The organism is Luteibacter sp. P1_D3 (assembly GCF_056406135.1).
The window spans coordinates 1-52382 of the sequence record NZ_JBFUAT010000031.1 but is presented as its reverse complement, the minus strand read 5'-3'; the positions used below and the strand labels follow the sequence as shown (position 1 = coordinate 52382).

General features: G+C 63.3%; 43 protein-coding genes. 24 read left to right on the top strand and 19 right to left on the bottom strand.

The features are described 5' to 3' along the window. From AC1DYM_RS17945 to AC1DYM_RS17875, 15 genes are all read left to right on the top strand, one after another. Window positions 1-5898, top strand: a 5898-nt coding sequence (locus tag AC1DYM_RS17945; RefSeq protein ID WP_477340636.1) for a hemagglutinin repeat-containing protein, incomplete at its 5' end; no start/stop codon positions are given. Between the two features lie 3 nt (window positions 5899-5901). Next, window positions 5902-6153: a DUF7660 family protein gene (locus AC1DYM_RS17940; RefSeq protein ID WP_477340634.1), complete on the top strand. Its 252-nt coding sequence runs from the start codon at window positions 5902-5904 to the stop codon at window positions 6151-6153. Window positions 6154-6300: 147 nt separating this feature from the next. After that, window positions 6301-6618, top strand: coding sequence for an STAS domain-containing protein (locus AC1DYM_RS17935; protein ID WP_046968491.1), 318 nt, complete (start codon window positions 6301-6303; stop codon window positions 6616-6618). A gap of 10 nt (window positions 6619-6628) precedes the next feature. After that, window positions 6629-6991 (top strand): response regulator, encoded by a 363-nt coding sequence (locus tag AC1DYM_RS17930; RefSeq protein ID WP_046968490.1) that lies wholly within the window; start codon window positions 6629-6631, stop codon window positions 6989-6991. Between the two features lie 53 nt (window positions 6992-7044). After that, on the top strand, window positions 7045-9024 hold the full coding sequence (locus tag AC1DYM_RS17925) for a chemotaxis protein CheA (protein ID WP_477340631.1): 1980 nt from the start codon (window positions 7045-7047) through the stop codon (window positions 9022-9024). Window positions 9025-9303: 279 nt separating this feature from the next. Continuing rightward, window positions 9304-9819 carry a chemotaxis protein CheW gene (locus AC1DYM_RS17920; protein ID WP_477340629.1) on the top strand — a complete coding sequence of 172 codons (516 nt, stop codon included), beginning with the start codon at window positions 9304-9306 and terminating at the stop codon, window positions 9817-9819. Between the two features lie 42 nt (window positions 9820-9861). Further along, window positions 9862-11577 (top strand): methyl-accepting chemotaxis protein, encoded by a 1716-nt coding sequence (locus AC1DYM_RS17915; RefSeq protein ID WP_477340627.1) that lies wholly within the window; start codon window positions 9862-9864, stop codon window positions 11575-11577. A 3-nt stretch (window positions 11578-11580) separates the two neighbouring features. Next, window positions 11581-12456 (top strand): CheR family methyltransferase, encoded by an 876-nt coding sequence (locus AC1DYM_RS17910; RefSeq protein ID WP_477340625.1) that lies wholly within the window; start codon window positions 11581-11583, stop codon window positions 12454-12456. Beyond that, window positions 12453-13112, top strand: a complete 660-nt coding sequence (gene cheD, locus AC1DYM_RS17905; RefSeq protein WP_477340623.1) for a chemoreceptor glutamine deamidase CheD — start codon at window positions 12453-12455, stop codon at window positions 13110-13112. Before AC1DYM_RS17910 ends, cheD begins: the two co-directional genes overlap by 4 nt. Before the next feature lie 57 nt (window positions 13113-13169). Continuing rightward, a complete protein-coding gene (locus AC1DYM_RS17900; RefSeq protein ID WP_046968484.1) occupies window positions 13170-14270 on the top strand; it encodes a protein-glutamate methylesterase/protein-glutamine glutaminase in 1101 nt (366 codons plus the stop codon). 15 nt (window positions 14271-14285) lie between these two features. Next, window positions 14286-15464, top strand: a complete 1179-nt coding sequence (locus AC1DYM_RS17895) for a methyl-accepting chemotaxis protein (protein ID WP_046968483.1) — start codon at window positions 14286-14288, stop codon at window positions 15462-15464. A gap of 11 nt (window positions 15465-15475) precedes the next feature. Continuing rightward, window positions 15476-15781 carry an STAS domain-containing protein gene (locus AC1DYM_RS17890; protein ID WP_181016718.1) on the top strand — a complete coding sequence of 102 codons (306 nt, stop codon included), beginning with the start codon at window positions 15476-15478 and terminating at the stop codon, window positions 15779-15781. Between the two features lie 451 nt (window positions 15782-16232). Further along, window positions 16233-17741 carry a collagen-like triple helix repeat-containing protein gene (locus tag AC1DYM_RS17885; protein WP_477340620.1) on the top strand — a complete coding sequence of 503 codons (1509 nt, stop codon included), beginning with the start codon at window positions 16233-16235 and terminating at the stop codon, window positions 17739-17741. A 79-nt stretch (window positions 17742-17820) separates the two neighbouring features. Beyond that, on the top strand, window positions 17821-19488 hold the full coding sequence (locus tag AC1DYM_RS17880; protein ID WP_477340618.1) for a ShlB/FhaC/HecB family hemolysin secretion/activation protein: 1668 nt from the start codon (window positions 17821-17823) through the stop codon (window positions 19486-19488). A gap of 81 nt (window positions 19489-19569) precedes the next feature. After that, the gene (locus AC1DYM_RS17875; RefSeq protein ID WP_477340616.1) at window positions 19570-20676 is read left to right on the top strand and encodes a catalase family protein; all 1107 of its coding nucleotides are present in this window, start codon (window positions 19570-19572) and stop codon (window positions 20674-20676) included. A gap of 20 nt (window positions 20677-20696) precedes the next feature. Here the strand turns inward: AC1DYM_RS17875 and phbB are convergent, their stop codons facing one another. Both phbB and gluQRS read right to left on the bottom strand, forming a co-directional pair. Beyond that, a complete protein-coding gene (phbB, locus tag AC1DYM_RS17870; protein WP_477340640.1) occupies window positions 20697-21437 on the bottom strand; it encodes an acetoacetyl-CoA reductase in 741 nt (246 codons plus the stop codon). Between the two features lie 57 nt (window positions 21438-21494). Beyond that, window positions 21495-22367 carry a tRNA glutamyl-Q(34) synthetase GluQRS gene (gene gluQRS, locus AC1DYM_RS17865; protein ID WP_477340638.1) on the bottom strand — a complete coding sequence of 291 codons (873 nt, stop codon included), beginning with the start codon at window positions 22365-22367 and terminating at the stop codon, window positions 21495-21497. Window positions 22368-22575: 208 nt separating this feature from the next. On the opposite strand from gluQRS, the gene htpX reads away from it, so the two are divergent. From htpX to AC1DYM_RS17835, 6 genes are all read left to right on the top strand, one after another. After that, window positions 22576-23466 (top strand): protease HtpX, encoded by an 891-nt coding sequence (htpX, locus tag AC1DYM_RS17860; RefSeq protein WP_477340614.1) that lies wholly within the window; start codon window positions 22576-22578, stop codon window positions 23464-23466. A gap of 209 nt (window positions 23467-23675) precedes the next feature. Then, the gene (gene htpG / locus AC1DYM_RS17855) at window positions 23676-25541 is read left to right on the top strand and encodes a molecular chaperone HtpG (protein WP_477340612.1); all 1866 of its coding nucleotides are present in this window, start codon (window positions 23676-23678) and stop codon (window positions 25539-25541) included. Between the two features lie 342 nt (window positions 25542-25883). Beyond that, a complete protein-coding gene (locus AC1DYM_RS17850) occupies window positions 25884-27767 on the top strand; it encodes a hypothetical protein (protein ID WP_477340610.1) in 1884 nt (627 codons plus the stop codon). Between the two features lie 55 nt (window positions 27768-27822). Continuing rightward, window positions 27823-28722: an AEC family transporter gene (locus AC1DYM_RS17845; protein WP_477340608.1), complete on the top strand. Its 900-nt coding sequence runs from the start codon at window positions 27823-27825 to the stop codon at window positions 28720-28722. Next, window positions 28719-29117 (top strand): RNA-binding S4 domain-containing protein, encoded by a 399-nt coding sequence (locus AC1DYM_RS17840; RefSeq protein ID WP_477340606.1) that lies wholly within the window; start codon window positions 28719-28721, stop codon window positions 29115-29117. Before AC1DYM_RS17845 ends, AC1DYM_RS17840 begins: the two co-directional genes overlap by 4 nt. A gap of 2 nt (window positions 29118-29119) precedes the next feature. Beyond that, complete coding sequence (locus AC1DYM_RS17835; RefSeq protein ID WP_477340604.1) at window positions 29120-29863, top strand: hypothetical protein; 744 nt, start codon at window positions 29120-29122, stop codon at window positions 29861-29863. A gap of 158 nt (window positions 29864-30021) precedes the next feature. Here the strand turns inward: AC1DYM_RS17835 and mutS are convergent, their stop codons facing one another. Beyond that, window positions 30022-32607, bottom strand: a complete 2586-nt coding sequence (mutS, locus tag AC1DYM_RS17830; protein ID WP_477340602.1) for a DNA mismatch repair protein MutS — start codon at window positions 32605-32607, stop codon at window positions 30022-30024. 167 nt (window positions 32608-32774) lie between these two features. Here mutS and AC1DYM_RS17825 point away from each other — a divergent pair, with 167 nt between their 5' ends. The 3 genes from AC1DYM_RS17825 to AC1DYM_RS17815 all read left to right on the top strand — a co-directional run bounded on the left by AC1DYM_RS17825 (window position 32775) and on the right by AC1DYM_RS17815 (window position 36775). Next, complete coding sequence (locus tag AC1DYM_RS17825) at window positions 32775-34757, top strand: reprolysin-like metallopeptidase (protein ID WP_477340600.1); 1983 nt, start codon at window positions 32775-32777, stop codon at window positions 34755-34757. 193 nt (window positions 34758-34950) lie between these two features. Continuing rightward, window positions 34951-35115: a hypothetical protein gene (locus tag AC1DYM_RS17820; RefSeq protein WP_477340598.1), complete on the top strand. Its 165-nt coding sequence runs from the start codon at window positions 34951-34953 to the stop codon at window positions 35113-35115. An 82-nt stretch (window positions 35116-35197) separates the two neighbouring features. Continuing rightward, a complete protein-coding gene (locus tag AC1DYM_RS17815) occupies window positions 35198-36775 on the top strand; it encodes an asparagine synthase-related protein (RefSeq protein WP_477340596.1) in 1578 nt (525 codons plus the stop codon). A gap of 807 nt (window positions 36776-37582) precedes the next feature. Here the strand turns inward: AC1DYM_RS17815 and AC1DYM_RS17810 are convergent. From AC1DYM_RS17810 to AC1DYM_RS17735, 16 genes are all read right to left on the bottom strand, one after another. Further along, window positions 37583-37801, bottom strand: a complete 219-nt coding sequence (locus AC1DYM_RS17810) for a hypothetical protein (protein ID WP_477340594.1) — start codon at window positions 37799-37801, stop codon at window positions 37583-37585. A gap of 258 nt (window positions 37802-38059) precedes the next feature. Then, window positions 38060-39529 carry an XVIPCD domain-containing protein gene (locus AC1DYM_RS17805; protein ID WP_477340592.1) on the bottom strand — a complete coding sequence of 490 codons (1470 nt, stop codon included), beginning with the start codon at window positions 39527-39529 and terminating at the stop codon, window positions 38060-38062. After that, window positions 39526-40044 (bottom strand): hypothetical protein, encoded by a 519-nt coding sequence (locus tag AC1DYM_RS17800; protein WP_477340590.1) that lies wholly within the window; start codon window positions 40042-40044, stop codon window positions 39526-39528. Before AC1DYM_RS17800 ends, AC1DYM_RS17805 begins: the two co-directional genes overlap by 4 nt. A gap of 101 nt (window positions 40045-40145) precedes the next feature. Beyond that, complete coding sequence (locus AC1DYM_RS17795) at window positions 40146-41828, bottom strand: type IV secretory system conjugative DNA transfer family protein (RefSeq protein WP_477340588.1); 1683 nt, start codon at window positions 41826-41828, stop codon at window positions 40146-40148. A gap of 30 nt (window positions 41829-41858) precedes the next feature. Continuing rightward, a complete protein-coding gene (locus tag AC1DYM_RS17790) occupies window positions 41859-43328 on the bottom strand; it encodes an XVIPCD domain-containing protein (protein WP_477340587.1) in 1470 nt (489 codons plus the stop codon). Next, window positions 43325-43915, bottom strand: a complete 591-nt coding sequence (locus AC1DYM_RS17785; RefSeq protein ID WP_477340585.1) for a hypothetical protein — start codon at window positions 43913-43915, stop codon at window positions 43325-43327. The genes AC1DYM_RS17790 and AC1DYM_RS17785 overlap by 4 nt, the downstream gene beginning before the upstream one ends. After that, window positions 43912-44586 (bottom strand): hypothetical protein, encoded by a 675-nt coding sequence (locus tag AC1DYM_RS17780; RefSeq protein WP_477340583.1) that lies wholly within the window; start codon window positions 44584-44586, stop codon window positions 43912-43914. The genes AC1DYM_RS17785 and AC1DYM_RS17780 overlap by 4 nt, the downstream gene beginning before the upstream one ends. Next, the gene (locus AC1DYM_RS17775; protein WP_477340581.1) at window positions 44583-45101 is read right to left on the bottom strand and encodes a hypothetical protein; all 519 of its coding nucleotides are present in this window, start codon (window positions 45099-45101) and stop codon (window positions 44583-44585) included. Before AC1DYM_RS17775 ends, AC1DYM_RS17780 begins: the two co-directional genes overlap by 4 nt. An 84-nt stretch (window positions 45102-45185) precedes the next feature. Next, on the bottom strand, window positions 45186-45788 hold the full coding sequence (locus tag AC1DYM_RS17770) for a hypothetical protein (protein ID WP_477340580.1): 603 nt from the start codon (window positions 45786-45788) through the stop codon (window positions 45186-45188). Window positions 45789-45832: 44 nt separating this feature from the next. Further along, complete coding sequence (locus AC1DYM_RS17765) at window positions 45833-47164, bottom strand: XVIPCD domain-containing protein (RefSeq protein ID WP_477340578.1); 1332 nt, start codon at window positions 47162-47164, stop codon at window positions 45833-45835. 66 nt (window positions 47165-47230) lie between these two features. Next, window positions 47231-48697, bottom strand: a complete 1467-nt coding sequence (locus AC1DYM_RS17760) for an XVIPCD domain-containing protein (RefSeq protein WP_477340576.1) — start codon at window positions 48695-48697, stop codon at window positions 47231-47233. Then, entirely contained in the window at window positions 48694-49305 is a 612-nt protein-coding gene (locus AC1DYM_RS17755; RefSeq protein ID WP_477340574.1) for a hypothetical protein, read from the bottom strand. Before AC1DYM_RS17755 ends, AC1DYM_RS17760 begins: the two co-directional genes overlap by 4 nt. Further along, window positions 49302-49820 (bottom strand): hypothetical protein, encoded by a 519-nt coding sequence (locus AC1DYM_RS17750; protein ID WP_477340572.1) that lies wholly within the window; start codon window positions 49818-49820, stop codon window positions 49302-49304. The genes AC1DYM_RS17755 and AC1DYM_RS17750 overlap by 4 nt, the downstream gene beginning before the upstream one ends. A gap of 145 nt (window positions 49821-49965) precedes the next feature. Next, window positions 49966-51273, bottom strand: a complete 1308-nt coding sequence (locus tag AC1DYM_RS17745) for an XVIPCD domain-containing protein (RefSeq protein ID WP_477340570.1) — start codon at window positions 51271-51273, stop codon at window positions 49966-49968. A 77-nt stretch (window positions 51274-51350) separates the two neighbouring features. Beyond that, the gene (locus AC1DYM_RS17740; protein WP_477340568.1) at window positions 51351-51995 is read right to left on the bottom strand and encodes a hypothetical protein; all 645 of its coding nucleotides are present in this window, start codon (window positions 51993-51995) and stop codon (window positions 51351-51353) included. Window positions 51996-52010: 15 nt separating this feature from the next. Continuing rightward, window positions 52011-52316, bottom strand: a complete 306-nt coding sequence (locus AC1DYM_RS17735) for a hypothetical protein (RefSeq protein WP_477340567.1) — start codon at window positions 52314-52316, stop codon at window positions 52011-52013. Window positions 52317-52382: the final 66 nt, after the last annotated feature.

The following is a 52382-nucleotide window of genomic DNA, read 5'->3' as shown; positions in this document are numbered from 1 at the left end:
ACCCAGGCGGGCGGCGCCCTGACCATCGACGCTGCCGGCGACGTCCAGAACGCAGGCTCGCTGCTGGCTTCATCGGCCCTGTCGATCACGGCCAATCGCATCGGCAACACCGGCACGATCGCCACCGATGGCGCGTTCGATCTGCATGCACGCACGGCGCTGGACAATCAGGGCAGCCTCTACACGGGCCAGGCATTCAACATCGCCGCCGACACGTTCACGCTCGGCGCGGCGGCGTCGCTCTCCAGCGCGCAAGACATCACCATCGATGTGACCGGTGCGCTGAACAACGCTGGCAAGATCGTCGCCAGAAGCGTCGATCTCCGCGGTGCCAGCGTCAGCTCGACCGGTACGCTCGGCACGCAACAGGGTGACCTGCATCTCGAAGCACGCCAGGGTGATCTCACGCTCGGCGGTGTCGTGTCGTCCGCAGCGGGCGTCGATGCAACGGCTTCAGGTGCGATTCGGCAGAGTGGGCAGCTGGCGGCAACGGGTCTCGCTTTAAGTGCGACGGGTGACGTCATCACGCAGGGCGACATCACGGCCCACGCGGCCACGCTCACCAGCGGAGCCACCCTCAATCAGGCGGGCACCTTGTCCGCCGACACGGTAGTGCTCAATGGCGCTGCGGTGAAGAACGATGGCCGCACGCTGTCGTCAGGTGACGTGACCGTTCATGGCGGCAGCGTCGATGTGGCCGGCGTCCTGGCGGCAGGTGTCAAGGCGGACGGAACGCTCGACACGGCCGGCGACCTGCACCTGCTGGCCGACAACACGCTCACGGCGCATGGCAGCCTGCTCGCCGGTCGGACGCTCGACGCGCAGGCGAATGCGCTCGACCTCTCCTCTGGCACACAAAGAGCCGGTGGCGACGCCACGCTGATCGCGCGTGCGGGAAACATCGATCACACCGCAGCGGATCTAGCCGCTGGTGGTGCCTTAACGGCGCAGGCCAGTGGCGCACTGATCAATCGCGGCACGGATGGCCATGATGCGCGTCTGCAAGCCGACGCGCTTCTGCTTCAGGCCGGCTCGATCGACAACGGTCGCGGCAAGTTGCTGCAGACGGGTAACACCGCACTGACGATCAGCACCTCGGGCACGTTCGACAACAGCGCTGGCGCCATCGCCACGAACGGCAACGACCTCACATTGCACGGTGGTCGTATCGTCAACACCGGCGGCACGGTACAGCTGGCCGGGACGGGTCAGCTCGACGTCTCCGCGGATCAGGACATCGACAACCGCCAGGGCACGCTCGCTGGTAACGGCGCGACGCGTGTCACGGCGAGCACGGCGCTGGTCAACGATGGTGGCCTGATCAATGCCCACGGCGCCACGATCGTTTCGGCCGCATCGTTGAGCAACCTCAGCAATGGCGCGATCTCGGGCAACACGCTCGGCGTCACGGCGACGGGTAGCGTCAACAATGCTGGCGGCCTCATGCAGGCTACCGGCGGCAACCTGTCGCTGACCGTTGGCAGCCTCGCCAATAGCGGCGGCACGATTCAGTCGGCACCGGGCACCGTAAGCCTCGGCGTCGGTAGCACGCTGGACAACGGCACCGGCACCATCGCTGCCGGCGGCCTTGCCACAATCACGACCGCACGACTGGTCAACGCCGGCACCATCGCCGCTGCGCAGTTGAATGTGCAGGCGACCGACACGCTGACCAATACGGGCGGCCTCCTGCAAAGCCGCGGCGCGATCGATCTGCGTGCGGCCAACGGCCTCAACAACAACGCAGGCCGGATCGAAGCCAACGGCGCGACGACGCTGAACTCTGCCTCGATCTCGAACGTGGGTGGCCGCATCGCCAATGCGAGCAGCGCGCTGACCCAGGTCACGTCTACCGGCGGTATCGACAACCGTGGCGGCACGTTGGGCGGGCAGGGTGATGTCAATCTCTCCGCTGCTTCAGTATCCAATGCTCAGGGCGGCACCCTCGTCGCGGCCAGCAACCTGACCCTCGGCACGGGCCAGCTCGACAACACCAGCGGCAACGTCTACGCCGGAAACACTTTCAGCTTCGTCAATGCGGGTGCGTCGGCATACAACGCCAACGGCAAGATCACCGCGGGCCGCCAGCTCAACCTCACGCTGTCCAGTCTCGACAACAGCGGCGGCACCGTGCAGGCCGGTATCGACGGCGTCGGTGGGGTCGGTAATGTCGTCCTCGATGCCCGCAACCTCGTAGGGCAGGGCAGCATCGTTGCCAACAACACGTTGGGCATGCACCTGGCGGGCGATTACATCCAGGCCGCCGGCTCCAGCATCAAGGCAAACGGCGGTTTCAACCTCGCGGTGGATGGCCAGTTCGTCAACAACGGCAGCATCCAGGCGGTGAGCGGGCTGAGCGTCAGCGCCGCCAACATCACCAACAACGCGGGCGCCTTGCTCGACTCAGCCAATACCCAGCTCAACACCGGCGGCACGATCACCAACGCCGGCAGCATCCAGGGCAATACGGTGGGGTTGCACGCCGGCACGGTGAACAACACCGGCAGCATCATGGGTGGCGATGTGACCATCCAGGCCGGCACCGTGATCAACGGCGCCGACCTCGGTCGTGCGACGGATAATGCCGCGTACCAGAGCGGCACGATCGCCGCGACCAACAGCGTCGATATCTACACCAGCTACCTGCTCAACCGCGACGCGCAGATCTTCAGCCTCGGCAATATCAACGTGGCCGGTGCCGCTCGTAACGGCCAGGGTCTGTTCGACACGCGTGCGAGCCAGATCGACAATCTCTCCGGTTCGATCCAGGCGCWGGGCAGCATCCTTCTGGCGGCGAACCAAATCAATAACGTGCGGCGCGTGCTGGACTCCAGCAGCCACACGTTGACGCAGGCGGAGTCCGATGCCTCGCGGCCCTTGCCGCGGTCGGACTATAAGTACGCGATCAACAAGGTGCAGGAGTACGAGACCTACACCGAGTACCACACGATCGACGAGACCGTGGTGTCCGCGGCGAGTGCGCAGTCACAGATCGTCGCCGGCGGCAACATCTCGCTCTACGGTTCGGTGAACAACACGACCTCGACCATCGCCGCCGGCGGCTTCCTCGCCGTGAACCAGGCGGGTGCGGGTGGCGGTACAGGCATGGTCTTCGGCAACGAGACCGTGGCGAACAACTCGCTGGCGGCGGGGCGGACCATCCAGTCCGTCGCGGTAACGCATCACATCGGGTGCGGTACGGACCAGAGCCTGTGCAACAACAATCCGGAAAACGCCAAGGAGTCTTACTCGTACCGTCCGGACACGAACCCCGCCAACTACATCCACGATAACTACACGGCGCTCGGCGCCGTGATGTCCGGCGCGCAGGGCGTGTCGATCGGCGGCGTGAACGTCTCCAATGGCGGCGTGACGCCGGACGGTCGCCAGGTGGGCAATACGCGCCTGGACCCGAACGCGCAGGCGATCGGCCTGTCGTCGTTGAACAAGGGCAATGCGCAGGGCGCGACCGGGTTGCCGGTCGGCGCGCAGGTCGATCCGGCTACCGGGCATGCGCCGCAGGTGCTGGGCGGTGCGGGCGAACCGCTTGCCGGTGTGACGCTGCCGACAGGTGGCATCTATAGCATTCGCGGTGAAGCGGCCAGCGTCGACGCAAGCGCGTTGGCGACGGTGGCCTCCGCACGTTCGGTCGGCCTTCGTGGCAACGCGTATCTGGCGGCCTTGCTCGGCCACGCACCCAGCGGCAACTACCTGATCGAGACCAATGCCCGGTTCCTCGACTACAGCCAGTTCATCAGCAGCGAGTACCTCCTCGACAAGCTCGGCCTGGATCCGGCACGCACCATGATGCGGCTGGGTGACGGGTTCTACGAACAGCAGCTGGTGGTCAACCAGGTGACCCAGCTCACCGGTCGCGCCTATCTGTCCGACTACAGCAGCGGCCTGCAGGAATACCAGTCGCTGATGGACAACGCCACGCACGTGGCCCAGGCAATGAACCTGAGCGTCGGCGTGGCCCTCACGGCAGCCCAGGTGAGTGCGCTCACCCAGGACGTGGTCTGGATGGTCCAGCAAAACGTGGATGGCCACGAAGTACTGGTGCCGGTGGTGTACCTCGCCAATGGCAACGTCGGCCTGACGGCACAGGGCTCGGTCATCGCGGGTAAGGACGTGAGCATCGATGCGTCGGGCTCGCTGTCCAACGGTGGGCTTATTCAGGGTCAGAACAGCACGTTGCTGACGGCGCAGGATCTGCTGAACACGGGGCGGATTTCCAGCGACGGTCTTACGGCGATCGCCGCGACGGGCAACATCACCAACTTCAATGGTCGTATCGACGGCGCGGGCGTCAGTCTGATCGCTGGCGGCGATATTCGTTCGGAGAACGTGGGTGGGCTCGCTGGTCGCGGGATGGATGCATCGAGCATCACCGCGACGCAGGGGATGCAGATCAGCGCGGGGAACAACCTGTCGCTCGATCACACCACGGTCAGCGCGGGCGGAGATGCGCTGCTTTCGGCCGGGCACGATCTGACCCTTGCGGGGCAGGGTGTATCGGCGGGTGGCAGCCTGGCACTGGCGGCGGGGAACAACCTGTCGCTGGAGTCCAGCCTCACGACGACACATCCGTACCAGTGGAGTAACTCGATCACGGGGACGCAGGCTGAAGGCCTCACCCTCAGTGCGGGGAAGGACCTGTCACTGGTAGCCGGCAACAACCTCAACCTCTCGGCAACGACGGTTAAGGCTGGCGGCAATGCAGCGCTCCAGGCAGGCAATGACCTGACCCTGGGCGCCGTACAGAGCGGCACCCGTTGGAGCACGCAGACAAAGGGCAGCAGCGTCGAGGCGGGCGGCTCGCTCATGGTCCAGGCGGGTCACGATCTCAGCGCGCAGGCCAGCTCGCTGAATGCGGGCAGCGACATGGCCCTGCTGGCCGGTCACGACCTGTCGCTCACGACGACGACGAACGGAACATCGACCAAGACCACGCACGACGTCACGAGCCTCGATGCCGGTGGCAACCTGGCCATAGCGGCAGGCCACGATGCCACGCTTGAAGGTACCCAGATCAAGGTAGGTGGCGCCGCGGCATTGCAGGCCGGCAACGACCTGAATATGACGGCGGTTACGGATAGCCAGACGAGCACGTCGAGCTGGAAGGAAGGCAAGAAGCACATCACCCAGACGACTACCGACGAGACGGTGCGTGGGGTGACCGTGGATGCCGGGACGGGCGTGCAGGTTGCGGCCGGTCATGACGCCACGCTGGATGCGGCGACGATTGGGACGAAAACGGGTGATCTTACCTTGGCGGCTGGGCATGACTTGACGCTCAATGCCGAGGGCGAGTCGCACGAGGTCGTCACCGATACGAAGAAAAAGAAGAGCGGCCTGCTCAGCAGCAAGACCACCGTCATGGGCGACGGTAATGCATTACAAGGAGCGGTGGGTGCGGGTGTCAGCGAAGCTGCGAGTGGCGCGATGGAGACGTACCTTGAACAGCACAATATTTCTCCGCGCAGCCCTGAAGGTCAGGCAATGCTGCAATTGGCTGGGGCGGCAATCGGTGGCGTTGCGGGCGGTGGTGCGGGGGCGAGCACCGCACTTGCGGGCCAGGTCTACAACGAGAAGCTGCACCCGGATCTGCTGAAGGGTGTTCTGGCTAACGTTGCGGAGTTCGCGAAGGAGAACGGGTTGAGCACTGAGGAAGCCCAGAACAGACTTGTTCTCGAGGCGATTCGACTGCAGGATTCTGCGACAGACCTCGGTCTTGGAACGGATCAAATCGGAGGAAGCAAGGGGCTCGCCGATGACTCCTTGGCACGCGGCTTTTTGCAGAAGAATAATCTCTACCAGGTAGGTGGAGAGACGGTCGATATCTTCAAGCCGGTTGTGTGCGTGAAAATAGATGTTGCGCCTTCCCAAATAGGCTAACGCATGCGCTTTGATCAATTCATGGATATAGAAACCAAAGACCATTTCGCGGACTTCGTTGACGCGTTGATCGAAGATCTCGCACTCAACTCGGACGAGTGGGAAAACCCGGATCTGGCAAGCTTTCTGTCCGCCATGGCTGCCTGGACCAGATCCTCAGATCAGTACGCCAAGGCCAGCGGTGACGGGAAGGTTACTAGTCCGAGTTGGAGCACGTTTGCAAAAGTCCTAAGTGCATCAAGGGTCTACGAGTAGCGACTCGACACCCGTATGTATAGGGAACGTCTTGCTCGGACCATCATCGAATTGGCACCACCCCCTAAAGCTTTCCCCCCCAAGGCCGATAAGACCATCGAACGAACCCCCGGGCGACACGCGCCCAGGGCCGAACCGGTACGGACGATGGCGAAGAAATCCTCCAAAGACGCAACGTTGGCGCCCCTGGCGCTCGACGCGGACCTGCGTATTGCCGCGGCCCCGGCCTTGCGCGATACCCTGCTCAAGGCGCTTGCCGCCGGCGACGCCGTCGAACTTGACGGTACGGCGGTGGCCCAGGTGGATACGGCGGCCCTGCAGCTGCTCGCGGCGTTTTCCCGCGATGCGCGTGCGGCCGGGCTTTCCGTGACCTGGACCGGTGCCAGCGACAGCCTGCAGCGCGGCGTGGCCGTGCTCGGCCTCAACTCATTGATTGAACTGCCGGCTCGCGCCGGCGTGAACTGAAGGTGCTCCGATGGCTAAGATTCTTGCGGTAGACGACTCGGCTTCCATGCGCAGCATGGTGGCTTTCACCCTTCGCGGTGCCGGTCACGATGTCGAGGAGGCCGATAACGGCCAGGCGGCACTCGATTCGGCAGCTGTCCACAAGTTCGACCTGATCCTGGCTGACGTGAACATGCCGGTGATGGACGGCATCACGATGGTTCGCGAGATCCGCACCCGTGCGGACTACCGCGGTATCCCCATTCTGATGCTCACCACCGAATCGAACCCGGAAAAGAAGATGGAAGGCAAGGCGGCCGGCGCGACCGGCTGGCTGGTCAAGCCGTTCGATCCGGACCAGCTCCTGGCGACGGTCAACCGCGTCCTCGGCTGATCCCAGCCGCGTCTGTTTCCACTTTAGTGTTCCGGTAATTCCAGGGTCTCCCCATGTCCAAAGTCGATCTGGCGCAATTCCACAAGGCGTTTTACGAGGAGAGCCTCGATGGTCTCGACGCCATGGAGCAGGCCCTGCTCGCCCTGGACGAGGGCGCCGAGGATCCGGAACTGATCAACGTGGTGTTCCGCGCCGCCCATTCGATCAAGGGCGGCGCGGCCACCTTCGGTTTCACCGATGTCGCTGCCTTCACCCACGTCGCCGAAAACCTGATGGACGAGGTCCGCAGCGGCCGCCGTCCGATGGAAAAGGCCGTAGTAGAACTGCTGCTGCGTTCGGGTGACACCGTGCGCGACATGCTTTCCCTGTCGATGACCGGCCAGCCGGCCGCCACGGCGGAAAGCCAGGCCCTCCTGGCCGAGCTGTCGGCGATGGTCTCGGGCAACGCGGTCGCTCCGGTAGCTGTCGCGAAGGCTGCCGCTCCGGTCGAAGCGATCGAAGGCTGGGACATCGCCTTCCGTCCCTTCGACTACCTGCTGAAGTCCGGTAACGATCCGGCCCGCATGTTCCGCGAACTCGAGGCCCTCGGTCCGCTCGCGGTCACCTGCGATGCCAGCAAACTTCCCGCGCTGGCCGATATGGACGCCGAGTCGTCCTACCTCGGTTGGACGCTCCGCCTCGATGCCGGCGCCAAGCGCGCCGCCGTCGAAGGCGTGTTCGACTGGGTCGATGGCGACTGCGACCTGACCGTGACGCCGCGCATCGCCGCGCCCGCCCCGGTGGCCGAGGTTGTGGCCGCTGCACCGGCGGCTGCTGCCGCGTCGCGCGCCGTGCGCGATCCCGCTGCCAATAGCGAGTCGAGCTCGGTCCGCGTCGGCATCGAAAAGATCGACACTCTGATCAACCTCGTCGGCGAGCTGGTCATCACCCAGTCGATGCTCAGCCAGTTCAACGACGGCGTGGACGCGTCGCAGCTGGAAATGCTGCGCCACGGCCTGGCCCAGCTCGGACGCCACACGCGCGAGCTGCAGGAAAGCGTCATGAGCATCCGCATGCTGCCGATCAGCACGGTGTTCAATCGCTTCCCACGCCTGGTCCGCGACCTGGCACAGAAGCTCGACAAGAAGGTCGTGCTCGACATGCGCGGCGAGACCACCGAGCTGGACAAGACCGTGCTCGAGAAGATCGGCGATCCGCTGGTCCATCTGGTCCGCAACGCCATCGATCATGGTCTGGAAATGCCGGACAAGCGCCTCGCCGCAGGCAAGGGCGACACCGGCACGCTTCGCCTGGAAGCCTTCCATCGTGGTGGCAGCATCGTCGTCGAAGTCGCCGACAATGGCGCGGGCCTCAATCGCGACGCGATCGTGGCCAAGGCCATCCAGCGCGGCATCATCGCCACGGGCGAGGGTATGTCCGACGAGGCCGTGGCCGATCTCATCTTCGAAGCGGGCTTCTCCACCGCCGCCGCGACCACCGACCTTTCCGGCCGTGGCGTGGGCATGGACGTGGTCCGTCGCAACGTCATGGACCTGGGCGGCACGGTCGCCATCCGAAGCGTGCAGGGCAATGGCACCACCTTCACCATCACCTTGCCGCTGACGCTGGCGATCATCGACGGCCTTACCGCCGCGGTGGGTGAGGAAATCTACATCGTGCCGCTCGTGTCCATCATCGAGTCGGTGCAGGTCAAGCCGGACACCGTCCGCAGCGTGGCCGGCGGTGGCGAGCTGTTCCGCTTCCGCGACAACTGGCTGCCGATCGTGCGCCTGTTCGACGTGTTCGGCTGTGCCGGGCAGCGCCGCGCGGTGGACGAGGGCATCGTCATCGTGGTGGAAGGCGAGGGCACCCGCATCGGCCTGTTCGTCGACGAACTGATCGGCCAGCAGCAGGCGGTCGTGAAGTCGCTCGAAGCCAACTACCGCCGCGTCACGGGCATTTCCGGCGCGACCATCCTGGCCGACGGCTCGGTGGCGCTGATCGCCGACGTGACCGGCCTGGTCCGCATGCAGGCGCGCCGCAAAGCCGCCTGATAGCCGCCCCGGCTCGGGTAGGAGCCGATTCATCGGCGATCCCGCGCCAGCGGGCCAGCCTGCCGCGTCCGCTCAGGCTAGGTAGGAGCCGATTTCATCGGCGACCCCGCGCCAGCGGGCCAGCCCGCCGCAGCACCCATCAGGCTGCAGCGAGCACCCTTCGCCGATGAATCGGCTCCTACCTTAAAAGCGTATTTCGCCCTCAAGAACCCACCGCGACGGCCGATACCCCAAGGGAAGGGGTCCCGAACCGCCGAACCGATCCGCCGTGGGAACGACATGAACCAGCAAGCCAGCTCTGCCTCCGCCGTGCCTGAAGAGGCCGCGCAGTACCTCACCGTGAACCTCGGTAACGAGGAATACGGCGTCGACATCCTCGCCGTCCGCGAGATTCGCGGCTGGACGCCGGTGACCCGCATTCCCCAGGCACCCGGCTACGTCCTCGGCGTGCTCAACCTGCGCGGCGCCATCGTCCCCGTGCTCGATCTACGCCTGCGCTTCGGTCTGGCGCGCGAGGAATACACGGCCACCACCGTCACGGTCATCGTGATGGTCAACGGCCGCCAGTTCGGCGTCGTGGTCGATGCCGTCTCCGACGTGGTCGAGGTCGCCCCGGGCGACGTTCGTCCGGTGCCCGACATGGGCACCACCGTCGATACCGAATATTTGAAGGGACTCACGTCCGTCGCCGAGCGCATGGTTCTGCTGCTCGACGTGGATCGCCTGTTACAGCCGCAGGATGCGCAGATGCTGGAGGCCGCGTTGGCTTCCACGGATGTCAAAGCCGTCGCCTGATACCCGGTTAGTCCTTGCCGCACTTTGCCGATTGGAACCGTGATGAAGAAGTTCAAGTTCAAAGTCCCCGCCCTGACCGTTCGTGGCCGCCTCTACGGCGTGCTCGGCCTGCTCACGCTCATGCTCCTGGGCGGCGCCGCTGTCGGCCTGGGTGCGATGCACTTCCAGAACGAAGGCATGCGCCAGATCTATGAGGAGGAGCTTGCTCCGACCGAGATGCTGAGCCGCGTGAACACCGATTCGCTGATGTCCTTCGTCGTGCTGGGCGAGGCCGCTACCAAGGTCAGCAACAAGGACCAGGTCAAGCAGAAGGTCGCCGAATTCCAGAAGTACCAGGACGAGATGGTCAAGCTGAAGGCCGACTTCGTGAAGCTGCCGATGTCCGCCGACGTCAAGAAGCTCTACGACAAGTGGCAGTCCACCAACACCGATTACGAGCAGGCCAAGGCCGACATGATCGACGCCCTGAACCAGGGCGACGAAGGTTCCAGCGACGTGCTTGAACTGCAGGTCCGCCCGCTCCTGATGGATCGCCAGACCCAGCTCGGCAAGCTGATCGAAGCCAAGCGCGATGAAGCGGCCGCGATCTACGAGAAGGAATCGGCCCAGTACAAGACCGTCCGCGCGCTCAGCATCGGTTCGCTGGCCGTCGGCCTGTTCATCTGCCTGCTGATCGGCGTCCTCGTCGTCCGCTCCATCATCCGCACGCTGTCGCACACCGTGTCTGTCGCGCACCAGATCGCCGAGGGCAAGCTCGGCCACGATATCCAGGTCACGCGCTCGGACGAACTCGGCCAGCTGCAGGAAGCGTTCCGCGCCATGGACGAGCGCCTCAGCGCCATCGTCGGCGAAGTACGCCACGGTTCGGGTTCGGTCAGCACGGCGGCGCAGCAGATCTCGCGCGGCAACGACGACCTCTCGCAGCGTACGCAGGAACAGGCGTCCAGCCTGGAAGAGACCGCCTCGTCGATGGAAGAAATGACCTCCACCGTGAAGCAGAATGCTGAGAACGCCAGCCACGCCAACCAGCTGGCCCGCGGTGCCCGCGAGCAGGCCGAGCGCGGTGGCGAAGTCGTCGCGCAGACGGTCGTCGCCATGCGCGAGATCAACAGCTCCAGCAAGAAGATTTCCGACATCGTCAGCCTGATCGACGAGATCGCGTTCCAGACCAACCTGCTCGCGCTCAATGCGGCGGTGGAAGCGGCGCGTGCGGGCGAGCAGGGCCGCGGCTTCGCCGTGGTCGCGACCGAAGTGCGTAACCTGGCCCAGCGTTCGGCCGGTGCGGCGAAGGAAATCAAGGGTCTGATCAATGACAGCGCGAGCAAGGTCAAGGCCGGTTCCGAGCTGGTCGACCAGTCGGGCAAGGCGCTCGCCGAGATCGTCGAGAGCGTGAAGAAGGTGACCGACATCGTCGCCGAGATCGCTGCTGCCAGCTCCGAGCAGTCGGCCGGTATCGACCAGGTCAACCACGCCGTGCTGCAGATGGACGAGATGACCCAGCAGAACGCCGCGCTGGTGGAAGAGTCGGCCGCTGCCGCCCGTGCCATGCACGAGCAGGCCAACGAACTCAGCCGCCAGGTGTCGTTCTTCCAGATCGCCGGCCACGCATCGAACGCGCCCGCCGCCAAGGCGCCGCGCAAGGATGCCGCCCGCGAAGAGATGGAAACCGTCTTCGCCGCCGTGCGTAGCACGCCGGCACCGCGCGCCCCGCGTCCGGTCGAGTCGGCCGCCGACGCCGGTGTGTGGAAGGAGTTCTGATCGATGAATGMGCTCGTCAACAACGGCGATGCCGTCGGGCTGGCGGGCGCGACGGGACCGAATCTCGGCGAAAAAGAGTTCGGCTTCCTGCGTGAGTTCGTGTTGCAGCACTGCGGCATCTCGCTGGGCGATCACAAACGGCAGCTGGTCCAGGGCCGTTTGCTGCGCCGCCTGCGTGCCCTGAACCTCTCGGGCTTCGAGGCGTATTGCGACCTGCTGCGCCGCGATCCCGAAGCGGAACTCGGTGAACTGGCCAGCTGCATCAGCACCAATGTCACCTCGTTCTTCCGCGAGATGCACCACTACGACATGCTCATCGACGAGCTGCTCCCGCGCTGGCTGGCGGAGAAGCGCGGCGGTGGTCGGCTGCGGATCTGGTCGGCGGGTTGCTCCACCGGCGAAGAGCCGTACGCCATCGCGATGGTGCTGGCCGAGGCCATCGAGCGCACCGGCATCCAGATCGACGCGAAGATCCTCGCTACCGACTTGTCGCCACAAGCACTCGAGGCGGCGCGCAAGGGTGTGTACCCGGTGGATCGCCTGGGTGGCGTAAGCGATGCGCGGCGCAAGCGTTGGTTCCTGCGTGGCGAAGGTTCGTTCGATGGCTACGTGCAGGTACACCCGCGCCTGCGCGAGCTGGTCGCCATCCAGCCGCTGAACTTGCTCCACGAATGGCCGATGCAGGGCAAGTTCGACGCGATCTTCTGCCGCAACGTGGTCATCTATTTCGACAAGCCGACCAAACAGCGGTTGTTCTCCCGTTACGCCGGCATGCTGGAAAGCCACGGCTATCTGTTCCTGGGGCACTCGGAGTCCATGTACGGACTGTCCGAGGACTTCGATCTGATCGGCCGCACGGTCTACCGGAAACGCACATGAGCGACACGTTCGTCGCGCAGCCGAGGACGTTCATCGGCTTCGATCCGAAGAGCGTGCTGCCGGGATTCGAGCACGTTCGCCGCTTCTGGGATCCCGCCCAGGAAGTGGTCACGGTAAAGATTCTTCCGGGCGAGTATTACGTGAGTACCCAGGAAGAGATGATTTCCACGGTGCTCGGCTCCTGTGTGTCTGCGTGTGTTCGCGACGCACGGCGTCGTATCGGCGGGATGAACCATTTCATGCTGCCGGAGCCGGCCGGCGAGCGCGACAGCTGGACCTCGACGGTCGGCCGCGCGGCGCGCTACGGCAACGACGCGATGGAGCAGCTGATCAACGCGATCCTCAAGGCCGGCGGCCGTCGCGACGATCTGGAAGTGAAGATTTTCGGCGGTGGCCGCGTGCTGGCGACGATGACCGACATCGGCCAGCGCAACATCACCTTCGTCCAGCGCTACATCGCGACCGAGAACCTGAAGCTCTGCGCGGCCGACGTGGGTGACATCTACCCGCGCCAGGTCCAGTTCTTTCCGGTCAGTGGCAAGGTGCGCGTGCGCCAGTTGCGCGCCACGCACGGCAACAATCTGGCCGATCGCGAGAAACGATACCTCAAGCGATTGGCCGACGATCCGATAAAGGGAGAGGTGGAACTGTTCTGACGCACGTCGTCGGCAGTATCGCCTTCCACCATCCAGCTACCCGAGTCGCAAGCGCCCATGCAGAAAGTACGCGTCCTCATCGTCGACGATTCGGCCCTGGTCCGAAAGGTCCTGACGACCATGCTCGAGTCCGATCCGGGCATCGAGGTGGTCGGCACGGCCGCGGATCCGCTGATCGCCCGCGATAAGATCAAGCTGCTCAATCCCGACGTGCTCACGCTGGACGTCGAGATGCCGCGCATGGACGGCCTGACCTTCCTCGACAACCTGATGCGCCTGCGTCCGATGCCGGTGGTGATGGTCTCGACGCTGACCGAGCGCGGCGCGGACGTGACCCTGCGCGCGCTCGAACTGGGCGCGGTGGATTTCTTCACCAAGCCGCCCGCCGATCTCGCCAACACCTTCATGGACCACGCGCCGGAGATCTGCGCGAAGGTCCGCCTCGCCGCGGGCGCCAAGCCGCGTGAGCGCGCAGCGGTCAGCAAGCTGGACGTCGCCCCGCGCCTCTCCGCTGACGCCGTCCTGCCGCTCGCCCAGACGCCCGGCACGCGCGGTGGCACGCGCATCATCGCCATCGGCGCGTCCACGGGTGGCACCGAAGCCATCCGCGTGGTGCTCGAAGCGATGCCGCCCACGGCGCCGCCGATCGTCATTACCCAGCACATTCCCGCGGCTTTCAGCGGCCCCTTCGCCGCACGCATGGATTCCTGTTCCGCCATGCGCGTGATGGAAGCCCGCGACGGCCAGCCCATCCAGGCCGGTCACGCGTATATCGCCCCCGGCAGCCAGCACCTGCTGGTCATGTGGGACGGCGCCAAGCACGTCTGCCGTCTGCACGATGGTCCGCCGGTCAACCGCCACAAGCCTGCCGTCGACGTGCTGTTCCGTTCCATGGTCGCCAGCGTCGGCGCCGCCACCATCGGCGTGCTGCTCACCGGCATGGGTGACGACGGCGCCCGTGGCCTGGGCGAGCTGAAAGAAATCGGTGCACCCACCCTGGTCCAGGACGAAGCCAGCTCGGTGGTCTGGGGTATGCCTGGCGCCGCCTGGAAAGCCGGTGCCGCCAACGAAATGCTTCCGCTCGACGCGATCGCTGCGCGCTTGCTCGCGCTCGCCCATACACCTGTTTCCGCCGCCGCCTCGCGCGTCGGCACCTGATAGCGAGACGTCATCATGCTTATCCCCAAGAACGAACGAAGCATCGGCTTTGCCGCCAGTGCCATCGCCCTGGTCCTCGTGCTGGTGTTCCATTCGGCCTGGGTCGCCCCGGTCGTGGTGGCACTCCTGACCGCGACCTGGATCGCGATCAGCCTGCGCCCGGCCGCGCTGCCGGACGTGGAGGTGGTGCTGCACTCGCCGTCTTCGGACGAAGCCTCGGTACGTGAGGCGATGGAAGACGTCCGCAGCGCCATTGTCGACGAACTCGGCCACGCCAGCCGGGAACTGCACCAGGCGCTGGATCTGCTGCGTGACGCCGTCGCCGAACTCGGCGGTGGCTTCAACGGCCTGTCGCACAAGACCGGCAAGCAGCAGAAGCTGCTCAGCGAGATCATCGAGAGCGGTGGCAACGGCATCTCCGTGCAGGACTTCGCCTCGCGCACCGCGGGTCTGCTCGAACACTTCGTCGGCCTGATTGTCCAGCTGTCGCGTGAGAGCCTGCGCATCGTCTACCGCATCGACGGCATGGCCAAGGAAATGGACGCCGTGTTCGCGCTGCTGAAGAACGTCAACACGATTGCCGAAGAGACCAACCTGCTCGCGCTCAACGCTGCGATCGAAGCGGCGCGTGCCGGTGAGTCCGGCCGCGGCTTCGCCGTGGTCGCTGGCGAAATCCGCAACCTCGCCCAGCACAGCAACCAGTTCAACGAGAAGATCGGTACCCACGTGGAGCGTTCGCGCACCGCAATGGAGCAGCTTCGCGAGCTGGTCGGCCATATGGCCTCGCAGGACATGAACGTCGCGCTGTCGGCGAAGGGCGACATCGATCGCATGATGTCGACCATCACCGAGTCCAACGCACGCACCAGCGCTGCCGCCGACGAAGCCGCCTCGATCAATCGCGGCCTCGGCAACGACGTGTCCACCACGATCCGTTCGCTGCAGTTCGAAGACATCCTCAGCCAGCTGCTGCATCAGACGCGCTCGCGCCTGGTCGAGCTGCAGGAGATCACTGCCGACTGCACGCGCGACATCGAAGAACTGGCCTGCGCCCCGGCCGATCCGGCCGAGCTCGGCGCCCGTGCCCAGCGCGTCCGCTCGCGCCTGGCCGAGCAGCGTGAACGTGCCCGCCTGCGTTCGCGTGGCCCCGCCCTCCAGCAGTCCATGGCTGCTGGCGACATCGACCTGTTTTAAGGGAAGACCGCATGGCCATCAACGTTCACCACGACACCGAGCACGGCTGCCTGACCCTTCATCTGGGCGAGCGCTTCGATTTCTCCATCCATCGTGCCTTCCACGATGCCTGCCTGGGCGACGTCGCCGCCTCGCGCAGCTACGTGCTGGACCTGGAACAGGTCACCGGCATGGACAGCTCCGCGCTGGGCATGCTGATGCTCCTGCGCGAACACGCCGGTGGCGATCGCGCCGAGATCCGCATCGTCAACGCCAGCGCCGACCTGCGTAATACCTTGCGCATCGCCGGCTTCGACAAGCTGTTCACCGTGCACTGAACCGCTCAGGTTCCGAGCCACAAGAAACGCCCCGGTCCCGCCGGGGCGTTTTGCGTTTCACGCAGTCCGATTTTTCAGCTTTGGTAGGAGCCGATTCATCGGCGATGCTCTCCCTTCGATGGGAGATGAGGCCAGCAACCTGGGAGGAGCGCTGCTGCGCAGCGGGTTTATTTACTATTCGCCGATGAATCGGCTCCCACAAAATCGAACAAAAACGCGCTATACACGCAGTTTTCGCACTTCGTTCGATCCAAGCTCACACACTCACGACGCGTCTGAACAGATGGCCGAATCTGCTCTACGTATTCCTACCTAGCTGCCACTTTTGCGTACTGACACGGGGTTTGCAGGCGTTTGATGGATCCACGGTTGTGACGTGGGTCACATTCGATGTATCGCTCCCACAGGCAGGGGGCACTACCCAGAACGCCATGCGTTCGAGGAGTGAGTCGTGAGCGAACTCAAGTTCAGCAAGGTCTTCACCCGTACTCTTCTGGTCAGCTGCATCCTGGCTGCGTCGGTCTCCATGACGGCCTGCAGCGGGCACGGTTCGAMGCGATCCGGCGGCGGTTCCTCGGGCACGGTCAATCCGGGCGGTGCGGGCGGCTCCGGCGACACCGGTGGCGGTGGCGGCACGGGCGGCGGGGATAGCGGCGGCACCGGCGGCACCGGTGGCGGCACGGGTGGCGGTACGGGCGGCACCGGCGGTGGTACGGGTGGTACCGGCGGCGGTACCGGTGGCACCGGCGGTGGTGACGGTGGTGACGGTGGCGGTACCGGCGGCGGTGGAACGGGTGGCGGCGGAACAGGCGGTGGTGGCACCGGTGGCGGCGGCACGGGCGGTGGCACAGGCGGTGGCACGGGCACAGCGGCAGCAAGCAACGCGGTTGGCGCAATCGCGACCGGCGCCGGCAATATCGTGTCCTCGCTGGGTGGGACGATCTCGGGGATCGGCACGCAACTGCCTTCGGTAACCGTACTCGGCGGCACGTCGGGCCTGACTAACGCCCTTGGCAACACGGTCGACGACCTCGGCGGCGCGGTCACGTCGCTCGGCAGCGGCGTATCCGGCGGTCTCGGTCAGATCGGCAATACGGCCAACCCGGTGGGCGTCACCACGGGTAGCCTGGATAACGTCGTCATCGGTGCGGGTAACGCCGTGCAGGATCTTGGTGCAGGCGTTGACACCGTAGGCGCGAATACACCGATCAGCCCGATCACGGCGACGGTAGCCGATGTCGTGCAGACCGCCGGCGGCGGTGTGGTGCAACTGGGCACGCAGCTCGGTGGCGCGCTCGGCTCGTCGCAGGCGAATACGCTGACGCAGTTGGTCAGCACGGTCGTGACGCCGCTGGCTACCTCGATCGGTAGCAGTGCCTCGCCGGTTTCGTCCGGCAATCTCGTCGCTTCGACGGGGCTGGCCGCAGGTGGCCTGGCCGGTGGCGTCAGCCAGGGTGTGACCTCGCTGGGGTCGGCGGTGTCGAACAATGCGGCACCCGGTGCGCTGGGTGGGCTCTCGCAGCCGCTGGGTGGCGCGCTGACCGGCGTCGGTGGCACGCTCAACGTCGCGAGCAACACCTTGACTCACGGTCCTGGAACGGCCGGTCCGAGCAGCGCGTCGCCGATTTCGAACACGCTTGCTGGCGTGCCTGCGCTGATCGACAGTGCCGCGGCACCGGTCGCCGCACTGGGTACCGGTGGCCTCGGTGGGCTTGCCCCGATCACCAATCCGGTGGCCGACACGCTGACCAAGGTCGGTGCAGGCGTCGGCAGTGTGGTCAGCAGCCCGACCATCGCGCCGGTGACGACCACACTCAATACGGTCGTCAACAACGTCGCATCCGCGACGGGGCTTTCGTCGACCACGGGGACGGGTGCCAACAGCGGTGCCGGTGCGGATCCGGTGAGCAGCCTGCTCGGTCGCCTGAAGAACCTCGGCAAGGGTAACAACGGCTTGTAAAACGATCGGCGCGGGCGGTGTCCTACACCGCCCGCGCTTCGTTGGGCAGCGGGTAAGTCATCGTTCGCAGGGGGTTTAGATGAATCGATGGCTCGGCTGCCTGCTAGGCATGACCGTCGTGTGTTCCACCCAGGCGCAGGTCCGTGCGCCGGCCAATCCACTCCAGACACTGCCGCGAACGGAAACGCCCAAGGAGGCGCCTTCGGTCACGGTCAACGTGCAGGCGCCCAACCAGGCCCTCGAGGCGCTGCTTGCCAGTCACCTGACGCCGACGCGTTTCGATGTCGTCGGCGTGCGGTCCATTCCTTTCGCCGATGTCGCCGCCGTCTTCGCGCCGATGCGGGGCAAGGATACGAGTGTTCGCCAGCTCGTCGCGGCGGCGGACAGCGTCACGGCGATGTACAAGAAAAAGGGATACGCGCTGTCGTTCGCTTTCATCCCCGGCCAGACCTTCACCGATGGGGTTGTGCGTGTGACGGTTGTCGAGGGCTACGTCTCCGGTCTGACCGTGCGTGGCGATGCGGGCAACCTCGAAGGGCGCATCCGCGCGATGGCGGCGCACATCGTGGATGAGCGGCCCTTGCGACAGGCCACGTTCGAACGTTACACGCAATTGCTTGGCGAGTTGCCGGGCGCCAAGGTCGCCGCGAACGTACCTCCGCCCACCACCACGGACGGTGCGACGACACTGGATCTGAACATTACCCGTCAACGCTACGACGCCAGCTACGGCATGGATCTCAACCATCCGGGCGCGCAAGGTGTCTTCACGGCGTTGGAGAACGGTGCAACGCCTTTGGGCGAACAACTGAGTGTCTCCACGCTGTTTCCGAACGGTGGCGGCCAGCGCCTCTATTCCGCGGCCTGGGTCGAGCCGATCGGTTCGCAGGGTTGGCAAGGTCGCGTCGACGGCAGTCATTACTGGGGCAGTCCCGATACCGATGACGAGTTGCCCTCGTATCTCGATCATCGCCTCTCCCAGGAGCGGCTCGCGCTGACGGCCATCTATCCGCTGCTGCTGACCAACAGCAAGCGGCTGAACCTGACCATGAGCATGTATGCGTCTACACAGGACGACCGTTATCGCAACGTCGACACGGGTGCGATGATCTCGCTGCGCTCCAGCGTCCGTGTGCTCAACGCGGAGTTGTCGTGGCTGAAAGCCACCGAAAAACGCACGGAGCAGTTCAGCTTCGCCGTCGCGCACGGGTTCGACAGTTTCGGTGCCAGCTCGCGCGTGTCGACGAATCTCGGCGGCTCGCTCGCCGTCGCCATGCCCGATATCGACTTCACTCGCTACACCATGAACCTGGCGTGGTCCGAGCAGTGGGCGCACAAGATCGGCACGGTGATTCGCGCCACCGGCCAATACAGCGACAACGCCTTGCCATCGACCGAGCAGATCAACTTCGGCGGTCCGAGCTTTGCTTATGCTTACGATCCCGGTGATGCGGCAGGCGACAGCGGTTGGGCGGCATCGCTGGAGGTGAACCGGGCTTTCGTCTCGGGTACGCGCTGGGTGAAATCGATCGTGCCGTACGTGGCTTACCAGTCGGCCCGCGTCTACCTCAACGGTGCGAGGCCCTTGATCGACAAGCTCGACTCGGCGGCGGTCGGCCTGCGGCTTTCCGACAACAAGCACTACACGGTGGATTTCGCGCTCGCGCAACCGACGGGCGACAAACCGCCGGAGAGCAATAACCGCGACGTGCGATGGAATCTCACGTTCAGCTACAAGCTGATGTAACACCGGTGAAACAGGGGGCAGGGACGCCCCCTTCACGACGGCGGTTGCACGATCAAACGTCATCCAGCCGCCGAGATCCTCATGCCCCTCTCCCTGAGCCCGCCGCCGATTCGTTTCGACGAATCCCTCGAGCACGTCGAGCCCGATGAGGCCGAGACGGCCGAGCAACTGATCGAGACGCTGACCGGCATCAACCAGACCACGCTCGAGCACGAGAAGCACGCACATCGATCGGTTCACGCGAAGAGCCATGCGCTGCTCACGGGCGAGCTGATCGTTCCCGACGACCTTCCGCGCGAGCTCGCGCAGGGTATCTTCGCCAGGGCAGGGCGCTACGGCGTGGCCATGCGCCTGTCGACGGTACCGGGCGACATCCTCGATGACAGTGTGTCGACGCCGCGTGGGATGGCGGTAAAGATCTTCGGTGTCGAAGGCGACCGTCTTCCGGGCAGTGAAGGCGATACGACGCAGGATTTCGTGATGGTGAACGGGCCGGCGTTCTCTGCGCCGACCGCGAAGAAATTCGCGGGCACGCTCAAGCTGGTCGCGGCGACGACGGATCGCGCGGAAGGTGCGAAGAAGGCGCTTTCCGCCGTGTTACGCGGCACCGAACGCCTGGTCGAAGCCTTCGGAGGCAAGAGTTCCACCTTGCTCGCCCTCGGTGGCCAGCCGGAAACGAACCCGCTGGGTGACAGCTATTTCAGCCAGGCACCGCTGCGCTTCGGCGAGTATGTCGTGAAGGTGTCCATGGCGCCGCGCTCGGCCAATCTCACGGCGTTGACCAACGCCGAGCTCAACGTCAATGGCAAACCCAATGGCCTGCGTGACGCGATGATCGAGCACTTCGCGCGTGAGGGCGGGGAGTGGGACGTGCGCGTGCAGTTCTGCACGGATCTGGAGACCATGCCGATCGAAGATGCGTCCGTGCCGTGGCCGGAAGAGAAGAGTCCCTATATCGACGTGGCGCGCCTCGTCGTGCCGGCGCAGCCGGCGTGGAATGAAACACGGCGGCTTGCGATCGACGACGGGCTCGCGTTCAGTCCCTGGCACGGTATCGCGGCGCATCGCCCACTGGGCTCGGTGATGCGTGCGCGCCGGATCGCATACAAGGTCATGGCGAAATTTCGCGCGCACCACAACAAGGTGGCGATCCACGAACCGAAGACGGTCGACGAGCTTCGGCTCTGAAGCTGGCAGCCTGATCGGGCTCACCAGCCCATGTAGTGGCCACCGTTGATGGCGAGATTCGAGCCGGTGATCCAGCTCGAATCCTCGCTGGTCAGGAAAGCCACCGCGTGGGCGATTTCTTCCGGACGGCCGAGACGGCCCACGGGGATCTGCGCAATGATCTTTGCGCGAATATCTTCCGGGACGGCCATGACCAGGTCGGTGCCGACGTAGCCCGGCGAGACCGTGTTGACGGTGATGCCGAAGCGCGCGTTCTCCTGGGCCAGCGAGATGGTGAAGCCATGCATGCCGGCCTTCGCCGCCGCGTAGTTGGCCTGGCCGTATTGCCCTTTCTGACCGTTGATCGAACTGATCTGGACGATGCGGCCCCACTGGCGCGAGCGCATCCCCTCGATCACCGGGCGGGTCACGTTGAAGACGGCGTTGAGATTGGTGTTGACCACGTCCGTCCATTGCTGGAAGTCCATCTTGTGGAACGTGGTGTCACGGGTGATGCCGGCGTTGTTGATGAGGATCTCGATCGGGCCGGCGAGATCCTCGATGCTGCGCACCATGGCCGCGGCCGAGGCTGGGTCGGCCACGTCGCCGGGCACCATGACGACGTCGATGCCGTCGCGGATCATGTCTTCCCGCCAGGCGGCGGCCTTGGCCTCATCGCGGTAGTTGGTCGCGACGCGATGGCCCTGACGCGCAAGGTAGCGCACGATCGCCGTACCGATGCCGCCCGTGCCGCCGGTCACCAGTGCCGTGCGTTGCGTAATGCCTTGCTTCATCCTCGCCCGTTTCCCGTAGTGGCCCGCTGCGCGGGCAAACGATTGTTATAGCTCCCCCATGCCCGCAAGACTACTGCGGCGGAGCGACGCAGGCTTGAATTCATTCAGCGCGGCGTGAAGCAGATCACGCGGGGTGGCCGGCCCGATCGGCGCTGCCAGGCCGAGCCGTTCCAGCGCCAGCCGTAGGGCGGGCAGGGGATCGGCAGGGTCCACGGGCAGGGCGGCGGCCGATTTGGAAAGCTTTCGGCCGTCCGCATCCAGTACCAGGGGAAGGTGAAGATAGCCGGTTGTCGGCAGGCCCAGCAGTCGCTGGAGATAGATCTGCCGGGCCGTCGAATCGAGCAGGTCGGCACCGCGCACCACGTGGGTGATGGCCTGTGCGCCGTCGTCGACCACGCAGGCGAGCTGGTAGGCCCAGAAGCCTTCCACGCGGCGGATCACGAAGTCGCCGGCGACGTCGAGCAGGTTTTCGGCCTGGGGACCCTGTAGGTCGTCGTGCCAGTGGATCGTCTCGTCCGGCGTTCGCAGACGCCATGCCGGCGGTCGGATGGGATCGGGCGCGGCAACGCACTGGCCATGACGGTGCAGGCCGCCGTGGACGGCCAGGTCGGCTCGGCTGCACCAGCAAGGGAAGACGTGACCTGACGCCTTGAGCCGTTCAAAGGCCACTTCATAGGCGTCGCCACGCGTGGACTGGTAAATCACCGGGCCGTCCGGGGGCAGGCCGAAGTCGTCAAGAGCGGCCAGGATCGATGCGGCCGACCCGGCAACCTCGCGCGGCGGGTCGATGTCCTCGATGCGGACCACCCACTCGCCGTCGGCATGACGGGCGACCATCCAGCTGCCCACCGCGGCGACCAGTGAGCCGAAGTGCAGGGCACCGGTGGGTGACGGGGCGAACCGTCCGCGATAGCTCATAGGGATGACAAAGGACACGAGTTGAGACGTTTCTCACGGCGTGCATGACGCGAGGGCGACAGTGTAGGCGATGCCGTCGGTCGCCGAAGCGCGCTGGGGCGCCATCCCATGAACGACGCGGTCTGCGGGGATTGAATCACAGGCGTTCGCCCCGAAAACTCACGCATGAGGCGGCGCCAAACAGACAGCCGCCGTGAGAGAAAAAGACATGTTCAAACGAATCGGGCTCTTCATCGCGACCAACCTCGCGGTCGTTCTCCTCCTCACCATCGTCTGCCGCGTCCTCGGCATCGATCAGTGGGCCGCCCAGCGTGGCATGGGCCTGTCGGGCCTGATTGTCTTCGCCTCGGTCTTCGGCATGGGCGGCGCGTTCATCTCGCTGGCCATCTCCAAGTGGATGGCGAAGTGGACCACCGGCGCCAAGGTGATCACCCAGCCGACCAACGAAACCGAGCGCTGGCTGGTCGACACCGTGCGCCGCCACGCCGAAAAGGCAGGCATCGGCATGCCTGAGGTGGCGGTCTACGACGCCCCGGAAATGAACGCGTTCGCCACCGGCATGTCGCGCAACAACGCCCTCGTGGCGGTCAGCAGCGGCCTGCTTCAGCAGATGGACCGTGAACAGGTGTCGGCGGTCCTCGGCCACGAAATCGGCCACGTCGCCAACGGCGATATGGTCACGCTCACCCTGATCCAGGGCGTGCTCAACACGCTGGTGATCGTGCTGGCCCGGGTGGTCGGCCGGGTGGTCGACAGCTGGATGAGCGGCGGCCGCGAGCGCGACGGCGAGGGCGGCATCGGCTACTTCGTGGTGGTCATGGTCCTGCAGATCGTCTTCGGCCTGTTCGCCTCGATCATCGTTTCCTGGTTCTCCCGTTGGCGCGAATTCCGTGCGGATGCGGCCGGTGCCAACCTGGCCGGCCGCGCCGCCATGATCTCTGCCCTGCAGCGCCTGTCCGCCAACCACGGCGACACCAGCCTGCCGCAGACCATCCAGGCCTTCGGCATCTCCGGCCACCTCGCCAGCGGCTTCAAGCGCCTGTTCATGAGCCATCCGCCGATCGAGCAGCGCATCGCCGCCCTCCAGGCCGCCCGATAAAGGGGAATGTGGGAGCCGCTTCAGCGGCGAATGAGGGACCTGTAGGAGCCGATTCATCGGCGATCCCGCGGCAGCGGGCAGGGGTGTCGCGAGCATCCTTTCGCCGATGAATCGGCTCCTACCGAGCGCGGTAGAAGAGCCGCCGCTCTTTTTTCAGGCCCTGCCCGCCCCCATAATCCGGGGCTGTCTACCCCTGAAGGAACGGCACCGTGAGCCAGGAAACACGTAAGTTCGAAGCCGAGGTCGCCCAGGTCCTGCACCTGGTCACCCATTCCCTCTACTCGCACAAGGAAATCTTCCTTCGCGAGCTCATTTCCAACGCCTCCGACGCCTGCGACAAGCTGCGCTTCGAGGCCGTCGGCAACCCCGACCTGACCTCCGACGACCCGGAACTCCGCATCCAGATCACCTGGGATCCGGACGCGCGCACCGTCAGCGTGCGCGACAACGGTATCGGCATGAGCAAGGACGAAGTCGTCGCCAACATCGGCACGATCGCCAGCTCGGGCACCCGTCGCTACCTCGAAGCCCTTTCGGGCGAGCAGAAGGCCGACGCCCGCCTGATCGGCCAGTTCGGCGTGGGCTTCTATTCCGCCTTCGTCGTCGCCGACAAAGTCACCGTCATCACGCGCCGCGCGGGTGAGCCGACCGAGGCCGGCGTGCGCTGGGAGAGCGACGGCAAGGGCGAGTACACCCTCGAAGACGCGAATATCACCGAGCGCGGTACCACCGTCGTCCTGCACCTGAAGGCCGACGAGGATGAGTTCCTGAAGTTCTGGACGCTCCGGGCCGCCGTCACCAAGTACTCCGACCACGTCGCCTTCCCGATCCGCATGCCCGTCGAGAAAGACGGCAAGCCCGATCCGACCGAGTGGCAGACGATCAACTCGGCCTCGGCCCTGTGGAGCCGTTCGAAGAGCGACATCACGGACGAGGAATACCAGAACTTCTACAAGGCGCTCGGTCACGACTTCAACGACGCCCTGGCCTGGACGCATAACCGCGTCGAAGGCAGCCAGAGCTTCACTACCTTGCTCTACGTGCCGGAACAGCCGCCGTTCGACCTGATGATGGGCGGCCGCGAAGAGCGCAAGGGCCTGAAGCTCTATATCAAGCGCGTCTTCATTATGGATGCCGCCGAAGAGCTGCTGCCGAACTACCTGCGCTTCGTGCGCGGCGTCGTCGACGCCGACGATCTGCCGCTGAACGTCAGCCGTGAAATCCTCCAGCAGAACCGCCAGCTCGAGCGCATCAAGGCCGCGTGCACCAAGCGCGTCCTGGATCTGCTCGAGAAGGTCTCGCGCGACGAGCCGGAAAAGTTCGCCACCTTCCTCGCCGGCTTCGGCAACACGCTGAAGGAAGGCATCGTCGAGGACACAGCCAACCGCGATCGCATCGCCAAGCTGCTGCGCTTTGCGTCGACCAAGGGCGACGGTGCGGCGAAGACCGTGTCGTTCGACGATTACATTGGCCGCATGGGCGAAGGCCAGGACACGATCTGGTACGTCACCGCGGACAGCTATGCGGCCGCCGCGGGTAGCCCGCAGCTGGAAGCGCTGAAGGCCAAGGGCATCGAAGTGCTGCTCATGTCCGATCGCGTCGACGAGTGGATGCTCGGTTACCTCACCGAATACGACGGCAAGCGCCTGCGTAACGTGGCCAAGGGCGAGTTCCCGCTCGACGAAGCCGACAAGGCGAAGCAGGAAGCGGCCAGTGCCGAAGCCGCTCCGCTGATCGAGCGCACGAAGGGCCTGCTCGGCGATCGTGTGGGTGACGTCCGCGTCTCCGCGCGTCTGACCGACTCACCGTCGTGCCTCGCGCTGGCCGACTTCGACCTCGCGCCACATCTGGCCCGCCTGTTGCGTGAAGCGGGCCAGGATGTGCCGGAGTCGAAGGCCGTGCTCGAGCTCAACCCCGAGCACCCTTTGGTGAAGCGCCTCGCCGCGGAAACCGACGATGCGAAGGCCGGCGACATCGCCGGGCTGCTCCTGGAGCAGGCCGAGATCACCGCCGGTGCGCAGCTCGCCGATCCGGCCGCCTTCGTCCAGCGCATGAACCGCGTCCTGTTGGGCTAAACCGCACTGGCTTCGGTAGGAGCCGATTAATCGGCGAACGGGTGCTAGCGACAACCTCCAACGTCGCTACACGCCCATCGCCGATGAATCGGCTCCTACAAAGCGGGATTCGACAAGCACGGATCCTGTTCCTTGCCTCCGCCTCCTTCCTGTTGTCCAATCGGCATTCGGCCCTGAGTGGCCAGTCGATCATCACGGAACAGGGAAAGCACGATGTTCACTCGCATACCCCGCACATTCGTGCAGACGCATATGTTGCAAGGCGTCGCTGCGGCGTTGATCCTTTCCATCCTGCCCCTCGGTGCTGCGCATGCGGCAGCCGACTGTGCGTCGACATTCCAGATGTCAGGCGATCCGGGGAGCGGTCTGGTGTTCGATGCGAGGACGAACGGCATCGGCGTCAACGCTCGCGATGCGCTCGGCATGGTCAAGAAGATCGCCAGCGACATGAAGCTGACCATGAGCGACGGCGTCGTCACCGGCGACCACGCCACGATCGAACTGAAGAGCGTCGAGACGGTAACCACAGACGCTATGGATATAGAGGTCGCGCTCGACCGTGATAGCGCATCGATCAAGGCGACGTATCCGCCACATGCTCCGGCCAGTGAAGCGGTCATGCGCGACTACCTGTGTCGGTTCCTCGGGCAGATCAGGCCCGGTGCACCGATGAGCGTCGCTGCGCCCACGGCGACGTATCAGGCGTCCAATGGTTCCGGTCCGATGCCCGGTCCTTTTACGCCCGCGAAGACGCAGGCATTCTGCCTGGCAAACGCGACCTTCCATCTCGACGCTATCGACGATAAGCGTGCCTTCTTTCGCACGTGGACCCTGTACGACGGTGGCGATGGTGCGCAAGCCGCGCTTGCGCGAGTGAAAGCGAAGCTGACGGCGATGGGCGGCATGCGTGTCACGTCAGAGCACTACGTCGGCCAGCAGGGCACACTCGGCATTTCCGTGGATGCACCGGGCAAGATGGTGCTTGAAGGGCCGCCTGCCTTCGCCATGCGCCTCGATATCGACGAGAGTACGGAGACGGTGTCGCTGTCGGCGGCTCCACGTGGCAATCAAGTTTTGAGCGGCGCGGAAACGGGCTTCGTCATGTGCTCTCTCGTGGCCGCCGCTACCCGTACCCCCGAACCGCCGGCGGTCGTCCCCAAGGCTGATACGGAAAAGCGGGCCATTTTCACCAACCCCTTCAAGAAAAAAGATCCGCTTGCCGAGGCAAAGGCGCGTGGTGAGTTGGCGGCCGATGCCTTCGAACTGGTGAGGGCGCGTGCCGCACACGCGGGCAAAGCCATCGTGATCATGCCTTTGCTCGATATGGACACGAAGTATCAGTCAGCAGATACGCATGCTATCCAGGTGAAATTCCTCGCCCAGTACTGGGGTGACCGATCGGGCGTCGTCGTGTGGCGGGCCAGAGGGCGTCCGGGGGACGAATTCACAGCCGGTTCCTGGGCTGGGCAGGACGTCATTGGCCTGCACGGATTCTTCGGTTCGCTCACCGTGGGCAAGTCGCGTTTTGCGATCTTTTACCTGGACCCGGGGACCTATGATTTGTCCGCTGCCTCCCAGGAGCAACGCGGAGCGGCTCCGCCGCCTGCCGCGGCAAAACGCGTTGCCCGCGCGGGCGTAGGCTCATATGTCGCGAAAAAGACCGAAGAACGAGGATTCTTCGCGACGAAGGAGTGGCGCGATGCCACTCATGAAACGCGTTCGTTGCAGCAGTCTGCCTGTGTTACCGAAGAGGCGGGCAGCGGCCGATGCGTCGAATCGCAGTCATACCGGCAGCAATACAACGTTCAGACCTCGGAGGCCGGTTACGTCAACGTGATCCACGAGGCTCCCCAGGAGAGTGTCGATGTCTCCGCCGAGTTGTCAAAGCCGTTCGCCAGCTTCGATGTCACTCGGGGCGAAGTGGTCCTGATCGACGGCTTCGTACCAGACGCGGGAAGCTTCAAAGCGGATCYGGCCTCCTGCGAGGCATCGGCCGACATCACTCGTTGCTCGCTGAGCGAGTTCAGTCTCTTGCGCATCCCGACGAAAGAGGAGGATATCCACCACCTCCTTTCTACCGTTTCGGCGGAGGCGTCTATTCGAAGCGTCATCGGAGCGGCGAAGCTACAGCCGGTCACGATCAACGCCACGGCATTGCCCGAATCCAGGGACGAAGGGGTTTGGGAGACCGGCTGGGCGCGCCGCTACGTCATGAAGGTGCATTGAGTTTCGGGGGCGGGTGATTCACTCGGGGTAGGGCACGCTGGTATCGTCGTGCCCTATGTCGGCACTTCTCATCCTCTTCGCCTGCCTGGCCCTCGGCATCCTCTGCCGACGGTTCGCCAGGCTGCCCGACGGCATCGTCCCGGGCATCAATTGGTGGGTGCTCAACATCGCTTTGCCGGCGCTCGTGCTGGCGCTCGTGCCGCATGTCACGATCGATGCGCGGCTCTGGTTTCCCGTGGTCGGCATGTACGTCACGTTCTTCGGGGCATGGGCACTCTTCGCCACGCTCGGTCGCCTCTTCGCCTGGTCGCCGGCGCGAGTCGGCTGCCTGACGCTCGTCTGCGGCCTCGGCAATACGTCGTTCATGGGCTACCCGATGATGGAAGCCTTGCACGGCAAGGCGGGGCTTTCGGTCGCCGTCATCGCGGACCAGCTCGGTTGTTTCCCCATGCTCGCCGCGGGCGGCATCGTCGTCGCGTCGATGTACTCGGGCAGGGGAGCGAGCGCGGCCGCTATCGTGCGTCGTGTGCTGACGTTCCCGGCTTTCATCTCGCTGGTGATCGGCGTGATCGTCGGACTGGTCGGAGGCTGGCCCGAAGCCGTCGAAAAAGTGATGCTGCAAATCGGTTCGACGCTGACGCCGCTGGCGCTGTTCTCGGTGGGTCTGCAGTTCCGCCTGCACCTGCAGCGCGATCAGATCGGTGCGCTCGTCACCGGCCTCGGCTGGAAACTTCTGTTGGCGCCACTGGTGGTGTTCGCCATCGGGGTCGCTGCGGGGATCGGTGGCTTGACGCTCACGGTCGGCGTGCTTCAGGCGGCCATGGCGCCGATGATTTCGGCCGCGATCCTGGCCGACCAGTACGACCTCGAGCCGCGGCTGGCGAACACGGTTCTCGGCGCTGGCATTCTCCTCTGCCTGGTGACCGTGCCCTTGGGTAATATGCTGCTTCCATGACCGAACACCCGACAATTCCTGGCGTACGTGCCGATGTGTGGCTCTGGGCCGCGCGCTTCTTCAAGACCCGGGCGCTGGCCAAGGAAGCGATCGTTGGCGGAAAAGTCGAGCTCAACGATGCCGCCTGCAAGCCGGCCAAGACGGTGACCATCGGCGATCGTTTGAAGATCACAAAAGGCGAAGAGCGTTTCGTCGCCGTGGTCGCTGCGCTCTCCGAGAAGCGTGGCCCGGCGCCGGAAGCGCGCAAACTCTATGCCGAAACGGAAGAGAGTGTTGCCGAGCGAGAACGCCAACGCGAGGACCGTCGTCTTACCGGAGGCGCGTTGCTCCGGCCTGAAGGTAAGCCCGACAAGCACGCGCGACGCCTGATCCAGGATTTGAAGAAGACGCTCTGACGATGCTCGTTCCGACTGACATCGTGCCGGGACGGCTGCTTAGTCGTCACGGGCGCACGCGTGCGCCGCGGTGGTTGAGCGCCATTCGCTCGCGGCTTCGCTGGTTTGCCATCGGGCCGGGCGTTGCGCTGGACCTGCATGAGCACGGCATCGTCGCGTACGGCGCGGGGACGCGAAAAAGCGTCTTCGTGCCGTTCATGGCGATGGCTGATCTCTGCCTCTATCGCACGGATCATCGCTTGTTCGGACCCGCGAATGCCCTGGCATTCCGTCGTGGTCCGGACGATGCGTGGATCGACGCGCTCGACGACGATGGCGACGGCGTTCGTCTTCGCGGCGAAATCATCGGCGGCCAGTTACGCGAGCGCGGACCTCTTGCGCTGCGCTCGCTGGAAGCCGGCGAGGTGTTGACGTTCCATGCCAGCAGTGATGCCGATCGGCTCGCCGCGCGTGTGCAGGGTGCTGCCGCGTTCGGCAAGACGACCGAACTCCAGCTGAGTCGCGAAGGGCTGGATGTCGAGGGGCAACGCTTTGCGATCGAGGAGATCGCGAAGCTCGACGAGGGTGGTCCGGATGGCTCGTTGCGTCTGTTCGACGCGCACGGATACATGCTGTGGAGCGTCCACACGTTGTCGCTGTTCAGCGCGGATCTTTTCGTCGTGCTGATGCGTACGATGATCGAGGCGCGACAGTACGGTCTGCCACAAAAAAAACCGTCCCCCGGAGATCCACATCCGGGCTGCTGACACGGGTGGGGCGGGGGACGTCACGGGGCGGGAAGATGGAGAGTCGTAAGCCCCGTTGCGGTTGAGCCGAAGGCCCGGACCGCACGTTCACTATAGGAAGCCTGCTACCCGAGGGGAATTCGATTGTTCAGATCGACTCCATAGGGCTTCTCAATGGTTCAGCGCAGCATTTTCCTGAGCTTATACAGCTGGTCCAGGGCATCACGAGGCGAAAGCGCGTCCGGATCCATGGCGCGGAGCGCCTCCTCGACGGGTGACGGCAGCGACGGCGCGAACAGGCCCATCTGCGGCGTCGCGGCAGGCGGTGTGGCGACGGCGACCGTCACCTCGTGACCTTGCTCCAGTGCGGCGAGGTAGCGGCGCGCATCGGCGATCACTGCCTTGGGCAAACCGGCCAGGGCGGCTACCTGCAAGCCGAAGCTGCGGTTGGCCGGGCCATCCTTGACCGTGTGCATGAAGACCAGCTGTTCGCCGTACTCGACGGCATCCAGGTGCACGTTGGCGATGGTCGGGAAGTCGCCCGCCAGCTCGGTCAGCTCGAAGTAGTGCGTGGCGAACAGCGTGTACGCGCAGCTGGTCGCGGCCAGATGCACCGCTGCCGCGCGTGCGAGCGAGAGGCCGTCGTAGGTGCTGGTGCCGCGGCCGACTTCATCCATCAGCACCAGGCTGCAGTCGGTGGCGTTGTGCAGGATGTTCGCCGTCTCGCTCATCTCGACCATGAAGGTCGACTGGCCGCGCGAGAGATCGTCACCGGCGCCGATGCGGGTGAAGATGCGATCGATCGGACCGATGGTCGCGGCCGACGCCGGTACGTAGCTACCGACATGCGCGAGCAACACGATCAGCGCGTTCTGCCGCATGTAAGTGGACTTACCGCCCATGTTCGGACCGGTGATGACGAGCATGCGCCGACCCTTGTCGAGCACGAGATCGTTCGGCTCGAAGGGTTCGTCGCGTACCTTCTCGACGACCGGATGGCGGCCACGTTCGATGTGGATACCTTGCTCGTCGTGCAGCACCGGTGCCGCCCAATCCAGTGTCTCGGCGCGCTCGGCGAGATTCGCGAGTACGTCGAGTTCGGCCATGGCCGTGGCGGCGACCTTCAGCTCGGAGAGGCGGTCGGTCAGCTTGTCGAGCAGCAACTCGTAGAGTGCTCGCTCGCGCATGAGCGAACGTTCCTTCGCCGAAAGCACTTTGTCTTCGAACTGCTTGAGTTCTTCGGTGATGTAACGCTCGGCGTTCTTCGTGGTTTGGCGGCGCGTGTAGTGCTGCGGTGCCTTCTCGGAATGCGCCTTGGTGATTTCGATGTAGTAGCCGTGTACGCGGTTGTAGCCGACTTTCAGCGTCGAAATACCGCTGGCGGCTTTCTCGCGCTCTTCCATGTCGACCAGGAACTGATCGGCATTGGTCGAGAGCTGGCGGAGCTCGTCGAGTTCGTCGTCATAGCCTTCGGCGAGAACACCGCCATCGCGCAGCAGCACGGGCGGCTGCGCGATCACGGCACGGGCAAGCAGGGCGGCGGTGTCGGCGTGATCGCCGATGCGCTCGACGAGGCTGTGCAGCAGCGGGCTGTCGAGGCCGTCGATGTCTTCACGCAAGGCGGGGGCCGCAGCCAGGCCATCGCGCAAGGTGGACAGGTCGCGCGGGCGCGCGGAACGCAGCGCCACGCGCGCAAGGATGCGCTCGAGATCGCCGATACCGCGCAGGCGTTCCCGCAACGTGGCGTGCCGGCGTGAGTCGATCAGGCTGCCGATCGCCTGATGGCGACCACGCAGCACCTGGCGATCGCGCAGGGGACGATTGAGCCAGCGGCGCAGCAGCCTTGCGCCCATCGGCGTCACCGTCTCGTCGAGCACACCGAGCAAGGTGTTTTCGACGCGACCGCTCTGGTGCGTGTCGATCTCGAGGTTGCGCCGCGTGGCGGCGTCCATCGCGATGGTCTCGCCCGCGTTCTCCACGGCCATACCGGTGAGGTGGGGCAGGGCGGCCTTCTGGGTTTCTTCGACGTAGCCGAGCAGGCAGCCGGCGGCGGCCACGGCCAGCGGCATGCCATCGACGCCGAAGCCGAGCAGGTCACGGGTCTTGAAGAAGCGGCACAGCTCGCGTCGTGCGGCGTCGCCGTCGAAGTGCCAGGGCTGACGCTTGCGCAGGCCCGGCAGGGTCGAGACGAGCTTGGGCCAGGCCACGTCCTCGCCGACGAGGGTCTCGGCTGGCTGCAGGCGCGCCAGTTCGGCGGCAAGGCCTTCCGCCGTGGGGACCTCGGTCAGCAGGAAGCGACCTGTCGAGAGATCCACCCAGGCCAGGCCGTAACCGGTCTGGCTGGCGGCGATGGAGAGCAGCAGGTTGTCGCGGCGCTCTTCCATCAGCGCGGCATCGGTCACCGTGCCAGGGGTGACGATGCGCACAACCTCGCGCTTCACCGGCCCCTTGGACAGCGCAGGATCGCCGATCTGCTCGCACAGCGCCACGGACTCGCCCAGCTTCACCAGCCGCGCCAGGTAGTTCTCCACGGCGTGGTAGGGCACGCCCGCCATGGGAATCGGCGAGCCGGCAGACTGACCGCGCTGGGTCAGGGTGATATCGAGCAGTCGGGCCGCCTTGCGGGCGTCGTCGTAGAACAGCTCGTAGAAGTCGCCCATCCGGAAAAACAGCAGGATGTCCGGATACTCAGCCTTCGCGCTCAGGTACTGACGCATAAAGGGGGTATGCCCGGCGCCGACCGAGGTGTCTTCTGCTAAAGCCATGATTTTCCGAGATTCAATGCCGAAGGCGCGCCACTCTGGCGCGCCGATCGCCCATGATACCGCCCTTCGGTCGACGCTTCTCCCGAACTTCGAAATCAACGCCTTGTCGAACAATCGCTCGGTCGCCAGCGATCGAGTTCGTATTGACGACACAAGGAGAGAGTCGTATGTCGCGCTTGTTACTCATCGAAAAACCCGCCGTTCGGTGCCTGGGTCTGATTGCCGGGATGTTGACCGCAACTGCCACGGGGTCACCCCTCGATATCGAGAGCGTTAGGAGCTCTCCATCGACTGTTAGCAGCGGACTGGAAGAGAAAAAAACGGCCTATCGCCGGACTCGCCTCGATGTCTCCGATTTTCGCAGCAACACCCATGGAGACACGCCGAAGCAAGTGACCCTGCCCTTGCCGGAAGGTGGAAGTACAACGTTCACCTTGAGCGACTCCGGCGTCTTACCGCCCGCACTCGCCGCGCGTCATCCGGACATTCTCAGTATGAAGGGAGTGGACGCTTACGGACGCCGGTTGCGCCTTGATACATCGGCGAAAGGACTGCGTGCCATCGTGTTCGACGAAGCAGGGACGTGGCGCGTGCAGCCCGCGAATGCACCCGGCTTTGGCTCCGTGACAGATGGCGAATACGTCAGTTTTCGAGAAAATGTGCGGCAAGCCAGCACACAGTCATCGTCGGAACCGATGTGGGATTCAAACGGACCGCCGACCTCGTCCGGCTTTCGCGAATACCGTCTGGCTGTTGCGGCGACAAGTGCCTACACGAAGCACTTTAGCGGCACGGTCGGCGATGGATTGGCGAGTGTCGCCGAAACGATCAATCGCGTGAACGCCGTGTTCGAACGTGACCTGGGTATCCATCTCACACTCGTCGAGAACAGCGACATGATCATCTTCACCGATCCGGCAAAGGATCCCTATAGGCCGCCTGCAGGCGATACCGACTTTGACTTTGCCAGGAAGCAGAACGCCAAGGTGCTGGATCAGGTCATCGGTAAAGGTGAGTTTGACGTGGGGCATCTGTTCGAATCGTCGAATGGTGGGGGTGCTATCGACGGATCTGTCTGCGATGCCGAAAAAAAGGCGGATGCAAGTACGGGGCTGATTTCGCCCTCGACGGAACTTCCAGCGTTCAACGAGAGCTTCATCATCACAGTCATGCATGAATTGGCGCATCAGTTCGGTGCGCTCCACACCTTCAACGGGTGTCAGCGGGATTCGGATTCAGGGGTCGAGCCGGGCAGTGGCTCGACCATCATGAGTTACGCGGGCGAGTGTTTTCGTGCGGACAAATGGCCCGTGGAACTCAGCCCGCTGCATAATCTTCAAGACCTGCAGGACGAGTATTTCCATGCGAAGAGCATTTCCCAGGTACGCGCCTTTGTGGCTGGGCCCGGCTCCGCTTGTGGCGTGGCAAGAGCCCAGCGAGGTCAGCCGCTTTCCATTKTGAACTCGCAAGGCGCGATGAGTGCTTTCATTCCAGCACGGACACCGTTTGTCCTTGATGCTTACGCGCAGTCGGGGAATCGTCACGCGCGATTGACCTATGCATGGGAACAGGTCGACCTGGGGCCGGAACAAAGTGAAGACGAAGCTCTGATCGATACCGGCAAGGGCCCCATCTTTCGCTCATATCCGCCCACCGCGGCCGGAACGCGTGTTTTTCCGAAGCTGGAGGCCGTGCTTGGGGACGAGCCATTGAGTAAGGGAGAAGTGTATCCGGCGACGACGCGTGAGTTGAACTTCAGCCTCGCCGTGCGAGACAACGTGGGCGATAAGGCATCGGTGTCGTCTTCCCCCAGAACGGTTCGAGTGGTGGATACGGGGCAAGCCTTCGCCATCCGATATCCTTCTGCGAGCACAAGCTGGAAGGCGGGGAGCAGGCGGGTCGTTTCATGGAATGTAGCCGGCACCGCACGTTCGCCGATCCTCTGCAGAAGCGTAAGGATCGACTTGTCACCGGACGGAGGTTACTCCTACCTTTCAAAGCCACTGGCGGCCTCTGTGCCAAACTCGGGATATGCGTATATTGACGTCCCCGTGTTGGGTCGAGACCTGCTCAGTGCTCGCGTTCGCGTAACCTGTAACGGTCACCTGTTCTTTGCTGTGTCGCCTGGTAACTTCAAGGTCGTGAAATAGATGCAAGGTCCCGGACGAGGTTTGCCTTAATCACTTCGTCCGAGATCGAGCCAGCGGTACGCGTGAGTGTGCTCAGGGCCACAGTTGTTCCATGTAGTCCGAAATTGCATAGCGCTTGCTGTTCGCACGTTATACCGCCGGTGCTACGTTCGATGAGCCGCATAGGGCGGCCTACCAACTTCGGAGCGTTCTCATGGATAAGCGCGACCAGCCGATGCACGATGTCAATCTCTTCGGTATTCAGATCGAAGGTCCCTTGCAGATTGGCACCACGTCAGTGAAGTGGGCACCCAAGATCGACGACGTCGGTGATATCGGCCGCATCGGTTCCACGCACAGCGGCGGCGACTGGGGCTGAGTCCCGGGGCATCGTCCCGATCGGTCAAGAAGCACCGAAGCCGTCTCGTTAACGAGGCGGCTTTTCTTTGAGGGAGTTCCTGGTGATCAAGGCCGATATCGCGTTAGCCGATCTGTCTTACGAGCCCACGTGGCATGGCGATCGCCTGACGATAGGACCGAGCCGTCTTACCCCGTACGCGCATCCGATGGTTGAAACACGGGTGGTCCGGGCGCCAGGTCGTTGGTTCATCGTCGTCAGGGAGCGCCTGGCCGAATCCCTCGGCGAGATCGATAAACATGTCGTCGTCGATGCGCCCGACGACACGACGTATCACACGCTGCATCACGAGTGCCTGCTCTGGCCGCTCGATTATGTTCTGATCGAGGCAGCCCAGGCCGGGCATCGTCTGCGCGTCCGTGCCGGGCTGCTTGGCTCGGCGCCTGTCTATTCCAGGGTCACGGACAACCAGGTCAAGATTTCGTGGGACTCGGCGGATTTTTCCGATCGTCCCGCCATGATCGACATGGAAGTGGCGAGCCATCAGCTGGCCCTGCGCACGACCTACGCGGCACGTCAGTTGTATACCGGCGTGGTCCTGCTCACCGAGCGCGCTTCGTTGCACGTGGAGCCGGGCAGGGCGCGGTATCGCTATCCGGAACCGATAGAAGAAAGTATCCCAGCGGTGGACGATGGTGAAGACAGGCTGCCGCAATTTTCGGATGCGTTGCGGCGAGCCGTGTCATTACGGCCATGGCTCGAAGGGAGCGTGTCCCTGGAACTCAGCGGCGGTATGGACTCGGCGACGGTCGCCGTGGCGCTTGCGGGTCTTCATAAGGACATCGACAGCAAGGGCATTCTTCTCGATGGCGACGTGCGCGGCCCCCAGGTGCGCCGTCGGCAGCTCATGGCAGAGCGGCTCGGCCTTGCGGACCATACCGTGGACATCACGGCGTTTCCTCCGAGTCTCGACTTGAGCGCACCGCCTGAACCGTATGGCTTCTGCCGCGAGTTCTATCTGGAAGCGTGCTCGGCGCTATGGGCTTCGGCTCGGGACAAGGGGCGCCACACCTTGTTTACCGGCGTCGGAGGGGACGAGTTGTTTCCGGCCTACCTCGATGAGATTTCTGTCGGTGCCGCGAAAGGTCCGATTTGGGCACGCGATGCCCGCAGCTACGCCGAGGAGTTGCTCACGCCGCGCGCGCTGGCCGCAGCCCGCAGTCAGCCACTCTTCGATGCGCCGGCAAGTCCGGTGCCGGTAACGTCACTGCTGGCCAACGCATGCCGTGCGCCGGATCTGCTGAAGCACGGCCAGTGGCCGGTTCATCCCTTGAGCGATCCGCGGCTCGCCTACGTGTGCCATCGGCTGCCACGGAGCAGTCGCGAGGGCAGGGAGGTCATGCGGCGCTACCTCGAGAGCCATCTCGGTGGCGACGTGTTTCCCAAGGGATATCTGAAGGAAACCTTCGCCGACGTCTTGCCACCCTTGATCGCCCGCCATGCCGACACGCTGGCGAAGCAATTGAAGGAGTGCGCATTGGCCGACCTCGGGCTAGTCGATCACCATGCGCTACTCACCCTATTGGCAACGATCGCAAACACCCGCTCACACCCCGCCACATCAGCGTTCGCGTCCTTCCTATGGCTAGAGCGATGCGCCCGCCAGGCCAGCCACTCATAGGGCAGAGGCATGCCGTTGTAGGAGCCGATTCATCGGCGATCCACGATCACCTCACCGTCTCCCCACAGCCATCCTCCCCCGAGCCTCAGCCGCACACCGAATCCCCCGATGCGTCATCGCCCCAATCGCCTCCAGCGTCATCGACAGCCTCGCGCAATCCACGCTATCGGACTCATGGACCAACTCGGCCAGCATCTGCGTGACATTCCTCGCGTATTGCAGCCACTCGGTGGCCTCGTTCAACAGCTCATGTGCGTTGGCATCGTGTTCCATAAGCATGGTCCGCTCCTTCTGTATTCACCGCGCGCCGCCTAACGCGGCACGCCGGCGACAGCGCGGCGTGCCGCGGCCCATCGGACTCGCGGGTTAGTCGGCTGTCCGTGACCGGACGCCGAGCCTGTGATTGATGACGTAGGTGACGGCGTCAGCGCGTTCGATCTTCGCCGCACACGGCAACGCGCCGGGTGCTACGGCCAAGAAACATCTCATCAGAACGGCAGGCGCCGCGGTTATTCAACCGTGTCTACGCGGGACGCAGACGGCCCGGTTTCCGCTGGGGGTGTCGCCGGTGGGTGCTCGGCGAGCGAGCGAGTGCCGTAGAATGGTGGGCAGCCATTATCAACTCCTACTTCAGTTGGTTTGGTTAGCGGGTCAGGGGTGTTGACGCACCCTTGGCTCGCGATTTTCACCGCATCGAGCGATGGTTGCCTGCGACGTGATTCATGTCGATGACGCGGGCAACGGTGTGACCGTAGCAAAACAATTTCGGGTTGTCTGTAGGCGCGCAGCGGTCACTTCGCTGGGTCGTCAATTCGCATCGCGCTCTAGCTGCTCTTTTAATTGCTGCGCGCGGTGATTCGCCCATTCGGCCCATGCCTGCGTGACCAGTTCGTGGCGTGCTGTTTCTTCCCAGGTGTCGCCAGCGACGATCAAGGCGTCGCGATCATTAACGTGAGTAATTGCCTCGGGCTCCAGGGCGGGGACTCGCCCGCTGGTTGTTCCCGGTACCCAACGCATGGGCGCCATGTCGTCGTTCGAGATGCACGGACGACTTGATCAGTCGCATCGACGATACGTGCGAGGCCGAGATTGCCGCGCCAATCCCAGGGCTCCTCAAGCGCCGCGCTGATCACATCAGCGTAGTGATTGCCTGGGTGATTGGGGACATCCGCCATCGTTTCTGTCGGAAGATGAAGACGTAAAAAGCCATTTTGATCAGTAATCTACGGCTGATTTGTCGGAAGATGATTCTCCGACGGCAGATTTATTCAGTTCACGTTTATCTTACGGGCCTGGCAATGCCGGCCCCTGCTGCTGGTTCTGTTGGTTCTGCTGAGGTTGCTGCTGGTGGCCGGCCAAGACCTGTTCTCGCTGGGCAACCTGCTGCAACGCCAAGCTGCTTTGCTCGATCGGGGTGGACATGGCTTGGATGGTGTCGACCTCGGCCACTCGCTTCAGTGGCGAATTAGGTTCGCCTTGCACAGCGTAGGTGCGACTCGCGTCGTCGCTCAGCGCCACTTGGTGAATCTGCTTCAGGCCACCCTCGCGCGCGGCGACGACCAGCGATGCGGCAAGTCGATCGCTGCGTTCGTCAGGGACTCTTTGATGCTGGTCGTCGATCTGCCTGACGCCTTGCCGCGCTTGTTGGAACATCGGATGGTCCGGGTGACCGGGTTGGTCGACCCGCGCGGATACGGGATCAGTATTCAAGAACAGAGTGCTGGGGTGAAGCATCGTATTCCACGCGTTCGACGCACCCTCGCTCACCGAATGGCCCGCAGCACGAAAGTCCGCCGAGACTTCGTCGCGCACGTGGCGCGCCGTGTCCGCAACCTCGTGAGCAACCTGGTACGCCGCATGACCCACGGCATGGGCATCCTCGCGGATCTCGTGCCCCAGTCGCCGGCCGGCCTCTCCGATAGCCTTTGGCACCTCCCAGGTGGCCGATAGACCGTGGCGGATGTCCATGACGTCGTTGCGATATCGGTCGATCATGCCTTCGTGGGCGCGGTAGCGAGCTTCACTCTCGGGACTCATGAGCGACTGACCAAGCAGTGTGCTGTCGGGAACGAAGTTGTCGATCGAGTGCGAATCGAAGTCGATGGCCTTGACCGGATTGCGGATCGAGAGCATTCCGCCATCGTCGCGGTATCCCGCTTGGRAAAGCGTGTCGATGTCCTTTTGAGCAGCGTACACGCGCACCTCGCCGAAATGTTTGCTCGCGGCGCTCACGACGTCTCCAGCGCGCACGTGGTCGATGACCTGGGTGCCTCCGGCGGGAACGCCCTCCATAAGGCCAGCGGCGCCGTAAGCGTTAAATGTTTCGCCCTTTAGTCCATAACGCGCCGCGTTGATCTCTGCCAATGTTCCGCCGAGTGAGTGGCCGGTGACCGTGATCTCTGGCCGCGGTCGCTGCTGGTCCTTCGCTAGCTGGTTAGCCTCCGCTATGACCTTTTCAGCAAACTTGGTGGAGTCGTCCTTCTGCAGGTTAACTCCGGCGATCACCATCGCCGCATCGACGCCTCCGTCATGTACAGGCTCGCGATCAAACTCCGTCCCGCGATACGCGATGATGACCTGATTTGGCACCACGTCTTCGCGAATATAGGCTTGAGCCTGAAAGCCAGTTCGCGAATTGTTGGCAGCATCCATGACACGATATGAAATCCCGTCCAGGGTTACCGTCTTCTCCTTGTCCGTGTCGTGATAGACGTCCTGTGAAAGGAGTGCGTAGTCAGTCGAGCGGGGGCTCATTGAGCCTTCTCCTCGGCCTTCAGTGTGATGGTGAACGTTCGGCTGGGGTCGAGGTAAGCAGACTTATCCGGAGCACCAATGTCGATGCTCTCGTGAGTAACGTTCTCGTACGAATGTATGGAAAAGTACTTGATGACCTCCTGCTCGGCGAGGAGGTCGTTCAGGTAGATGGCAGGACTGAAGTTCACCTTGCCGTGGTGGAAATCGGCAGTGACGCCCACGATGGACCAGTGGCAGACGCCAAGGCCGAAATAGTCTTCGTCCTGGATCTGGTCGACATACACGACGCCCTTGTAAACGCCATCGCTGACTTTCTCGTACGCAACAGGGAGTGCTTTCTGGGGCTCTACGGTGGCTCCCGTGATCGGCGTGAGCGGCACGCAGGCCTTATTCATGACCTTGTAGTCGACACGACCTCCCATCGTCTCGAACGGCCCAGGTGCACCCTTCAGAGTAGCCGTGATCTCATAGCGCATGCGCGGGTTGGGGGTGAGCTTGATGTCAGGCTTCTTCATGGACGCACCGTAAGCAGAAAATGTAAGGGAGAGCAGCGCCGCGATGGAGGCGCATCGGAACAATCGAGTTCTCATGGTTACATTCATATCCCTGAAGTCATTCAGATCGAGAGCGGCGCGACATCGGCCTTCGTTAGTAGCCTCGACGTGAAGTATTTATCCTCGTAATAGCGGATCTTCTCGCACATCACCGGATGCGGAATACCCTCGTACAGGAACACTTCCTTGTCCGTGCCCATTGCCTTCAATTCCTGCGGCAACATCAGCGCACGCTTCTCTTCCGAATGGCTCTTCGACACGTCACCGTTCTTGTTCTTCGTGATGTTCTCGCGGCGCACGGTCGTGTAACCGAGCATGTCGGAGTAGTCGTTGGCGTCCTGCTGCTCGCGCGGTGCGAAGACGATCTGCAACGCATGGTTGGTGATGACCGTACGCGAGACGTCCTTGCCGTACGTCGCATCCAGCTGGGCCATGCTCTGGATGATCGGGAGCAGGCGGATGTTGTAGCCGGCCATGTACGAGACCGCCGAGGCGATGATCTCCACCTTGCCGATCGACGTGAACTCGTCCATCAACAACAGGCACTGGTGCTTCAGCTCCTTGTTGTTCTGCGGCAGTTCCTTGGTGTTGAGGTTGATCAGCTGGCTGAAGAACAGGTTCACGATCAGGCGGCTTTCGGCCAGCTTGTTCGGCTGGATGCCGATGTAGATCGTCATGCGCTTCTTGCGGACGTCGGTCAGGAGGAAATCGTCCTCGCTGGTCGCGGCGTCCAGCACCGGGTTGATCCAGGCGTTCAACGGCTCCTTGAAGGTGCCGAGGATCGAGGCGAAGGTTTCATTGGCCTGGGAGAGCATGTTGGCGAAGGCGGATTGCGCGTTTGAGCTGAGGCAAGGGTCCTTCGATAGCGCGGTGTAGAGCTCGCGCAGATCGGTGCCATCGCCGGACGACAGGCGATAGATCATGCCCAGCGTCGGCTTGCTGCGGACGGCAATGGGCCGGTTCTTCCGCTCGTCGTCTTCCCACTTTTCGCAGAGATAGAGGGAGAAGGCCATGAAGGCATTGCGGGCCTGGCTGACCCAGAACTTCTGGTCTTCCGATCCATCCGGATAGAGCATCGAGGAGATGCTCATCAGGTCCGACACGCGGAAGGCGGGATCCTTCGAGACGTAGCTCAGCGGATTCCAGCGATGGGTGCGCCGGTCTTCGGCAAACGGGTTGAACAGGTAGATCTCCTGCCCCTGCGACTTGCGCCAGCCGCTGGTGAGGTCGAAGTTCTCCTGCTTGATATCGAGGACAACGACCGACTCTTTGTAGTCGAGCAGGTTGGGGATCACCACGCCCACGCCTTTGCCCGAGCGGGTGGGGGCGGCGAGGATGACGAACTGCTGACCGGGAAGACGGACGAGATCGCCCTTGTACTTGCCGACGAGGATGCCGTTGTCGGCGGGAGACAGCATCTTCTGCTTGCGCAGATCCGACGCCGTGGCGAAGCGGGCGTCGCCGTGCATGGACTGCTTTTTCTTCTTCGTCAGGAAGTACAGCACCACGAACCACAGGATCAGCGGAAGGCCGAAGCCCAATGCACCGGCAGTCTCAATCTTCCATGCGTACGGACGCACCTGCGGCAGATTCAGTGCCCGCACGTATTCGTAATAAGTGGCCAGCCGCAGTGGGATCTGGCCCAGGCGGAGGAATAACAGGGTGAGATAGCCCGCAAGCATCTCACCCGCCACCAGGGCGACCACGAAAAGGCCGATCGCCCAATATCCCCTTGTCTTACTCATGCGCTATGTACCTTTTCCTTCGCTATGGGATCACAGGCCGGGCGACGGCTGTGTCCTCTCCTGATGGGTGGGTGTTTGCTGGCTGGCCAACTGGGCCTGCTGCTGTGCCTGTTGCGCCGCTTGCTGCCATTGGACGCTGCTTTCGGCGACCGAGGTGCTGGCAGCTTGTTCGGTGGGCATCTCGGCGATGCGCTTCAGCGGCGACTCGAGGCTGCCCTGCACGACGTAGATGCGCGACGCGTCCTCGCTGAGTACCGCCTTGTCGATCCGCTCGAGGCCGTCCTGGCGCGCCTTGACGACCAGACTGCCGGCGACGTTCTCGCTCACGCCGTCCGGCGCGCGGCCGTGAGCGCGGTCGAGCTCGTGGACCGCTTCGCGTGCCTGCTTGAACATGGGATGGTCGGGATGAGCGGTGTGATCGAGCGACACCCCAGGCTTGTCGTGTTCGAACCACGTGCCGGGGTGGGTGACGGTATTCCAGACGCTATGGGCTTTCGCTTCGACGGCATGGGCCCCATCGGCGATCTCGTGGCCCACGTGCTGGACGCCGGTCTTGAGATGATCGAAGCCTTCCTTGACCTCGTGGGCCGCGTACTCGACGCCATGCTCGACGGCGAGAACGCCTGCGCCGACGGCTTGGGCAGCCTTGTGTTCGATGGCGTCCTTCAGCTCACCGACGGCCTTGGGAATCTCCCACGCGGCGGACAGGCCCATGCGGATGTCGCCGACGTCGTTGCGGTAGCGGTCGATCATGCCCTCGTGGGCGCGATAGCGAGCCTGACTCTCGTCGGAAATGATGCTGTGGCCGAGGAGCTTGCTGTCGGGGATGAAGTTGTCGATCGCGTGCGAATCGAAATCGATGGCCTTGATCGGGTTACGAGGGCTCAGCAGGCCGCTGTCGTCCCGATAGCCTGCCTTGGACAGGGTATCGATGTCCTGCTGCGACGCGTAGACGCGAACCTCGCCGAAGTGAGGGCTGGCCGCGCTGACGACATCGCCCGCGCGGACGTGGTCGATGACCTGGTTGCCGCCTTCGGGTACGCCGTAAAGGCTTGCCGCACCGTAGGCATTGAACGTCTCGCCCTTGAGTCCGAACTTCGCCGCATTGATCTCCGCCAGCGTTCCGCCGAGGGAATGCCCGGTGACGGTGACGTTCGCCGTCCGATCGTTGAGGTCGGCGTCCTTCTGGGCCTTTGCCAGGACCTCCTGGGTGAAGGCTATGGAGTCGGGGGCCTGTGCGTTCACGCCCAGGAGTACCATCCCGGCGTCGACGCCACCATCGTGCACCGGTTCACGGTCGAACTCGGTGCCACGGTAGGCGATGACGATGTCACTGCTTCCCTTGCGCTGGTAGGCAGTCGCCTGGAACCCCGTTGCCGGATCGTCGGCGTTGGCAAAGACCGTGTACTGCTGTCCATCGATCTCGATGGAATCATTTTTTTCCGGGGTTCGGTACGAATCCTTTGCGAGCAGGGCGTAGCCTGTGGATTGGGGCGTCATTGACCCTTCTCCTCGGCACTCAGACTGATCGAGAAGGTGTGCGCGGGATCCTTGAACTCGGTCCTGCTCAGGTTCCCCGTATTGAGGAGATCAACGTCGCTCTCCGCATACGCACGGTTCGAGTAGTACTGAGTCACCGGCGTGTGCGCGAAGATATGGTCCTTGGGTAGTGATGCTGCAAAATCCATCTTCTTGACCCGCGCTTCCACACCAGCGGCGACGATCGACCAATGGCAGACACCCTTCCCGAAGTAGTCTTCGTCCTGGAGGAGGTCGGCGAAGAGTTCGCCGCGATAAACGCCGTGGCCGATCGACACCAGCTTTAGCGGAACGCGTTTCGACGGCGGAATAGTCGCACCTGTGATCGGCGTCATGGGAACGCAGTCCTCGTTGCTGACCCGGTAATCGACCGTGCCATTGACGGTGTCGAACGGGCCCGGCGCGTCCTCGATGCGCACGGTCACTTCGTAGCGCATGCGTGGATTCGGATTGAGCTTGATGTCGGGATTGTTCATGGTGGCACCGTGGGCAAGTTGAGTCAGGGAGAAGAGCAGGGCGGTCATGACCAGGGATGGCTTTACCATCATGGGTTGACCCCCTTGGGTTTCATCGTCATCACGTATTCCTCGATCTTGTTTCGAGTGGCCGAGATGGTCACGGAGAAGGTGGCGTTCGCCTCATCCTGATACTGCGAGCGGTCGGTTTCGCCGGTGTCCACACGCCCCATCTGCGTCGTTGCATAGGATCGATTGGAGTAGTAGCGGGTAACTGGGTTGCCTTTCAACAGGTCGTCGTGGAAAAGCGGTGCGCGGAAGTCCAACTGCTTGACCCAAAGATTGGCGCTGGCCGCTACGACTGACCAATGACAAACACCCTTGCCGTAATAGTCTTCGTCCAGAAGCAGGTCGGCGAAAACCTCTCCCTTGTAGAGGTTGCTGCCTGTATGCGTGAGTACGACGGGTGCCCGCTTCTCGGGTGCCACGGTAGCGCCTGTGACAGGCATGAGTGGCACGCAGTCCTCGTTGCTCACGCGGTAGTCGACGACACCTTCGATGCGATCGAAKGGGCCCGGCGCGTTGTCCACCTTGACGGTGATCTCATAGCTCATTCTTGGCTGGCGATTGAGCTTGATGTCAGGTTTCTTCATGGCGGCGCCGTAAGTCGAGCACGTGAAAAGAAGTGCAGACATCAATCCAAGGGAGACGGAAGACGATTTAATCAGGCGCACATGTGTGGTCCTCTCCGGCTTGCGCTTCATGGTTTGCCTTCCTCAGCCTTCAGTGTGATCCAGAACAGGCCGCCCGTACCGTGGAACTGCGCACGGTCGGCGATKCCCGTATCGAGGCGATCTGGCTTTGCCTTGGCGTAGGAAGCTTCGGCAAAGAAACGGGGAACCGTCTTCCCGGCAAGAAGGTCGTCATGGAAAAGCGAGGCGCTGAAGGTGACGGTGGCGTGGGTAAGCTCGATACCCGCTGCCATGAGGTTCCAATGACAGGGGCCTTTGCCGAAGTAATCTGCGTCCTGCAGCAGGTCGAGGTAGACCGTGGCCCGATACACGTTGTCGTGGTCATGGCGAAAGTCGATATCAACACGTTTCTCGGGAACGATGCGTGCACCCATGATCGGCGTCGGCGAGACACACAAATCATTGGTGACACGGTAATCGGCGATGCCGTGAATGCGATCGAACGGGCCTGGGGCGCCTTCAACAGTCGCGGTTATCTCGTACCGCTTTTTCGGGGTCGGGTTCTCCTTGATGTCGGTTTGGGACATGGTCGCGCTACAGGCGCTGCAGGGAAGAGCGAGCGACCCGATGATGACGGAGGTACGAAGGGAGATCATGGCTCGGCCGAGGCCTTACGCTCCTGTGTCTTCAGGATTCAGGCCCATCGAATATTCCTCGATGTCCTTGCCGTCGGTCCACCCGGTCGCACAGTCGCCAGCGTAGTGGCCATCCGGCTTCAGTGTGCAGGCTGTCCCGCTGGGCGGCCGCTTCCAATCGATGGGAGTATCGGCGCCCTTGCAGCTGTCGTTTCCCTTGCATGCCTTAACGGTCTTCGTGGGTACGGCCTTGACCAGCGCACGGATCAGGGCGCCTTCCTTTCGCTGCGTCGCCTGGATGCAGAGCAACTGATGCTGGCCCACGTGGGCGATGGGCTTTGACAAGCTGGCTTTGTAATGGTCTTCGAGCGTGACTCCCTTGGCGCTGTCGACGCCGCCGAAGGCCATATTCGAGGTGCAGTCGTCGTTGACGTCCACGGCATCGCCGTCGATGGTGCAGGCGGCGTTGCCATAGGTGTCCTTGGCGCAGACGACCTTGGAGCCAGGCGATGACGCCTGAAGCAGGGACTGGAGGGCGCCTGCGTCCGGCTTCTTCGCGGCGAAGGCCGAGGGCGCGGCAAGCAGCAGGGCGATACAGAAGTAAGGCAGCAAGACCGGACGGCGCGATAGGGGAGTCATGGCGTGGGGCATCCTGGGTTCCAAAGACGAAGTCGAGGCGCGCATCAGGCGGTCTGGTTCGGGGCAAGGGGTTGCGGCGACTGTGTCGGTGCGCCCACAGCCTGTTGCTGCGTCTGTTGCGCGGCAACCTGCAACGACTGGCGGCCGCTCTCCTCCAGCGAGGTGTTGGCGGCTTCCTGCGTCGACGCTTCGGCCACTTTCTTGAAAGGCGAATTGAGCTCGCCTTGCACGGCGTAGATCTTGCTGGCGTCGTCGTTGAGGACGGCGTGGTCGACTCGGGTCATACCCTGGTCGATCGCCTTGGTGGTGAGTACACCGGCGATCTGATCGCTCTGCAGGTCGGGGGTGCGCTGGTGCTGTGCATCGAGGCGGTGCACGGCGTCGCGGCTCTGGTGGTACAGGGCCTGGTGGGGATGCCCAGCGGCGTCGAGTCGTGGCGTCGCCGCATGCAGGGCTTCCTTGGTCGCTGGGCCCGCCACACCATCGGCATGCAGGCCATGGGCGCGTTGGAAGCGTTCGACGGCTGCGTTGGTATGCGCGCCGAAGTCGCCGTCCGGCTGGAGCGCATGGCCGTGTTCGTCCTTGTAGCCGAGGCGGTGCAGGGTGGCCTGTAGATCGCGGACCTGGTCGCCCTTGTCGCCGTGGCGTAGCGGGGCCTCGTGGGTGGGTGTGGTATGTGTGGGCGTGACATGCCCAGGCGTGCTCTGCGCCGACGTCGTGTGGCCGGGAGGTGCGGGCGGTTGCGGCGTGGCGTGCGTCGCCGGGCCATGAGGTCCGGAGGGCGTCGAAGTCGTTGGGCCATCCGGCGAGTTGCCATGCAACGGCTCACGGACACGAAACTCCGGCTTCGCACGGAGCGCACCGACGATCTCCATGTTCTTGCCGTCCCAGTAACCACCGGGCGTGACGTTTACTTCGGCCGGTCCGGAGCCAACCTGCGAGCCGATGAAGTGGATATGTCCCTCGGCGTCGTAGCCCTTGAAGATGGCGACGTGCTGGCCGGAGCCATGCTTGTCGCGGAACATCAGGACGTCGCCCGGCTGTAGCGAACCATTCTTCTGGTGCGCATCGCCAGCGGAGATAACGTCGAAGTGATTACGTGCGTAGTGTGTCGGCGTGTTGCCTTCGAACAGGTCGTGCGTGCCGAACGGCGTGGCAGGGACGCCGTAGCCGGCGTCGTGCATGCCGCGCCAGACGAAGGACGAGCAATCGACGCCGAGGCGGCCGTCGTGATCGTTGTCCTGCTCGGTGCGGCTGCTGTCGGTGTGGCCGTCGCCACCATGATTGCGCAGCGACATATCCGGCCGGCCGTATTCGTACTGGCGGCCCGACTTGAGGAAGTGTTCGTTGGCTTCGTTAAAGATGTCGCGGCTCATGCGGTTTCTCCGTCACGGAGCGCCAGGCGGCGCGGCTTAAGGCAGGAAGAGGTGGCGCGCATCGGTTCAGCGGCCATGGGTCGGTCCCTCGATCGTCGGTTGCGCCATGCTCTGGCTGGCGGCCACCTGCTGGGATGCGTCATGCGCGGCGGCCTGTTGCCATTGGAAGCTGCTGCTCTCGATGTAGGTGCCGACGCCGATTTCCGTCGGGACTTCGGCGAACTTCTTGAAGGGTGAGTTGGCGTCACCCTGCACCGCATAGGCGCGGCTGAAGTCGCTGTTCATTTCGACATGGTCAATCCGGTTCATGCCGTTGCGCCGGGTTTCAACAGTCAGTGCCCCTGCCAGGTTCTCGCTCATCTGGTCGGGTTGGCGGCCTGTGGAAGCATCCACGGTATGGACACCCCGGAGCGCCTGCTGAAACATGGCGTGGTCGGGGTGGCCTGGCTCGGTGAGCTTGGGAGGGTGGAGTAGGCGGTCGAGTTGGGGGGAGCCGGTGGGGGAGCCCCAACTCGCATCGGCGCCGTACTCGGGAACGATGCCGAGTGTGCGGGCCCCCACGACAGCGCCGTGGCCCAACCGTGTTGCTTCGGAATTGAAAGCCTGTGCTGCGAGGGTCGCGCCTTCCCCAACGCCGCTCGCGAACGCCTGTGTTCCGTGGCGCGCAGCTTCAACGACACGGGCACCGGCGCCTTCGATGTGCTCAGTCACAGACCTCTGTGCTTCCCATGCGACCGAAGCATGCGAGCGGATGGTGGAGATGTCGGAGCGATAACCGTCGATTAGCTCTTTGTTGGTTTGGTATCGGGCTTCTGCATCCGGGCTTAAGATGGATTCTCCGAGAAGCTCATTGTTCGGAACAAAGTTCTCGATGCCGTGTGACGAAAAGTCCACAGCGAGGACGGTCCGAAGGTTGTTGAACCCGTCGTGGTGCCCGTAGCCGGCGGCGTCGACCCTGTCGACGTCTTGTTGGGCGGCATAGATTTTTACCGTACCGAGATGGGGGCTCGCCGCGCTCACCGGATCGCCAGCGCGGGCGTGGTCGACGAGATGCCCTGCCACGTTCTGCACGTGCGGGTCGAGTCCTTTGGCTCCATACGCGTTGAAGGTCTGGCCGTCAAGACCAAAGCGGCCGGCGTTGATCTCCGCCAAGGTGCCTCCCAGCGAGTGGCCAGTAACGCTGATATGGGTCATAGATCCCGAATTGCGGTCGTCATTGCGCACTGTGTCGATGACATGGCGCGTAAAGGACTCCGCAGATACATCTTGCGGATTAAGTCCAGCGAGAACCATTGCTGCATCGACGCTGCCGTCCTTGAACGGCTCTCGATCGAACTCGGTACCCCTGTAGGCGATTATTACTTCAGACTTGTCGCGAGATCGGTATGCGGTCGCCTGAAATCCCAGGCGCGACGGCTCACTGGAGTCGAGCACGGTATACGTGTCAGCACCGAGAGTTACGCGGTCGCCGGGAATATGAGAGCGGTATGAATCCTTGGCGAGCAGGGCGTATTCTTGCGGCCTAAGACTCATTTCACCGCCCCTTTGGCATCCAGTGAGATCGCAAACGTATTGATTGCGTCAGCATAGGTGCCTCGGTGGTCAGAGCCGGAGTCGAGAATTTTTACCGTGCCGGCGAGCGCATTCTTCGAGTAGTAGGTAGACACGCTCGACTGAGTCGTGATGTCCTTCTGAAATATCCCGGCTGAAAACTCGGTTTCGCCTTTCCTCGCGATCACACTTGCCGCAACGAGTGACCAATGGCAGATTCCCTTGCCGAAGTAATCCTCATCTTTTAGGCGATCGGTAAAGACGAACATTCTGTATTCGTTGTTTCCGATAGGTACGACTTCGAGATCAATACGCTTTGTCGGTGCAACTTTGACACCCGATACGGGTGTCATGGGTACACATGACTCGTTGATGACCTGGTAATTCACCGATGCGCTGAATCCGTCGAGAGCTACAGGCGATCCTTCGATACGAGCGATGATTTCGTAGCGCATCGAGGCGTTGGCATTGAGTTCGATCTTAGGGTCTTCGATGTTTCCACCACATGCAGGCAGTAAGAGAAACAGGCCGGGGACGGCGACCTGAGCGAGCCAACGGAAGGAGGCGAGTTCATTCGTGCGATCGCTCATTGCCTCAACTCCCGTGCAACGACTTTGATCGAAAAGGTTTTCGACGGGTCAGAATAGGCGTCACGATCCGTGTTTCCCGTGTTGCGCATGTCGGTCGAGCTTTGTTGATATGCCGCGAAGGAGAAGTAGCGCACCTCCTGGTTATCGGCCGGATATTTGAAGTCAGGCGACGGTGTTATGAACTTCATCCGTCCGCGCCTGACGATTACGCTGAAGAGCGCAGCGGACCAGTGGCAAACACCCTTCGAGTAGAAGTCCTTGTCTTTTAGGAGGTCGACGTACATGTCAGTCTCGTAAGTGGTTTCGCTGATTTTTCGTAGCTTCAAATCGACGCGCTTGCTGGGAAGCAGCCGAGCGCCGGATATAGGTTGTTCGGGGACGCACGAGTAGTCCGTGACGCCATAATCCACGTGTGCCTCGATGCTATCGAAGGGGCCGGGAGCGTTCTCGAATGTGACGATGATTCCGTAGCGCTTCGTTGGATGCGGGTTAAGCTCGATCTTGGGGTCGCCCAAGAGTCCGCTGCATGAGGCGAAGGCCAGGCAAAGGCCAATGACTGAAATCAGAGCGAGTACCCACCGTCCCGGGCGCTGGCTTCTACGGAAACCTGCCCCGAAAAGGCGTGGTGCATTAGGTTTGTCGCTTCCTATTGTCATGGTCTCAACGCCCCGGCTTCGGCGAGTCTGGCGCCTGCGGATGGAGACTCTCTGGCGACAGCTGTGGGGTGTTATTGGCGGACGGCAGAGTAGAGGGCGCTTGCCTGGATATTTCAGCTCCGCTCTGATCGATCGGCGTATTGACTGCCTTCGCCGTGTCGACGTCGACCGTTCGTTTGGTCGGGGAGTTGAGGTCGCCCTGAACGGCATACGCGCGGCTACCATCATCGCTCAGCAGGACGTGATCGATCTTAGACAGACCCCGGCGTTTCGCTTCGGCGGTCAGCGCGCCTGCAAGCTGGTCGCTCTGCTTATCCGGCGTACGGCCATATTTTGCATCCAGTGCATGCACGGCATTACGCGCCTGTTCGTACATCGCGTGCTCCGGATGCATGGGGCTGTCCAGCCGCCCGGACTGCGCGGCGCGCTGAACGGCGTCCTGATGCTTTGCCTGGGCGAGCGCTTCCATCGTTCGCGGCCCCGCGACGCCGTCCGCGACAAGGTGATGATCGCGCTGAAACGCTTCCAGCGCGGCTCGCGTGCCGGGGCCGAACTTGCCGTCGGTGTGGAGTTCACTGTGCTGGCCGTTGGTATAGCCCAGCCGGGCGAGGCTCCCCTGGAGCAGGCGGACGTCCTCGCCGCTCGCGCCCTCTTTGAGGGTCGAGGCCTTGTCGGATCCGTGCGCTGGCAGGGCAGGTTGTGGATTCCCCACGTTGCCCTCGGCGAGGCGATGCATCACGTCGGGCGTGAGGCGGTGCTGCCATTCCTCGAACCGGTGCTCGCGATCTTCCAGGCCGTTGTACTTGCCGTTGACGGCCTTGGTTGCCGCGCGAACATCATCCCTAGCGTTCTCGGGCACGCGATTTTCCCAATACCAGACTGCGATGCGGGACGCGTTCTGGGGATCGGCGGCGAGTTCGGGGTGCTTGAGCAGATCGAGGTCCAGCGCTTCGCCGGCGGCGCGGTAGTTGTCCTTGCCGGTGAGCTGGATATAACCGCGGCCGTGATACTTCCAGCCATCGCCCGGTTCGTCGTTGCCGTTTCGGCCGCCGTACATCAACTCGGCCAAATGCTCGGGCTTGCCCATCAGGGCTTCCTTGCGCGCGGCCTCCAGAACCTCCGGGCCTTCGCGCCAGGCGGATTGCACTGGAATCTGGGAGATGTTTCGCGTATAGCGAAAGCTCTCCTCGAGCCGGTTAAGCCCGTTGGATTCATGAGTGACCTGGGCCATGAAGTTGGCCAGCTCTCTCGGGTTGGTGATGCCCGCCGCGGTCGCGTCGGTCAGCACCTGGGTTTCGCGATCAATCGCCATGTGTAGCTCCTGGTTGACTCACTTGCGGTGGCGCGTCTCTTAGCTTCGTAACACCGCCGTCATTGCTTGCGGCAGCATCACGGAAACGTTACTTCCGGGAGCTTGCTCGGGTCGAAGTCGCTGAACGTGATCGTGCCGAGCTCGTTTACGGTCAAGCTGACATGCTTTTCCTTTTCAGTGACCGTGTCGACCACTTTGCGAGAGACAGCCGAGACGAACCAGTCCTTCTTGCTACTGATGTACGAGAACGTGTACTCGTCTGTCCAGCGTTCGCGACTACCACCGCCGACAACAACGGTGAAGCTGCCTTTTGCGACGCTCATATAACCGTAGGGATCACCTGACGTGCCACCACAAGACCCGCAGGGGACGAGGTGCCTGTTAGAAGCAACCTTCTGGAGGTTGCCCGTCGCATCCCTGACGAGGATAACGACGTCACGCGGAGGACCTTCTCCGAGTCGGCCCGATCCGCTTGGCGAAGGTTCGATCACCAGCAGAGCGCCCATATGTCCGTCAGCGGCGATCTCCCCAAGCTTCGAATCGAGAACCCTCGCCCCGCCGGTCGCGAAGGATGTCAGGTCATCCATGTGGCTTCCTTTGGTGTGGGTGGCCGGGACCGTCGACGGACGAGCGTAAGGATTCGTGCTTTGAGCGCCGATTGTGCCGGAAATGAGCAAGCCCACGACGAGCGCGAGAATCTGAAAGGTGCGCTCAGAAGTCATGAGGCGTCTCATCCATCACGGACTGGCATCGGCTGGATCGCGAGCCGACGACGTTGACATGACCGACTTGGCTGCGCCTAAGGCGAATGCCTTGGGGCACACGCGTGCGAACAGCAATGCCGAGTAGGCGTTGAAGCAGTAGTAGTTGGTGACGGTGAATGTTCCCAACTCCTTGCTGATCGGAGCCCAACAATCCTGCGGAACGCCGACTGTGCAGAAGATGAAAGGGTTGTTTCCGTAATAAGGGATCGGCTCGTAGTACTGCGCAGCGGCGGCAGAGCTGAAGCCGAAGAGTAGAGCGGTTAGTAGGAACTTCTTCATTGCTGATCCTTATGCCAATGTTGTTCGAACCCTGGATGCGTGACGTTGGCGTGGACTATGTGATCC

What these genes read in the sequence shown, in the direction of transcription:
- AC1DYM_RS17940 (WP_477340634.1), top strand. Translation starts at nt 5,902, where the DNA reads ATGCGCTTTGATCAATTCATGGATATAGAAACCAAAGACCATTTCGCG.
- AC1DYM_RS17935 (WP_046968491.1), top strand. Translation starts at nt 6,301, where the DNA reads ATGGCGAAGAAATCCTCCAAAGACGCAACGTTGGCGCCCCTGGCGCTC.
- AC1DYM_RS17930 (WP_046968490.1), top strand. Translation starts at nt 6,629, where the DNA reads ATGGCTAAGATTCTTGCGGTAGACGACTCGGCTTCCATGCGCAGCATG.
- AC1DYM_RS17925 (WP_477340631.1), top strand. Translation starts at nt 7,045, where the DNA reads ATGTCCAAAGTCGATCTGGCGCAATTCCACAAGGCGTTTTACGAGGAG.
- AC1DYM_RS17920 (WP_477340629.1), top strand. Translation starts at nt 9,304, where the DNA reads ATGAACCAGCAAGCCAGCTCTGCCTCCGCCGTGCCTGAAGAGGCCGCG.
- AC1DYM_RS17915 (WP_477340627.1), top strand. Translation starts at nt 9,862, where the DNA reads ATGAAGAAGTTCAAGTTCAAAGTCCCCGCCCTGACCGTTCGTGGCCGC.
- cheD (WP_477340623.1), top strand. Translation starts at nt 12,453, where the DNA reads ATGAGCGACACGTTCGTCGCGCAGCCGAGGACGTTCATCGGCTTCGAT.
- AC1DYM_RS17900 (WP_046968484.1), top strand. Translation starts at nt 13,170, where the DNA reads ATGCAGAAAGTACGCGTCCTCATCGTCGACGATTCGGCCCTGGTCCGA.
- AC1DYM_RS17895 (WP_046968483.1), top strand. Translation starts at nt 14,286, where the DNA reads ATGCTTATCCCCAAGAACGAACGAAGCATCGGCTTTGCCGCCAGTGCC.
- AC1DYM_RS17890 (WP_181016718.1), top strand. Translation starts at nt 15,476, where the DNA reads ATGGCCATCAACGTTCACCACGACACCGAGCACGGCTGCCTGACCCTT.
- AC1DYM_RS17880 (WP_477340618.1), top strand. Translation starts at nt 17,821, where the DNA reads ATGAATCGATGGCTCGGCTGCCTGCTAGGCATGACCGTCGTGTGTTCC.
- AC1DYM_RS17875 (WP_477340616.1), top strand. Translation starts at nt 19,570, where the DNA reads ATGCCCCTCTCCCTGAGCCCGCCGCCGATTCGTTTCGACGAATCCCTC.
- gluQRS (WP_477340638.1), bottom strand. Translation starts at nt 22,367, where the DNA reads ATGAGCTATCGCGGACGGTTCGCCCCGTCACCCACCGGTGCCCTGCAC.
- htpX (WP_477340614.1), top strand. Translation starts at nt 22,576, where the DNA reads ATGTTCAAACGAATCGGGCTCTTCATCGCGACCAACCTCGCGGTCGTT.
- AC1DYM_RS17845 (WP_477340608.1), top strand. Translation starts at nt 27,823, where the DNA reads ATGTCGGCACTTCTCATCCTCTTCGCCTGCCTGGCCCTCGGCATCCTC.
- AC1DYM_RS17840 (WP_477340606.1), top strand. Translation starts at nt 28,719, where the DNA reads ATGACCGAACACCCGACAATTCCTGGCGTACGTGCCGATGTGTGGCTC.
- AC1DYM_RS17835 (WP_477340604.1), top strand. Translation starts at nt 29,120, where the DNA reads ATGCTCGTTCCGACTGACATCGTGCCGGGACGGCTGCTTAGTCGTCAC.
- mutS (WP_477340602.1), bottom strand. Translation starts at nt 32,607, where the DNA reads ATGGCTTTAGCAGAAGACACCTCGGTCGGCGCCGGGCATACCCCCTTT.
- AC1DYM_RS17820 (WP_477340598.1), top strand. Translation starts at nt 34,951, where the DNA reads ATGGATAAGCGCGACCAGCCGATGCACGATGTCAATCTCTTCGGTATT.
- AC1DYM_RS17810 (WP_477340594.1), bottom strand. Translation starts at nt 37,801, where the DNA reads ATGGCGCCCATGCGTTGGGTACCGGGAACAACCAGCGGGCGAGTCCCC.
- AC1DYM_RS17800 (WP_477340590.1), bottom strand. Translation starts at nt 40,044, where the DNA reads ATGAAGAAGCCTGACATCAAGCTCACCCCCAACCCGCGCATGCGCTAT.
- AC1DYM_RS17795 (WP_477340588.1), bottom strand. Translation starts at nt 41,828, where the DNA reads ATGAGTAAGACAAGGGGATATTGGGCGATCGGCCTTTTCGTGGTCGCC.
- AC1DYM_RS17790 (WP_477340587.1), bottom strand. Translation starts at nt 43,328, where the DNA reads ATGACGCCCCAATCCACAGGCTACGCCCTGCTCGCAAAGGATTCGTAC.
- AC1DYM_RS17785 (WP_477340585.1), bottom strand. Translation starts at nt 43,915, where the DNA reads ATGATGGTAAAGCCATCCCTGGTCATGACCGCCCTGCTCTTCTCCCTG.
- AC1DYM_RS17770 (WP_477340580.1), bottom strand. Translation starts at nt 45,788, where the DNA reads ATGACTCCCCTATCGCGCCGTCCGGTCTTGCTGCCTTACTTCTGTATC.
- AC1DYM_RS17765 (WP_477340578.1), bottom strand. Translation starts at nt 47,164, where the DNA reads ATGAGCCGCGACATCTTTAACGAAGCCAACGAACACTTCCTCAAGTCG.
- AC1DYM_RS17760 (WP_477340576.1), bottom strand. Translation starts at nt 48,697, where the DNA reads ATGAGTCTTAGGCCGCAAGAATACGCCCTGCTCGCCAAGGATTCATAC.
- AC1DYM_RS17755 (WP_477340574.1), bottom strand. Translation starts at nt 49,305, where the DNA reads ATGAGCGATCGCACGAATGAACTCGCCTCCTTCCGTTGGCTCGCTCAG.
- AC1DYM_RS17745 (WP_477340570.1), bottom strand. Translation starts at nt 51,273, where the DNA reads ATGGCGATTGATCGCGAAACCCAGGTGCTGACCGACGCGACCGCGGCG.
- AC1DYM_RS17740 (WP_477340568.1), bottom strand. Translation starts at nt 51,995, where the DNA reads ATGACTTCTGAGCGCACCTTTCAGATTCTCGCGCTCGTCGTGGGCTTG.
- AC1DYM_RS17735 (WP_477340567.1), bottom strand. Translation starts at nt 52,316, where the DNA reads ATGAAGAAGTTCCTACTAACCGCTCTACTCTTCGGCTTCAGCTCTGCC.